General features: G+C 61.5%; 49 protein-coding genes. 28 read left to right on the plus strand and 21 right to left on the minus strand.

All coding sequences use genetic code 11. From position 1 onward, the window contains the following. Positions 1-142: 142 nt before the first annotated feature. Together E4P00_RS02250 and E4P00_RS02255 are read right to left on the minus strand one after the other, a co-directional pair. A complete protein-coding gene (locus tag E4P00_RS02250; RefSeq protein WP_032878059.1) occupies positions 143-1636 on the minus strand; it encodes a CoA-acylating methylmalonate-semialdehyde dehydrogenase in 1494 nt (497 codons plus the stop codon). Between the two features lie 39 nt (positions 1637-1675). Next, on the minus strand, positions 1676-3025 hold the full coding sequence (locus E4P00_RS02255) for an aspartate aminotransferase family protein (protein ID WP_248130595.1): 1350 nt from the start codon (positions 3023-3025) through the stop codon (positions 1676-1678). A 126-nt stretch (positions 3026-3151) separates the two neighbouring features. On the opposite strand from E4P00_RS02255, the gene E4P00_RS02260 reads away from it, so the two are divergent. The 6 genes from E4P00_RS02260 to E4P00_RS02285 all read left to right on the plus strand — a co-directional run bounded on the left by E4P00_RS02260 (position 3152) and on the right by E4P00_RS02285 (position 9243). Next, positions 3152-4072 (plus strand): LysR family transcriptional regulator, encoded by a 921-nt coding sequence (locus E4P00_RS02260; protein WP_003188270.1) that lies wholly within the window; start codon positions 3152-3154, stop codon positions 4070-4072. Positions 4073-4159: 87 nt separating this feature from the next. After that, positions 4160-5554: a nucleobase:cation symporter-2 family protein gene (locus E4P00_RS02265; protein ID WP_228309307.1), complete on the plus strand. Its 1395-nt coding sequence runs from the start codon at positions 4160-4162 to the stop codon at positions 5552-5554. 87 nt (positions 5555-5641) lie between these two features. Then, positions 5642-6301: a TetR/AcrR family transcriptional regulator gene (locus E4P00_RS02270; protein WP_005784489.1), complete on the plus strand. Its 660-nt coding sequence runs from the start codon at positions 5642-5644 to the stop codon at positions 6299-6301. 15 nt (positions 6302-6316) lie between these two features. Then, positions 6317-6898, plus strand: coding sequence for a YigZ family protein (locus E4P00_RS02275; RefSeq protein ID WP_032878063.1), 582 nt, complete (start codon positions 6317-6319; stop codon positions 6896-6898). A gap of 55 nt (positions 6899-6953) precedes the next feature. Beyond that, positions 6954-7640: an SDR family oxidoreductase gene (locus E4P00_RS02280; RefSeq protein ID WP_005784485.1), complete on the plus strand. Its 687-nt coding sequence runs from the start codon at positions 6954-6956 to the stop codon at positions 7638-7640. Between the two features lie 244 nt (positions 7641-7884). Beyond that, positions 7885-9243 carry an 8-oxoguanine deaminase gene (locus E4P00_RS02285; protein WP_216090696.1) on the plus strand — a complete coding sequence of 453 codons (1359 nt, stop codon included), beginning with the start codon at positions 7885-7887 and terminating at the stop codon, positions 9241-9243. 74 nt (positions 9244-9317) lie between these two features. Here E4P00_RS02285 and E4P00_RS02290 read toward each other — a convergent pair whose 3' ends face one another. After that, positions 9318-10409, minus strand: a complete 1092-nt coding sequence (locus E4P00_RS02290) for a calcium:proton antiporter (RefSeq protein ID WP_216090695.1) — start codon at positions 10407-10409, stop codon at positions 9318-9320. Between the two features lie 194 nt (positions 10410-10603). Here E4P00_RS02290 and E4P00_RS02295 point away from each other — a divergent pair, with 194 nt between their 5' ends. Next, positions 10604-11557, plus strand: a complete 954-nt coding sequence (locus E4P00_RS02295; protein WP_005784479.1) for an adenosine deaminase — start codon at positions 10604-10606, stop codon at positions 11555-11557. 137 nt (positions 11558-11694) lie between these two features. Here E4P00_RS02295 and E4P00_RS02300 read toward each other — a convergent pair whose 3' ends face one another. From E4P00_RS02300 to E4P00_RS02310, 3 genes are all read right to left on the minus strand, one after another. Continuing rightward, positions 11695-13065, minus strand: a complete 1371-nt coding sequence (locus E4P00_RS02300; protein WP_032878067.1) for an MFS transporter — start codon at positions 13063-13065, stop codon at positions 11695-11697. Between the two features lie 100 nt (positions 13066-13165). Next, positions 13166-13852, minus strand: coding sequence for a helix-turn-helix transcriptional regulator (locus E4P00_RS02305; RefSeq protein ID WP_248130596.1), 687 nt, complete (start codon positions 13850-13852; stop codon positions 13166-13168). Positions 13853-13986: 134 nt separating this feature from the next. Continuing rightward, on the minus strand, positions 13987-14916 hold the full coding sequence (locus E4P00_RS02310; RefSeq protein WP_032878069.1) for a LysR family transcriptional regulator: 930 nt from the start codon (positions 14914-14916) through the stop codon (positions 13987-13989). Between the two features lie 133 nt (positions 14917-15049). Between E4P00_RS02310 and E4P00_RS02315 the strand changes: the two genes are divergently transcribed. Both E4P00_RS02315 and E4P00_RS02320 read left to right on the plus strand, forming a co-directional pair. Then, positions 15050-16063 (plus strand): zinc-binding alcohol dehydrogenase family protein, encoded by a 1014-nt coding sequence (locus tag E4P00_RS02315; protein ID WP_248130597.1) that lies wholly within the window; start codon positions 15050-15052, stop codon positions 16061-16063. Positions 16064-16209: 146 nt separating this feature from the next. Beyond that, a complete protein-coding gene (locus tag E4P00_RS02320) occupies positions 16210-16392 on the plus strand; it encodes a hypothetical protein (RefSeq protein WP_216090694.1) in 183 nt (60 codons plus the stop codon). A gap of 8 nt (positions 16393-16400) precedes the next feature. Here the strand turns inward: E4P00_RS02320 and E4P00_RS02325 are convergent, their stop codons facing one another. Both E4P00_RS02325 and E4P00_RS02330 read right to left on the minus strand, forming a co-directional pair. Continuing rightward, a complete protein-coding gene (locus tag E4P00_RS02325) occupies positions 16401-17594 on the minus strand; it encodes a multidrug effflux MFS transporter (RefSeq protein WP_032878072.1) in 1194 nt (397 codons plus the stop codon). Between the two features lie 88 nt (positions 17595-17682). Next, positions 17683-17880, minus strand: a complete 198-nt coding sequence (locus tag E4P00_RS02330) for a cation transporter (protein ID WP_216090693.1) — start codon at positions 17878-17880, stop codon at positions 17683-17685. Between the two features lie 147 nt (positions 17881-18027). On the opposite strand from E4P00_RS02330, the gene E4P00_RS02335 reads away from it, so the two are divergent. The 3 genes from E4P00_RS02335 to cueR all read left to right on the plus strand — a co-directional run bounded on the left by E4P00_RS02335 (position 18028) and on the right by cueR (position 21074). Beyond that, the gene (locus tag E4P00_RS02335) at positions 18028-18408 is read left to right on the plus strand and encodes a hypothetical protein (protein ID WP_032878074.1); all 381 of its coding nucleotides are present in this window, start codon (positions 18028-18030) and stop codon (positions 18406-18408) included. 66 nt (positions 18409-18474) lie between these two features. Beyond that, positions 18475-20676: a heavy metal translocating P-type ATPase gene (locus tag E4P00_RS02340; RefSeq protein ID WP_248130598.1), complete on the plus strand. Its 2202-nt coding sequence runs from the start codon at positions 18475-18477 to the stop codon at positions 20674-20676. Then, positions 20673-21074 (plus strand): Cu(I)-responsive transcriptional regulator, encoded by a 402-nt coding sequence (gene cueR / locus E4P00_RS02345; protein ID WP_003188242.1) that lies wholly within the window; start codon positions 20673-20675, stop codon positions 21072-21074. The genes E4P00_RS02340 and cueR overlap by 4 nt, the downstream gene beginning before the upstream one ends. Before the next feature lie 128 nt (positions 21075-21202). Here the strand turns inward: cueR and E4P00_RS02350 are convergent, their stop codons facing one another. Continuing rightward, the gene (locus E4P00_RS02350) at positions 21203-22102 is read right to left on the minus strand and encodes a PA4780 family RIO1-like protein kinase (RefSeq protein WP_005784460.1); all 900 of its coding nucleotides are present in this window, start codon (positions 22100-22102) and stop codon (positions 21203-21205) included. 134 nt (positions 22103-22236) lie between these two features. Then, the gene (locus E4P00_RS02355) at positions 22237-23514 is read right to left on the minus strand and encodes an acetyl-CoA C-acetyltransferase (protein WP_248130599.1); all 1278 of its coding nucleotides are present in this window, start codon (positions 23512-23514) and stop codon (positions 22237-22239) included. 105 nt (positions 23515-23619) lie between these two features. Here E4P00_RS02355 and E4P00_RS02360 point away from each other — a divergent pair, with 105 nt between their 5' ends. From E4P00_RS02360 to E4P00_RS02375, 4 genes are all read left to right on the plus strand, one after another. Then, on the plus strand, positions 23620-24972 hold the full coding sequence (locus E4P00_RS02360) for a 3-oxoacyl-ACP reductase (protein WP_032878079.1): 1353 nt from the start codon (positions 23620-23622) through the stop codon (positions 24970-24972). Between the two features lie 2 nt (positions 24973-24974). Then, positions 24975-25823: a MaoC/PaaZ C-terminal domain-containing protein gene (locus tag E4P00_RS02365; RefSeq protein ID WP_078820200.1), complete on the plus strand. Its 849-nt coding sequence runs from the start codon at positions 24975-24977 to the stop codon at positions 25821-25823. 300 nt (positions 25824-26123) lie between these two features. Then, positions 26124-27926 carry a collagen-like triple helix repeat-containing protein gene (locus tag E4P00_RS02370; protein ID WP_248130600.1) on the plus strand — a complete coding sequence of 601 codons (1803 nt, stop codon included), beginning with the start codon at positions 26124-26126 and terminating at the stop codon, positions 27924-27926. A gap of 186 nt (positions 27927-28112) precedes the next feature. Beyond that, a complete protein-coding gene (locus E4P00_RS02375) occupies positions 28113-29795 on the plus strand; it encodes a POTRA domain-containing protein (protein ID WP_122732315.1) in 1683 nt (560 codons plus the stop codon). A 564-nt stretch (positions 29796-30359) separates the two neighbouring features. On the opposite strand, the gene E4P00_RS02380 is transcribed toward E4P00_RS02375, so the two are convergent. Together E4P00_RS02380 and E4P00_RS02385 are read right to left on the minus strand one after the other, a co-directional pair. Next, on the minus strand, positions 30360-30761 hold the full coding sequence (locus E4P00_RS02380; protein WP_032878083.1) for a response regulator: 402 nt from the start codon (positions 30759-30761) through the stop codon (positions 30360-30362). Between the two features lie 53 nt (positions 30762-30814). Next, positions 30815-31012 (minus strand): Flp family type IVb pilin, encoded by a 198-nt coding sequence (locus E4P00_RS02385; RefSeq protein WP_032878084.1) that lies wholly within the window; start codon positions 31010-31012, stop codon positions 30815-30817. A 335-nt stretch (positions 31013-31347) separates the two neighbouring features. On the opposite strand from E4P00_RS02385, the gene cpaB reads away from it, so the two are divergent. The 8 genes from cpaB to E4P00_RS02425 are packed head-to-tail and all read left to right on the plus strand — an operon-like array spanning position 31348 to position 38773. After that, positions 31348-32292 (plus strand): Flp pilus assembly protein CpaB, encoded by a 945-nt coding sequence (cpaB, locus tag E4P00_RS02390; protein WP_078820197.1) that lies wholly within the window; start codon positions 31348-31350, stop codon positions 32290-32292. A gap of 19 nt (positions 32293-32311) precedes the next feature. Beyond that, positions 32312-33517: a type II and III secretion system protein family protein gene (locus tag E4P00_RS02395; protein WP_057702678.1), complete on the plus strand. Its 1206-nt coding sequence runs from the start codon at positions 32312-32314 to the stop codon at positions 33515-33517. Next, positions 33514-34707, plus strand: a complete 1194-nt coding sequence (locus tag E4P00_RS02400; protein WP_032878087.1) for a pilus assembly protein — start codon at positions 33514-33516, stop codon at positions 34705-34707. The genes E4P00_RS02395 and E4P00_RS02400 overlap by 4 nt, the downstream gene beginning before the upstream one ends. Then, on the plus strand, positions 34704-35975 hold the full coding sequence (locus E4P00_RS02405; RefSeq protein ID WP_032878088.1) for a CpaF family protein: 1272 nt from the start codon (positions 34704-34706) through the stop codon (positions 35973-35975). The genes E4P00_RS02400 and E4P00_RS02405 overlap by 4 nt, the downstream gene beginning before the upstream one ends. Positions 35976-35983: 8 nt before the next feature. Continuing rightward, entirely contained in the window at positions 35984-36865 is an 882-nt protein-coding gene (locus E4P00_RS02410; RefSeq protein ID WP_216090688.1) for a type II secretion system F family protein, read from the plus strand. Between the two features lies 1 nt (position 36866). Next, positions 36867-37754 carry a type II secretion system F family protein gene (locus E4P00_RS02415; RefSeq protein ID WP_005784440.1) on the plus strand — a complete coding sequence of 296 codons (888 nt, stop codon included), beginning with the start codon at positions 36867-36869 and terminating at the stop codon, positions 37752-37754. Between the two features lie 10 nt (positions 37755-37764). Further along, positions 37765-38490: a tetratricopeptide repeat protein gene (locus E4P00_RS02420; protein ID WP_078820194.1), complete on the plus strand. Its 726-nt coding sequence runs from the start codon at positions 37765-37767 to the stop codon at positions 38488-38490. Between the two features lie 10 nt (positions 38491-38500). Further along, on the plus strand, positions 38501-38773 hold the full coding sequence (locus tag E4P00_RS02425) for a DUF3613 domain-containing protein (RefSeq protein WP_032878092.1): 273 nt from the start codon (positions 38501-38503) through the stop codon (positions 38771-38773). Between the two features lie 75 nt (positions 38774-38848). On the opposite strand, the gene E4P00_RS02430 is transcribed toward E4P00_RS02425, so the two are convergent. Further along, positions 38849-39634, minus strand: a complete 786-nt coding sequence (locus E4P00_RS02430; RefSeq protein ID WP_032878093.1) for a response regulator transcription factor — start codon at positions 39632-39634, stop codon at positions 38849-38851. 123 nt (positions 39635-39757) lie between these two features. Continuing rightward, on the minus strand, positions 39758-40207 hold the full coding sequence (locus E4P00_RS02435) for a prepilin peptidase (protein ID WP_078820193.1): 450 nt from the start codon (positions 40205-40207) through the stop codon (positions 39758-39760). A 71-nt stretch (positions 40208-40278) separates the two neighbouring features. Here E4P00_RS02435 and E4P00_RS02440 point away from each other — a divergent pair, with 71 nt between their 5' ends. Together E4P00_RS02440 and E4P00_RS02445 are read left to right on the plus strand one after the other, a co-directional pair. Then, positions 40279-40716: a TadE family protein gene (locus E4P00_RS02440; RefSeq protein ID WP_032878095.1), complete on the plus strand. Its 438-nt coding sequence runs from the start codon at positions 40279-40281 to the stop codon at positions 40714-40716. Then, positions 40713-43466 carry a PAS domain-containing sensor histidine kinase gene (locus E4P00_RS02445; protein WP_248130601.1) on the plus strand — a complete coding sequence of 918 codons (2754 nt, stop codon included), beginning with the start codon at positions 40713-40715 and terminating at the stop codon, positions 43464-43466. Before E4P00_RS02440 ends, E4P00_RS02445 begins: the two co-directional genes overlap by 4 nt. Here E4P00_RS02445 and E4P00_RS02450 read toward each other — a convergent pair. The 6 genes from E4P00_RS02450 to pbpC form a co-directional block, all read right to left on the minus strand. Continuing rightward, positions 43451-45394 (minus strand): pilus assembly protein TadG-related protein, encoded by a 1944-nt coding sequence (locus E4P00_RS02450; protein ID WP_248130602.1) that lies wholly within the window; start codon positions 45392-45394, stop codon positions 43451-43453. The two genes, E4P00_RS02445 and E4P00_RS02450, sit on opposite strands and share 16 nt — an antisense overlap. A 138-nt stretch (positions 45395-45532) precedes the next feature. Then, a complete protein-coding gene (locus E4P00_RS02455; protein ID WP_032878099.1) occupies positions 45533-46090 on the minus strand; it encodes a DUF4136 domain-containing protein in 558 nt (185 codons plus the stop codon). A 44-nt stretch (positions 46091-46134) separates the two neighbouring features. Next, entirely contained in the window at positions 46135-46737 is a 603-nt protein-coding gene (locus E4P00_RS02460; protein ID WP_032878100.1) for a DUF4136 domain-containing protein, read from the minus strand. A 24-nt stretch (positions 46738-46761) separates the two neighbouring features. Next, positions 46762-47511, minus strand: a complete 750-nt coding sequence (locus E4P00_RS02465; RefSeq protein WP_078820191.1) for a methyltransferase domain-containing protein — start codon at positions 47509-47511, stop codon at positions 46762-46764. Further along, the gene (locus tag E4P00_RS02470) at positions 47504-47812 is read right to left on the minus strand and encodes a MazG-like family protein (RefSeq protein ID WP_078820190.1); all 309 of its coding nucleotides are present in this window, start codon (positions 47810-47812) and stop codon (positions 47504-47506) included. The genes E4P00_RS02465 and E4P00_RS02470 overlap by 8 nt, the downstream gene beginning before the upstream one ends. A 161-nt stretch (positions 47813-47973) precedes the next feature. Then, positions 47974-50304 (minus strand): peptidoglycan glycosyltransferase PbpC, encoded by a 2331-nt coding sequence (gene pbpC, locus E4P00_RS02475; RefSeq protein WP_248130603.1) that lies wholly within the window; start codon positions 50302-50304, stop codon positions 47974-47976. A gap of 90 nt (positions 50305-50394) precedes the next feature. On the opposite strand from pbpC, the gene E4P00_RS02480 reads away from it, so the two are divergent. Next, complete coding sequence (locus tag E4P00_RS02480) at positions 50395-50688, plus strand: hypothetical protein (RefSeq protein WP_005784417.1); 294 nt, start codon at positions 50395-50397, stop codon at positions 50686-50688. Between the two features lie 138 nt (positions 50689-50826). On the opposite strand, the gene E4P00_RS02485 is transcribed toward E4P00_RS02480, so the two are convergent. Then, positions 50827-55725 carry an alpha-2-macroglobulin gene (locus tag E4P00_RS02485; RefSeq protein ID WP_248130604.1) on the minus strand — a complete coding sequence of 1633 codons (4899 nt, stop codon included), beginning with the start codon at positions 55723-55725 and terminating at the stop codon, positions 50827-50829. A 237-nt stretch (positions 55726-55962) separates the two neighbouring features. Between E4P00_RS02485 and E4P00_RS02490 the strand changes: the two genes are divergently transcribed. Further along, complete coding sequence (locus E4P00_RS02490; protein WP_216090682.1) at positions 55963-57306, plus strand: MATE family efflux transporter; 1344 nt, start codon at positions 55963-55965, stop codon at positions 57304-57306. The last annotated feature ends 44 nt before the right edge of the window (positions 57307-57350 follow it).

Raw genomic sequence — 57350 nt, forward strand, 5'->3', positions numbered from 1 at the left:
CGACTGCGCCGGAAGTGGGGCGAATTATAGGCTTCCAGAATCTGCCGTCAACCTTCTTTTTCACATTTCTGTCATATCGGTCGAAAATGCCTTAGAAACGCGAAAGCCGGCCCCAAGGGGGCCGGCTTTCGCTTATCGAGTCTTACAGACTAGGGAAGGCGAACTGCGACGCTTCATGACTGGCCCGTTGCGGCCAACGCTGAGTGATCGCCTTGCGACGGGTATAGAAACGCACCCCGTCCGGCCCATAGGCGTGCAAGTCGCCAAACAGAGAGCGCTTCCAGCCACCGAAGCTGTGATATGCAACCGGCACCGGCAACGGTACGTTAACCCCTACCATGCCGACCTCAATCTCATCACAGAACAGCCGCGCTGCTTCACCGTCACGCGTGAAGATGCAGGTACCGTTGCCGTATTCATGATCGTTGATCAGTTGCATCGCCGCTTCCAGGCTATCCACCCGGACCACGCACAACACTGGCCCAAAGATCTCTTCTTTATAGATCCGCATCTCGGGGGTAACGCGGTCGAACAGACTGCCGCCAAGGAAAAATCCTTGTTCATGCCCGGCAATGCTCAAGCCGCGACCATCAACGACCAGCTCTGCACCCGCCGAAACACCCTCTTCTATATAGCCACTGACCTTATCTCGTGCCTGCCCCGTCACCAACGGGCCCATATCCAGGCCACAGGAGGTGCCCGCGCCGATCTTCAACGCCTTGACCTGCGGCACCAGCTTAGCGATCAACGCGTCCGCCACCTGGTCGCCCACGCACACCGCCACCGAAATCGCCATGCAACGCTCGCCGCAAGAACCATAAGCCGCGCCCATCAAGGCACTCACGGCGTTGTCCAGGTCTGCATCCGGCATCAGCACCGCATGGTTCTTCGCCCCGCCCAACGCTTGCACACGCTTGCCGCGCTTGGTCGCTTCGCTATAGATGTATTCGGCAATCGGCGTCGAGCCTACAAAGCTCAAGGCTTTAACTTCCGGCGCTTGAATCAATGCGTCCACCGCGCCTTTGTCGCCGTGCACCACACTCAGTACGCCTTTAGGCAGCCCAGCCTCCTGCAACAGTTGCGCGATCAACAACGTAGAACTCGGATCACGCTCCGAAGGTTTGAGGATGAAACAGTTACCGCACACAATCGCCAGCGGGTACATCCACAACGGCACCATCGCCGGGAAGTTGAACGGGGTGATACCCGCCACCACGCCTAGCGGCTGGAAGTCCGACCAGGCATCAATGTTCGGCCCCACGTTGCGGCTGTATTCGCCCTTGAGAATCTCCGGTGCCGAGCACGCGTACTCCACGTTCTCGATCCCACGCTTGAGTTCACCCGCCGCGTCTTCCAGGGTCTTGCCATGCTCCTCACTGATCAACTGCGAGATACGTGCTTCGTTTTGCTCCAGCAACTGCTTGAAACGGAACATCACCTGGGCACGCTTGGCCGGAGGCGTATTGCGCCAGGCCGGAAACGCCGCCTTGGCTGAGTCAATCGCCTGTTGAATGGTTTCACGGCTGGCCAACGGCACCTGGTGAATCACCTGGCCGGTAGACGGGTTATAGACGTCGGCACTACGACCGCTGTCGTTGACCAGCTCACCGTTGATCAAATGCTGGATAAGGCTCATGCAGGGCTCCTGAAAAATTGTTCTATATAGAAGGAGAAATCAGTCGATCTTGTTCAGCACGTCGCCGACCGCGTCAAACAGACGGTCCAGGTCCTGCGGCTTGCTGTTGAAGGTTGGCCCGAACTGCAGGGTGTCGCCGCCAAAACGCACATAGAAACCGGCCTTCCACAATGCCATGCCGGCCTCGAATGGACGCACGATGGCATCCCCATCACGCGGGGCAATCTGGATAGCACCGGCCAGGCCGTAGTTGCGAATGTCGATCACATTCTTGCTGCCCTTCAAACCGTGCAGCGCATTCTCAAAGTGCGGTGCGACTTCGGCTACGCTCTGCACCAGGTTTTCTTTCTGCAACAGGTCCAATGCCGCCAAGCCCGCCGCGCAAGCCACCGGGTGCGCCGAGTAGGTGTAGCCGTGGGGGAATTCCACGGCGTATTCCGGCGTCGCCTGGTTCATGAAGGTCTGGTAGATCTCGCTGCTGGCGATCACCGCGCCCATCGGAATAGCGCCATTGGTGACCTGCTTGGCGATACACATCAGGTCTGGGGTCACGCCAAAACTGTCGGCACCGAACATTGAGCCGGTACGGCCGAAGCCTGTGATCACCTCGTCGAACACCAAAAGGATATTATGCTGGTCGCAAATTTCGCGCAGGCGCTTGAGATAACCCTGCGGTGGCACCAATACGCCAGCTGAACCGGCCATCGGCTCGACAAACACGGCTGCGATGTTCGACGCGTCATGCAACTCGATCAGCTTGAGCAACTCATCGGCCAAGGCAATACCGCCCTGCTCCGGCATGCCCCGGGAGAAGGCGTTGCTGGTCAGCAAGGTGTGAGGCAGGTGGTCGACATCCATCATCGCCTGGCCAAACAGCTTACGGTTACCGTTCACACCGCCCAGGCTGGTACCGGCGATGTTCACGCCGTGGTAACCACGGGCGCGACCAATCATCTTGGTCTTGGTGGCCTGGCCTTTGAGGCGCCAGTAAGCCCGCACCATCTTCACCGCCGTATCGGCACATTCAGAGCCCGAATCGGTGAAAAACACATGATTCAGGTTGCCTGGGGTCAGGTCGGTGATCTTTTCCGCTAACTGGAAGGACAACGGATGACCGTATTGGAAGCCCGGAGAGTAGTCCAAGGTGCCCAATTGCTTAGCGACCGCTTCCTGGATTTCCTTGCGCGTATGCCCGGCGCCACAGGTCCACAGGCCCGACAACGAATCATAAACCTTGCGCCCCTTGTCATCGGTCAACCAGCTACCCTCGGCGGCCACGATCAGGCGCGGGTCGCGCTGAAAGTTGCGGTTGGCGGTGTAGGGCATCCAGTGCGCATCCAGCTTGAGTTGGCTGGCCAGGGTCGATGGGGCGTTTTCGGGCATGTTCATCAGCAAAACCTCGCAGGGCAACAGGCAGCGTCGGGATTGAAAAAGCGTTGTTGCAGCTAAATTGCCACGGGGATAAAGTCGGTGAAATCCAACTCTTCTAACCTTCAGTCAGGACTTCACTAAACTATGAGCAGCCGTCGTCCCGACCCTTTGGCCCAAGTCAGCGACTTCGACATTCGCTTGCTGCGCATCTTTCGCAGCGTGGTGGAATGCGGCGGCTTCTCGGCGGCAGAGACCGTGCTCGGCATCGGCCGCTCGGCCATCAGCCAGCAGATGAGCGACCTGGAGCAGCGGCTCGGCCTCAGACTTTGCCAACGCGGCCGCGCCGGTTTTTCCCTGACGGAGGAAGGCCGCGAGGTTTATCAGTCAGCCCTGCAATTGTTGAGCGCCCTGGAAAGCTTTCGCACCGAGGTCAACGGCCTGCACCAGCATTTGCGCGGCGAGTTGATCATCGGCCTCACCGACAACCTCGTCACCCTGCCGCATATGCGCATCACCCACGCACTGGCGCAGTTGAAGGAACGCGGCCCGGACGTGCAGATCCAGATCCGCATGATCGCCCCCAATGAAGTAGAACAAGGTGTACTTGATGGCCGTCTGCATGTCGGCGTGGTGCCCCAGGCCAGCGCCCTGTCGGGTCTGGAATACCAACCGCTGTACAGCGAGCGCTCACTGCTTTATTGCGCGGTCGGGCACCCGCTCTTTTACGCCGACAACAAACAACTCGATGACGAGCGCATCGATAGCCAGGACGCCATCGCCCCTACCTTTCGCCTCCCCGCAGAGATCCAGGCCCACTACCAGGCGCTCAACTGCACGGCCAGCGCTTCGGACCGTGAAGGCATGGCGTTCCTGATCCTCACTGGCCGCTATATCGGCTACTTGCCCGATCACTACGCCAGCCTGTGGGTGCAACAAGGCCGACTGCGCGCGCTGAAACCGGCTACACGTTTTTACGATTTGAGCCTGGCATCGGTCACGCGCAAAGGCCGGCGCCCTCATTTGGTGCTGGAAAGTTTCCTTGAAAGCCTGGCCGCGACGCGCTAACTCGGGCCTCACGCAAAAAGCTGAGCACATGGACAGCTTTTTGCAAGGCACAAGGACCTTGAACCGTCCGCCTCGAGTCTACCCGCCATGCCACCAGAATCTGCCAGCCCCAGCGACCTGATCTACGGCCTCAACGACCGCCCCAAACCACTGCCGGCTCTATTGGCAGCACTACAACATGTGCTGGCGGCGTTCGTCGGCATCATTACTCCGCCGCTGATCATCGGCTCCACGCTCGGCCTCACCGCCCACCTGCCCTATCTGATCAGCATGGCGCTGATGGTGTCCGGCGTAGGCACGTTCATCCAGGCACGCAGGCCGTATGGTATCGGCGCCGGTATGATCTGCCTGCAAGGCACTAGCTTTGCGTTTCTCGGCGCGGTGTTGGCGGCAGGCTTTCTAGTCAAGCAACGCGGCGGCAGCCCGGAAGACATTCTGGCGATGATCTTCGGCGTGTGCTTCTTCGGCGCGGCGGTACAGATCGTGTTGAGCCGCTTCATCGGCCAACTGCGTCGTGTCATCACCCCCCTTGTAACGGGGATCGTCATCACGTTGATCGGCATCAGCCTGATCAAAGTGGGGATTACCGACCTCGGCGGCGGTTTTAATGCGCCAGACTTCGGCGCCCCTGCGAACCTGGCACTCGGCCTGTTCGTGGTACTGACAATCATCCTGCTTAACCGCTCCAATACCCCGTGGGTACGCTTGAGCGCCATTATCATCGGCCTGGCCCTGGGGAGCCTCGCGGCGTGGTTCAGCGGTAAACTGGTGCCCCAAGCCCTGCCCGACTTGCCCTTGATCAGCCTGCCGATGCCGTTCCGATTTGGTTTCAACTTTGACTGGAGCGCTTTCCTGCCGATTGCGCTGATTTATCTGATCAGCAGCATCGAAACCGTCGGCGACCTCACGGCCAATTGCATGATCGCCCGCCAACCCATCAGCGGTGCATCTTATATAAGCCGGCTCAAGGGCGGCGTGCTGGGCGATGGCGTGAGCTGCATGATTGCCGCCACCTTCAGCGCGTTCCCCAACACCACCTTTGCCCAGAACAATGGCGTGATCCAGCTCACCGGCGTGGCCAGCCGTTACGTCGGTTTGTATATCGGTGTGCTGCTGTTCTGTCTGGGCCTGTTTCCATTGATCGGCGCCGTACTGCAGCAAATCCCCAAGCCGGTGCTGGGCGGCGCGACCCTGGTGATGTTCGGCAGCGTGGCCGCCGCCGGCGTGCGTATCCTCGCCCAGGCGCCGCTGGATCGACGCAGCATGTTGATCATTGCCACCTCGTTTGGCGTCGGCCTGGGTATCGCCGCTCAACCCAACTTGCTGCACCTGATGCCGACACTGGTACAGAACCTGTTCGACTCGGCCATCACCAGCGGCGGCCTCACCGCCATCGTATTGTGCCTGTTGCTGCCGGAAGCCAAGGTGAGTACATGCGCTACAAACCCAACAGCGCAAAGCGAAAGCCTGGAGCCGCTTTGACGGTTTTATTGCATCGGGACTTGTCTGAGGCTTGAGGGTGGGTTATCTGTGCACACGTCGCCTTTATCGATCAGCACGGAAACCTCCATGAGCCTCGAAGTTCCTGCCCACAGCAACCACGCCGGTAAACCCGCCAGCCGCATTCGGCAAAAGAACGAACAAGCTATTCTCCAGGCTGCTGAAGATGAATTCGCCCGCCATGGCTACAAAGGCACCAGCATGAACACCATCGCTGCCAGTGCCGGGCTGCCCAAGGCCAACTTGCACTACTACTTCACCAACAAGCTGGGCCTGTATATCGCGGTGCTCAGCAATATCCTCGAATTATGGGACAGCACCTTCAACGCGCTGACCGCCGAGGATGACCCGGCCGTGGCGCTTGCGCGCTACATCCGCACCAAGATGGAGTTCTCGCGGCGCCAACCACAAGCCTCGCGGATCTTCGCCATGGAGATCATCAGCGGCGGCGAATGCCTCACCGAATATTTCGGTCAGGACTATCGCGCCTGGTTCAGTGGCCGAGCCGCGGTGTTCCAGGCGTGGATCGACGCCGGCAAAATGGACCCCGTCGATCCCGTGCACTTGATCTTCCTGCTGTGGGGCAGCACCCAGCACTACGCCGACTTCGCCACCCAGATCTGCCGAGTCACCGGTCGCACCAAGTTGACCAAGCAGGACATGGAAGACGCCGGCACCAACCTGATCCATATCATTCTCAAAGGCTGCGGCATCAAGCCGGCCCTATAAAAAACGAAGCGAGTTATGTCTTTTACGCTGACAGGCTTTTGCGAATTTCGTGAAGAAATACGCAAAAGCCGCTTTATCACCTTGGCGGTGCCGATCACCAGCCCGCAGGACGCCCAGGCGTTTTTCGAGCAGCACAGCGACCTGAACGCCACGCACAACTGCTGGGCCTGGAAGCTGGGCGATCAATACCGCAGCAACGACGACGGCGAACCCGGTGGCACCGCCGGGCGACCGATCCTCGCGGCTATCGAGGCCCAGGGGTTCGATCAGGTCGCGGTGCTGGTGATCCGCTGGTACGGCGGCATTCAATTGGGGACGGGCGGACTCGCCCGCGCCTACGGTGGTGGCGCAAACAAATGCCTGCAAAATGCCGAGCGTATCGAACTGATCAGCCGTGTGCCCCTGAGCTGCGCCTGTGGGTTCTCCGAGCTGAACCTGGTGAAGCTGCGCGTCGCCGAACTCGGCGGTTTAGTGCTGGAAGAAACCTTCACCGCCAACGGCGTGGAGCTACACCTTGCACTGGCAGGGGCACACATCGACACCCTGCAAACCCAGCTCGCCGACCTGAGCCGTGGGCGCATCCTGCTGCAACGCTGAAACTGCTACTGTTAGGCGCTGAACTCCCTGAACCGCGACTTCAAAGGAAGCCTTCATGTCTACGCCAAAAACCGCACTGATCATCGGCGCCTCGCGCGGGCTGGGCCTTGGCCTGGTCAAGCAACTGCTCCAGGATGGCTGGGACGTCACCGCCACCGTGCGTGATCCGCACAAGGCCGATGCCCTCAAAGCTGTGGGCCCGGTGCAGATCGAGAAATTGGATATGGACGATCAGCAAGCCGTGATCGCCCTGGCCCAACGCTTGAAAGACCGCACCTTCGACCTGCTGTTCGTCAACGCTGGCGTCAAGGGCCCGGCGAACCAGGAGCCAGGCCACGCCACCCTCGCAGAGGTCGGCCAGCTGTTTTTCACCAACGCCGTGGCGCCGATCAACCTGGCCCAGCGCTTTGTCGGGCAGATCCGCAAAGACACCGGCGTGCTGGCGTTCATGAGTTCGGTGCTGGGCAGCGTGACCATTCCCGACGGTTCGGACCTGGCGCTGTACAAGGCCAGCAAGGCTGCCCTCAACTCAATGACCAACAGCTTTATCACCCAGTTGGGCGACCACAAGCCGACGGTTCTGTCGCTGCATCCGGGCTGGGTGAAAACCGACATGGGCGGAGAGAACGCACATATCGACGTCGACACCAGCGTGCGCGGCCTGGTGGATCAAGTAAATGCCTACACCGGCAAGGGCGGCCATCACTTCGTGGACTACAAGGGCGACACCATCGCCTGGTAAATACACCGATCAACCTGTGGAAGGGGGCTTGCTCCCGATGGCTGAGTGTCAGTCAATGCTGTGTGGACTGGCCCACCGCTATCGGGAGCAAGCCCCCCTCCCACTCTGTACCTACTCCTACAGCTAGACCCCGTAATGAACTACACGTAATCTAGCCCCCTCGCCCTCCCCGGCGACCCTGGATCAGCAGACAGGGCAACACTGAGCTGGCAAACCTGAACCCATCATTCAGAGGAGCCGGCCAATGCCTGCGACCCGTATCTGGTTAAAAAACCCCCTCGCGATTTTCACTGCCAATGGCCTCGACGCCCGTGGCGGCCTGGTGCTGCAAGACGGTGTGATCACCGAATTACTGGCCCAGGGCCAAGAACCGGCACAACCCTGCACGCAGGTGTTCGATGCTCGCGAACATGTGGTCCTGCCCGGGCTGATCAACACTCACCATCATTTCTATCAAACCCTCACCCGCGCCTGGGGCCCGGTGGTCAACCAGCCGCTGTTTCCCTGGCTGAAAACGCTGTACCCGGTATGGGCGCGGCTTACCCCGGGAAAACTCGCCCTGGCCAGCAAAGTCGCCCTGGCTGAATTGCTGCTGTCGGGCTGCACCACCGCGGCCGACCACCACTACCTGTTCCCCGATGGTTTGGAAAACGCCATTGATGTGCAGGTAGCCAGCGTGCGCGAACTGGGGATGCGCGCCATGCTCACCCGCGGCTCCATGAGCCTGGGCGAAGCCGATGGCGGCCTGCCACCGCAGCAGACCGTGCAACAGGGCCAGGTCATTCTTGACGACAGCCAGCGCCTGATCCGCGAATATCACGAGCGGGGTGACGGCGCGCAGATTCAGATTGCCCTGGCTCCGTGCTCGCCGTTTTCCGTCACCCCCGAGATCATGCAAGCCAGCGCCGAATTGGCCAACCGCCTGGATGTGCGCCTGCATACCCACTTGGCGGAAACCCTCGACGAAGAAGACTTCTGCCTGCAACGCTTCGGCCTGCGTACCGTGGATTATCTCGACAGCGTCGGCTGGCTCGGCCCACGCACCTGGCTGGCCCACGGCATTCACTTCAACCCGGATGAAATCGCACGCCTGGGTGCCGCCGGTACGGGGATCTGCCACTGCCCAAGCTCCAACATGCGCCTGGCTTCCGGTATCTGCCCGACCCTGGACCTGCTTGCCGCCGGCGCGCCCATCGGGCTGGGCGTGGACGGCTCGGCGTCCAACGATGCCTCGAACATGATCCTTGAAGCGCGTCAGGCCCTGTACATTCAGCGCCTGCGTTATGGCGCAGAAAAGATCACCCCAGAAGGCGTGCTGGGCTGGGCAACCAAAGGTTCGGCACAGTTGCTGGGCCGAACGGACATCGGTGAATTGGCCGTAGGCAAGCAGGCTGACCTGGCATTGTTCAAACTTGATGAGCTGCGCTTCTCCGGTAGCCACGATCCGATTTCAGCGCTGCTGTTGTGCGGTGCGGACCGGGCGGATCGAGTGATGATCGGCGGCCAGTGGCGGGTGATCGACGGCCAAGTCGAAGGCCTGGACCTGAAAGGCTTGATCGCCGATCACACCCAGGCGGCTCGCCAACTCATCGCCGGCACCTGAGCCAGACGCCGATCAAAATGTGGGAGGGGGGCCTGCTCGCTCCCACATTGGGTCTACGGCGTCATCAAAAACAGTTACAGCCCCAGCAGCGACAACATAATAAAAGTCGCAAACAACACAAAATGAGTCATCCCTTCAATGGCATTCGTCTCGCCATCGTTGAGGTTGATCGCGCTGACAATCAGCGTGATAAACACCATCACCGTCTGCACCGGCGTCATCGCCATCTGGAACGGCTGGCCGCTATAGAGCGCCATGGCTTCCATCACCGGCACCGTCAGGATCACCGTAGACAACGAAGCACCCAACGCGATATTCACCACCGACTGCATACGGTTGGCCAATGCAGCGCGCAATGCCGTCAGAATCTCTGGCGCGGCCGAGATAGCCGCCACCACAATCGCCGTGATCACCGGCGGCGCGCCCGTGCCTTCCAGGCCCAGATCCAGGGTTTTGGACATCACCTCGGCCAACGCGCCAATCACAATCACGCCAAACACCAACGTGCCTATCGAGAACGCGAGGTTAACGGGCGGTGTGTGTTCTTCTTCGGTTGATTTCTTGCGGCGTTTTTCCGGGTAGCTGTAGCTGAAGAAATAACTGTGTGGGCCTACCTGCATCCTCAGGAACAAGGTGTAGAGCACCACCATCGCGCCAATGGTGAAGGCCGAGTAAATTTTCCAATCGGCCTCGGGGATAAATTCCGGTACCACCATCGACACGCCCATGGCGGTGAGGATCATCACGCTGTAGGTGCGCGCTGAGTCATCGTTGTAGGACTGTTCCCCATGCTTGATGCCCCCCATCAAGGCGGCCAGGCCGAGAATACCGTTGATATCCAGCATCACCGCCGAGTAAATGGTATCGCGCACCAGGGTGGGCGATGGCTCGTTGCTCATCATGATCGCCAGGATCACCACTTCCACCAATACGGCCGCGAGGGTCAGGATCATGGTGCCGTAGGGGTCGCCAACCTTTTCTGCCAACTGCTCGGCGTGATGGGCTACGCGCATTGAGGCCATTACGATAAACGCGATCAGCGCAGCACCGGCCAGCAGGGCCACCAGTTGCCCGCTGTGGAGCATCCAGTGCTCCAGCGGATAAGCCGCAATGGCGGCAATCAGCGCCAGCAGCATGAATTTTTCTTGCTTGAAGTGTGTGAGCATTACGGGCCTTTTCGTGCAGCGAATCAGTCATTGATGGGGTACAGACTGCGCCAAGCCGCTAACGTTTCGTTACACCTTAGTTCAGCTCACCCTTGCGTGAGTGACACAAATACTCTCCTGCTGGTCAGGTTTTGCCGATTATTTCAGCCATGGCCTGTAGAATGCCGCCATTGCAACCTGATGAGATTTTAACTATGTACGATTGGCTCAACGCCCTGCCCAAGGCTGAACTGCACCTGCACCTGGAGGGTTCGCTGGAGCCTGAGTTGCTGTTCGCCCTGGCCGAGCGCAACAAGATTGCGCTGCCGTGGAACGACGTCGACACCCTGCGCAAGGCCTACGCCTTCAACAACCTGCAAGAGTTTCTCGACCTGTATTACAAAGGTGCCGATGTGCTGCGCACGTCCCAGGATTTCTACGACCTGACCTGGGCCTACCTGCTGCGCTGCAAGGCCCAGAACGTGATCCACACCGAACCGTTCTTCGATCCGCAAACCCACACCGACCGTGGCATCCCGTTCGAAGTCGTGCTGAACGGCATCGCCGCTGCGCTTAAAGATGGCGAGCAGCAACTGGGCATCACCAGCGGCTTGATCCTCAGCTTCCTGCGCCACCTGAGCGAAGCCGAAGCCGAGAAAACTCTCGACCAGGCCCTGCCGTTCCGTGACGCGTTCGTGGCCGTGGGCCTGGACAGCTCGGAAATGGGTCACCCGCCGAGCAAGTTCCAGCGCGTGTTCGACCGTGCCCGCCACGAAGGCTTCCTCACCGTCGCCCACGCCGGCGAAGAAGGCCCGCCCGAGTACATCTGGGAAGCGCTCGACCTGCTGAAAATCCAGCGTATCGACCACGGCGTGCGTGCCATTGAAGATGAACGCTTGATGCAGCGCATCATCGACGAACAGATCCCGCTGACGGTATGCCCGCTGTCCAACACCAAACTCTGCGTGTTCGACGACATGGCCCAGCACAACATCCTCGACATGCTCGAACGTGGCGTGAAAGTTACCGTGAACTCGGACGACCCGGCCTACTTCGGCGGTTATGTCACCGAGAACTTCCACGCGCTGCATACCTCCCTGGGCATGACCCAGGACCAGGCCAAACGCCTGGCGCAGAACAGCCTGGATGCGCGGCTCGTAAAGCCATAACCGGCCATCATTGAACGAATGCAGGCTAAATGTGGGAGGGGGCTTGCCCCCGATGGCGGTGGGTCAGTCACAGATGTGTTTACTGACACTCCCTCATCGGGAGCAAGCCCCCTCCCACATAGGTTTTGCGCTGACCTTTAGATTTGGGTGAGCTCTTCCAGCGTCTTGCCCTTGGTCTCCATCCCGAACACCCACACCACCAGCGCCGCCACGGCAAAGCACAACGCCCCCAAGGCAAATACCCCGCCCTGCCCGGTTATCGGAAATACCAACCCGGTCACCAACGGCCCCAGCAACGAGCCTACGCGGCCAATTGCTGACGCAAATCCGGAACCTGTAGCTCGCGCCGAAGTGGGATATAGCTCCGGCGTGTAGGTGTACAGCACCGCCCACATGCCAAACAGGAAAAACTGCATCAACAACCCGGAGGTGATCAGCAGGGCCACATTGCCGCCAAACACAGCACTTTGCCCATACAGAAACGCCATCACCCCGCCACCCAGCAGCGTCACGACGCACACCGGTTTACGCCCCCAGCGCTCGACCAGCCAGGCCGCCATCAAAAAGCCGGGGATCCCGCCCAGGGAAATGATCACCGTGTAATACACCGACTGGGTCACGGCGAAACCCGATTGCTGCAATAGCGCGCTCAACCACGACGTCAGCCCGTAGAACCCGAGCAAGGCAAAGAACCACACGCTCCAGATCATCATCGTGCGTTGGCGGTACTGCGCCGACCACAGCTGCTGGAACGCGGAAAAGAATGTACCCGGCGTACTCTCTACCCATGGCAGGGCCATCGGCTCCGGCAAATCGGCGCGGCCCAGGGAGTCGCGTACCTTCTGCTCGATACCCAGCAATACCTTGTCCGCCGCTTCGTGGCGCCCGGCCTGTTCCAGCCAACGCGGCGACTCTGGAATAAAGAAGCGGATGGCCAACACAAACACCGCCGGTACCGCCAACACCAGGAAGATGTCGCGCCAACCAATCACCGGCAGCAAAAAGTACGACAGCACCCCGGCGGCTACAAAGCCCAACGGCCAGAAACCATCCATCAACGCGATGTAACGCCCGCGCCGTTTGGCGGGAATCAACTCCGACAGCATCGACTGAGCAATAGGAAACTCCATGCCCATGCCAATGCCCAACAGGATCCGAAACAACGTCAACGCCTCCACCGTCTGCGCCGTGGAGCACAGGTAACTGGCAACGCCCCACAACACGATGCTCCACTGAAACACCGGTTTGCGCCCAAAGCGATCCGCGAGCATTCCAGAAAGAGAAGCACCCACCACCATGCCGAAAAAACTCGAACTGGCCAGCAACCCGGCCTGGGCCGTGCTCAAGCCAAACTCGGTTTTGATCGAGCCCAACAGAAAGGTCATCATTGCCAAGTCCATGGAGTCGAAGAAAAACGCCAAGGCAATGATGATGAAGATGACTCGGTGGTAACCGCTGATGGGCAACCGTTCCAGCCGCTGCGCTGCGCTATAACCCTGCCTGACCATGCCGCATCCCCCCGTATGAAAAATCCCCTTGGCGAGTGTGCGGCATCGTTTGTCCTGGCTATTGCTGGATGCGACCTGATTGCAGCTCTGAACGACGCGCTTAACGTGCCGCCAGCCGGCTGATCTCCCTGAGCCCTGCCTCGTTGACTGACAAGGCACGCGACTCGTTGATCACGCTGATCCAGTTGGCCTGCAGAAACAGCTGCATCAACCCCGCCCCCAATGCTCCGCCCAGATGCGGTTGCTGCTGGCTCCAGTCGAAACAGTCGCACACCAGCGGCGCTGCCAGGGCCTGGATAAAAATCCCCAGGTCCGCCAAATGCTGCGCGCCCTTGACCGTAACCTCGGTACGCTGCTCATGGCGCTCGAACCATCCGGCCTCAAGCATCCGTTGATACAACTGCGCCGCCAACTCGCCGCCGAGATGGCCGTGACACCAGCGGGCACGGCGCAACAACTGCGGTGCCATCAGTGCCGGCGGCAAGGCTTGCGGTGTGCTGCGCGCCGCGCTGGCCATGGTGGTGCTGACCAGCGCATCAATGGCGGCACTCACATCCGCAGCCGCCACGCGAAACAAGCGCTTGCCACGTCGGGCCTCGGTCCGCAGCAAACCGCTGCCGGTCAGCCGCGCCAAATGGGCATTGGCCGACGCCGGCGACAACCCGGCCAGCGTTGCCAGCTCTTCTGAAGACTTCGCCGAACCGTCCATCAGGGCCCAGAGCATGGCCGTGCGTTTGGGCTCGGCAAGCAAGCTGGCGATCTGACTGATGCAAGGTGCTGCTTCCATGTATTCACTCCCTGTAAGACCATTTTTCTGCTGCGGTTGACGCCAAAGTATAGGTGCGCACGCAGCAGGTTCCGCGGCCTCCGACAGCTCGGATCAGGACAGGGTATGAGTGAAATTTCCGATCATTACGCAGGCTATTGCCCAGTCGCCGTTCGCCCCGGTCGTTGCGCCGTCAAGGTCGCACAGCGGGACACGAGCATCTCCCGCAGCAGATTGATGGGTTTGCTCAATTGCGCACGATGGGCACATAGCAAGTTGAGCGGTGTGCGCTCGCCCTGCAGCTGCGGCAGGATCAAACGCAAGCGCCCGGCCAGCACGTCGGTGCTGATATCCAACCAGGATTTGTAAGCGATGCCCATGCCCGCCACCGCCCAGCGCCGCACCACATCGGCGTCATCACTGAACCGGTCACCACTGACTGTCAGGCTCACGTGGCGCTTGCCGTCATAAAACCCCCAATGGTCATGCACCCGGCTGCCGAGCATGTACAGCAGGCAATTGTGCTGGGCCAGTTGCTCCAGATGCTGGGGTTCGCCATGCCGGGCGAGGTAGCTCGGCGCGGCGCACAGCACACGAATATTGTCCGGGGCGATGGGCAGAGCCACCAGGCTGGAATCTTCGGGTTCACCATAGCGCAGGGCTATGTCCACTGGCTGGCGGAACAGGTCGGCAATGCGATCGCCCAGCAACAGGCGCACGTTCAGTTGCGGGTGTTGCTGCTGGAACTCATCCAGCCACGGCAACAGCTGGTTGCGACCAAAATCCGACGGCGCCGACAATTGCAGCACGCCGCTCACATGATCCTGGCCACTGGCCAATAAGCGCCGGCCATCGTCCAGCGCACTTAATGACGCACGCGCATATTCCAGGAAGCCCTCGCCTTCGGCAGTCAGGCGCAGGCTGCGGGTGGAGCGCGCCAGCAAACGCGTGCCCAGCTGTTGTTCGATACGCTTGAGCGCGGCGCTGGCCACTGCCGGTGACAGGTCCATCACCCGTGCCGCCGCCGACAGGCTGCCCAGGTCCGCAGCACGTACAAACAACTGCAAATCATCAAAACGCAGCATGGAACTCCGCCAATTATCAAAATTTGGTTGAAACAGACTGCTGTTTTAGCCGCTTTTATCTGCGTAGGAAATAGCCAATCATCTGCCCATCCCGTTCTTAGCTATATCACTCAGACCTTTTACCGGAGCCCTCATGAAAGCCATTGCCTACTACACGTCATTGCCGATCAACGACCCAAAATCCCTGCAAGATATAGAGCTGCCGGAGCCCGTGGCCGGCCCGCGCGACCTGCTGGTGGAAGTCAAAGCCATCTCGGTCAACCCGGTGGACACCAAGGTGCGCCACAACGTCGCCCCGGAAAATGGCGACGCCAAGGTGTTGGGCTGGGACGTGGCCGGTGTGGTCAAGGCGGTCGGCAGCGATGTGACGCTGTTCAAAGCCGGTGACAAGGTGTTCTACGCCGGCTCCCTGGTGCGCCCAGGCGGCAACAGCGAACTGCATACGGTCGATGAACGCATCGTCGGCCATATGCCCAAAAGCCTGGGGTTTGCCGAAGCGGCCGCGCTGCCGTTGACCGCTATCACCGCGTGGGAGCTGCTGTTTGAACGTTTGCAAATACCCGAAGGCAAGGAAGATCACGGCCAGAGCCTGCTGATCGTCGGCGCTGCCGGCGGCGTGGGGTCGATCCTGACCCAACTGGCCAACCAACTCACGGCGCTGAAAGTCATCGGTACCGCCTCGCGCCCCGAGACTCAGGAATGGGCCAAAGCCTTGGGCGCCCACGTAGTGATCGACCACAGCCAGCCGCTGAGCGAAGCGCTGAAACATGCAGGCCTTGGGCAAGTGACCCACGTCGCCAGCCTGACCCAAACCGAGCATCACCTGGATCAACTGGTGGAAGCGCTGCAACCCCAAGGCAAGCTGGCGTTGATCGACGACCCCAAGGCGCTGGATGTAAGCAAGCTCAAGCGCAAGAGCCTGTCGCTGCACTGGGAGTTCATGTACACCCGCTCGATGTTCGAGACGCCCGACATGATCGAGCAGCACACCCTGCTTAACCGCGTGGCCGATCTGATCGACGCCGGCACCCTGAAAACAACGGTGGGCGAGCATTTTGGTGTGATCAATGCAGCCAATGTGCGCCGTGCCCACGCGCTGCTGGAAAGCGGCAAGGCCAAGGGCAAGATCGTGCTGGAAGGGTTCTGAAAAAACGACTGTCAGTGTCGTCCGTTATTCATGTAAGTAATGGACGACACCATTAGTCTGAGAGTTGACCCTTGTCATATTTTTAAGGGGATTCGGGTTTATATTGGCCGCCTTTGCCACGAGTCTTTTACGCGAGGAAGTCAGCAATGAAGATCCTGATAAAAGCGTCAGCAAAATCCCCAGGCAGCCAATGGCAGGTTCGTCTCGACGGCGAAGCCATCACCTTCCGCAGTGAAGCCGAGGCCCGCGCCTTCGTTGACACCCTGCAAGCGCGGATCCAGGCCCCCCACCGTTTCCCCCTCGGCCAGCAGCGCTCTGCCGCTGGCTGACCCGTCTATCAGACCTGCGCCTGCGTGGCCCTTGCCCGTTGCAGGCGCTGGGTCGACATTGCAATCGTTACCGCCAGCACACCGCACAAGCTGATGACCATGGCCATCGGCATCGCCGTACCATCATGCAACACGCCGACCAGCGACGCCGCACCCGCCGCCACGCCGAACTGGATACACCCGAGCAACGCCGAGGCACTGCCCGCCCGTGCGCCTTGCCCGCTCATGGCACAGGCCGAGGTGTTCGGCAAAATGCAGCCCAGGCTGGCGATGCAGATAAACAGCGGCACCAGCAACGGCCACAGCGCCTCAGTACGCAGCGCGGCAATCCCCAGCAGCGTCAACGCCGCCGCCACGTAGACCCACACCGTACGCGACAGCAAAAACGCCGGGCCACGCTTGGCCAGCAACCGCGCATTCAACTGCGCCACCAGGATAAAGCCGGCGGCGTTGGAACCGAACAGCCAGCCGTAATGCTCGGCAGGCACGCCGTAGAGTTTGATAAATACGAAGGGGGAGCCGGCGATGTAGGCAAACATCCCGGCAATCGAGATGCCGCCGGTCAAGGCATAGCCCAGGTACACGCGGTCCGACAACAGCGAGCCGTAGCGGCGCAACGAACCAGACAATGGCTGGCGCGGTTGATCGGCCGGGAAGGTTTCCGGCAAGCCGACTGCCACGGCGATAGCCGCCATCACGCTGAACAACGACAGTGCCAGGAAAATCGATTGCCAGCCCCACACCCCGACCATCAGCCCCCCCGCCAATGGCGCAAGGATCGGCGCCAGGCCGGTGACCAGCATCAGTTGCGAATACACCTTGGCCGAGCCCACCGCGTCGCACTTGTCACTGACCACCGCCCGGGAAATCACCATGCCTGCACAACCGCCAAGGGCCTGCACGAAACGCGCGCCGATCAGCCACTCCAGCGACGGCGCGTAGGCACAGGCGAAGGATGCGAGGGTAAACAAGGTGACGCCGCTGAGCAGCGGCACGCGCCGACCGAAACGGTCAGCCAGCGGGCCGTAGATCAATTGACCGATAGCCAGGCCGGCGAAATACACCGCCAAGGTTAACTGGATATGTTTTTCGTCAGTGGCAAAGGCCGTGGCCATGGCCGGAAAGCCCGGCAGGTAGAAGTCGATCGCCAACGGCGCGAAGGCGCTCAAGGCGCCCAGAATCAGGATTATGCGAAGGTTCATCAGACACCCAAGTGAGTCGGCAGCTCGACAGTCTAGCCGCGCTTGGGTGCCGTGAACATTACGTTAGGTCGCTAACGATCAGAAAAAATCACGCCAGTTTGGCGGTGTAGCCCTCCTCGGTGATCAGTTGGACGACCTTATCCGAGGGCAGACTGCTTGCCACGCGCACTTCTTTAGTGCCCAAATCTACTTCGACACTCGCTGCCGGGTCCTGGCTCTGTACCGCCTGGGTCACTGATCGAACGCAATGGCCGCAGGTCATTCCTTCAACATTGAATATTTGCATGACATGACTCCTTTGATGAGGTTGAACCCAGTCTCAAGCTTGCCATTATGGCAAGGTCAAGCTTCAAAAAAATCGGCCGGGCTGGTATTCGCAGGCGACGTCGGCCAAGCTTCAACTTTCCTCGCTGTGAACCATGGAGCATTCGCCATGCGCTGGTCGTTTTTTGCCCTTGCCGGCCTGATGAGCTTGTCTGCCGCTGCGCCCCAAGCTCTCGCCGCTGAAGATTATGCGGTGCTGATCATTTCCCGCGAACGCCTGGAAGTACCCACCAATTGCGAAATTGGCCTGTATCTTCAGGACCAACTGGCCGGACGCCTGTTCCAGGAACAAGCCACCTCGTTCAATCTGCCCGCAGGTAACGTGTCGCTGCGCCTCAAGCTATTGCCAGGCCAGTCCCCGGGCTGCCAGCCAGGGATGCTGGCGCCGGCGGCGCAGAACATTACGTTGAAAGCCGGTGATGTCCGCAAATTGCGTATTGCCCAGGGCCAGGACGGCATGTACCTCAAACCTGCCGCATTGGAATACTGAAGACGCTTGACCTTCCCCACAGGTTAAGGTTGATCCTAGTGGCAACTTCTTCTGGAGGACTGCCCCATGAATGGATCCACCACATTTGACTTGCCCATCGGCGGCATGACCTGCGCCAGCTGTGCCGGCCGCGTCGAACGCGCGCTGGGCAAGGTGCCGGGGGTGCAACGCGTGAGCGTCAACCTGGCCAACGAACGCGCCCATATCGAAGTGCTCGGCCCGATGGATGCCAGCGTGTTGATCGCCGCAGTCGACAAAGCCGGCTACACCGCCACCCTGCCACAAAGCGAAACCGCCACCGAAGCCGACCAGGCCGGGCGCCTGCGCCGCGAACGCTGGGCGCTGGTGGCGGGGATTGTGCTGGCGCTGCCCCTGGTGCTGCCGATGCTGGTAGAACCCTTCGGCCTGCACTGGATGCTCCCGGCCTGGATACAGTTCGCCCTGGCTACACCGGTGCAATTCATCCTCGGTGCGCGCTTCTATGTTGCCGCATGGAAAGCCGTACGCGCCGGCGCTGGCAACATGGACCTGCTGGTGGCGATCGGCACCAGCGCCGGCTACGGCCTGAGTATCTATGAATGGCTCACCGCCGCCCCAGGCGTGACGCCGCACCTGTACTTCGAAGCTTCAGCAGTGGTCATCGCTCTGGTGCTGCTGGGCAAATACCTGGAAAGCCGCGCCAAGCGCCAGACCGCCAGCGCCATCCGCGCCCTTGAAGCCTTGCGTCCGGAACGGGCGATCCGCGTGCTGGATGGCCGCGAAGAAGACGTCGCGATCAATGCCTTGAAGCACGGTGACCTGGTGCTGGTCAAACCCGGCGAACGCTTCCCGGTAGACGGTGAGGTGGTGGAAGGCCAAAGCCATGCCGATGAAGCGCTGATCAGCGGCGAAAGCCTGCCCGTGCCGAAACAGCCCGGCGCCCCGGTCACCGGTGGTGCCATCAACGGTGAAGGCCGTTTGCTGGTGCGCACCCTGGCCCTGGGCGCGGAGAGCGTGCTGGCGCGCATCATCCGCCTGGTCGAAGACGCCCAGGCCGCCAAGGCACCGATCCAGAAACTGGTGGATAAAGTCAGCCAGGTGTTCGTACCGGCCGTGTTGGTATTGGCACTGATCACCGTAGTGGGCTGGTGGTTGTATGGCGCATCGCTGGAAACCGCGATCATTAATGCGGTCGCCGTGCTGGTGATCGCCTGCCCTTGTGCCCTGGGCCTGGCCACGCCGACCGCGATCATGGCCGGCACCGGCGTCGCAGCACGCCACGGTATTCTGATCAAGGATGCCGAAGCCCTGGAACGCGCCCATGCCGTGAGCGCCGTGGTGTTCGACAAGACCGGCACCCTGACCTCCGGCGCGCCAAAAATTGCGCATCTGGCGGCGGTGGACGGCGATGAATCCCTCTTATTGCAACAGGCCGGCGCCTTGCAACGCGGCAGTGAACATCCGCTGGCCAAGGCCGTGCTGGATGCCTGCCAAGAGAAAGGTCTGGACGTGGCCGATGTGAGCGCCAGCCAATCCCTGACCGGACGCGGCATTGCCGGTACGCTGGACGGTCGCCCACTGGCGCTTGGCAATCGACGCCTGCTGGAGGAAACCGGTCTGGACGCAGGCGATTTGGCTCAGCGTGCCAAGGAATGGGAAGCCGAAGGCCGCACCTTGTCCTGGCTGATCGAGCAAGGTGCGCAACCGCGTGTGCTGGGCCTGTTTGCGTTTGGCGACACCCTCAAGCCCGGCGCACTTGAGGCGGTGCAACAACTCAAGGCGCAGCACATCAGCAGCCACCTGATTACCGGCGATAACCACGGCAGTGCACGGGTCGTTGCGCAGGCGTTGGGGATCGATGACGTGCACGCCGAAGTGCTGCCGGCCTACAAAGCTGCCGCCGTTGCCGAGCTGAAAAAAACCGGGGTGGTGGCCATGGTGGGCGACGGTATCAATGATGCCCCGGCGCTGGCCGCTGCCGATATCGGCATTGCCATGGGCGGCGGCACCGACGTGGCCATGCACGCCGCCGGTATCACCCTGATGCGCGGCGACCCGCGCCTGGTGCCGGCCGCGCTGGAGATCAGCCGCAAGACTTATGCAAAAATTCGACAGAATCTGTTCTGGGCCTTTGTGTATAACTTGATCGGCATTCCCCTGGCCGCCTTCGGCCTGCTCAACCCGGTACTGGCTGGGGCTGCCATGGCCTTGTCCAGCGTCAGCGTGGTGAGCAATGCACTGTTGTTGAAAACCTGGAAACCCAAGGACCTGGAGGATCAACGCCCATGAACATCGGCCAAGCCGCCCGCACCAGCGGGCTGAGTGCAAAGATGATTCGCTACTACGAATCCATCGGCCTGCTGAAAACGGCCCATCGCACCGATAGCGGCTACCGTGTGTATGGCCACGACGACCTGCACACCCTGACGTTTATCAAGCGCTCGCGGGACCTGGGGTTTTCATTGGAAGAGGTCGGCAAGCTGCTGACCTTGTGGGAAGACCGGCAGCGGGCCAGCGCCGACGTAAAAGCCCTGGCGCGCCAGCACATAGACGAGCTCAACCACAAGATTCGCGAGTTGGGGCAACTGCGCGACACCTTGCAGGACCTGATGGAGCACTGCCAGGGCGATCATCGGCCCGATTGCCCGATACTCAAGGAGTTGGCGGCGGGGAACTGCTGCGCCTGACCGGATAAACACAAAACCCAATGTAGGAGCTGGCTTGCCTGCGATAGCATCACCTCGGTGTCACTGATACACCAAGGGGTCTGCATCGCAGGCAAGCCAGCTCCCACATTGGAACGCGCCGTTTTGAGTTACTGCATCCAAGGCGGCGGCGGTGGCTCATCCGGCACTTTGCTCGGTGGCGCATCGTCTGCCGCGCGAATCGCCTGGCGACGCTCTTCATCCAGCCGCGCCGCTTCGATTTCGCGGATCACACCGCCTACGTCCGCCAGCTCTTCCGGTTCGTCGAACTCACCGGTCAACACACTGGCCGGGTGCAAGGTGCCGGCTTCGTACAGCGCCCACATTTCCTTGGCGTACTTGGTCTTCTTCAGCTCCGGGGCAAAGCGTCCAAAGTAGGAAGCCATGTTGCCCACGTCCCGCTCCAGCATGTTGAAGGCGTGGTTGTTGCCCGCCGCATCCACTGCCTGGGGCAGGTCGATGATCACCGGGCCCGTCGGCGTAAGCAGTACGTTGAACTCGGAAAGGTCACCATGCACCAGGCCGGTGCACAACATCAGCACGATCTGCGAGATCAGAAAGGCGTGGTACTCGCGCGCCTGGTCCGGCTCCAGCACCACGTCATTCAGGCGCGGCGCTGCATCACCGTACTCGTCGGCCACCAGCTCCATCAACAGCACGCCCTCAAGGAAGTCGTACGGCTTGGGCACGCGAACGCCCGCACCGGCGAGGCGGAACAGCGCCGCCACTTCGGCGTTCTGCCAGGCATCTTCGGTTTCTTTCTTGCCGAACTTGGAGCCCTTGGCCATGGCCCGGGCCTGGCGGCTGTTACGGACCTTTCGGCCTTCCTGGTATTCGGCCGCCTGACGAAAACTTCGTTTGTTCGCCTCCTTGTAAACCTTCGCGCAACGCAATTCGTTGCCGCAGCGCACCACATAAACAGCTGCTTCTTTACCACTCATGAGTGGGCGCAGCACTTCGTCGACCAGACCGTCTTCGATCAGGGGTTCAATGCGTTTAGGAGTCTTCATCAGCTTTTATTGTGGGTCCTGTATTACCAAACACGCGTGTGGCACTCGTTATACGGCAATCAGCTCGCCGGTGGGAGAGGCTACCGACCTCTGACCCCTTCAGAATGCATGCAATGGGCCAATTTTTTTGGCAATCAGCGTTCGATAATCGCTGTCACCCCTTGGCCGCCAGCAGCACAGATCGAAATCAACCCCCGCCCTTTGCCCGCCGCATCCAGCAACTTGGCGAGGTTGGCAACGATGCGCCCGCCGGTAGCGGCAAATGGATGGCCTGCCGCCAAAGAACTGCCCTTGACGTTGAGCCGGCTGCGATCGATAGCCCCCAACGGAGCATCCAGGCCCAGGCGCGTCTTGCAGTAATCGGCGTCTTCCCACGCCTTGAGCGTGCACAACACCTGGGCAGCAAAGGCTTCGTGGATCTCGTAGTAATCAAAATCCTGCAAGGTCAGGCCATTGCGGGCCAGCAAGCGCGGCACCGCATACACCGGCGCCATCAACAGGCCCTCGGCACCGTTGACGAAATCCACCGCCGCCGCTTCGCCATCACGCAGGTACGCAAGGATCGGCAGCCCCCGCTCCTTGGCCCACGCTTCACTGCCGAGCAGCACCAGGGAGGCACCATCGGTCAGCGGCGTAGAGTTGCCGGCGGTCAGCGTGCCCTTTTCGCTACGCTCGAAGGCCGGCTTGAGGGCGGCGAGTTTTTCCAGGGTCAGGTCCGGGCGCAGGTTGTTGTCACGGGTGAGGCCGAGAAACGGCGTGAGCAAATCGTTGTGCCAGCCTTCGGCGTAAGACGCGGCCATCTTTTGATGACTCTCCAGCGCCAGCTGGTCTTGGTCGACACGCGGGATCTGCCAGGTCTGAGCCATCAGTTCGCAGTGTTGGCCCATGGACAGCCCAGTGCGCGGTTCGCCATTGCGCGGCAGTTCCGGCTTGAGGTGCTGGGGACGAAGTTGTAACAGAATTTTTAATTTGTCTGCCATGGATTTGCTGCGGTTGGCTTTGAGTAGCAGCTTGCGTAGCCCTTCATTCACGCCAATCGGTGCATCGGACGTGGTGTCCACCCCGCCGGCAATGCCGCATTCGATCTGGCCCAGCGCGATTTTGTTAGCCACCAGCAACGCCGCTTCCAGACCGGTGCCACAGGCTTGCTGGATGTCGTACGCGGGGGTCTGCGGCGACAACCGCGAGCCGAGCACGCATTCGCGCGTCAGGTTGAAATCGCGGGAATGCTTGAGCACCGCGCCGGCGGCCACCTCGCCCATGCGCAGGCCATGCAGGTTGTAGCGCTCGATCAGGCCCTCCAGGGCGGCCGCGAGCATCGCCTGGTTACTCGCCGTGGCGTAAGGGCCATTGGAACGGGCGAAAGGAATGCGGTTACCGCCAATGATCGCCACTCGGCGCAATTGAGTCATGAAAAGCTCCCTCTGTCGGTTATGGGCTTGATCACTGAGCCTAGTCGAACGACTGCTACCCTGGGATGGTCAACCCTTTGAACCCCAGCCTTCGGAGAGCGTTCCATGTCTGACCGTTATATCGACTTCGCCAACTCAAGCCTCGGCCATCGCCTGGTCGCCGCCATTGGCCTGCCGTCACCGGTACGCCTGGAACGCTGGCAAGCCGGACGCCTGCGCCCGGTCGAAGGCGCACTGTTGCTGGGCGGCGGCGCATTGACGAGCAAGGTGCTGGCGTTTGCCAATCGGCTCACCGACGCCATCTACAGCTACGGCGCAGAAGCCTCGACGGCATCCGTGTGGATTCCCGGGCACGGCCCCAAGCTCAAGGCGGTGGTGTTCGACGCCAGTGACTTGAAGCACACCGACCAACTCAAGCAACTGCGTGAGTTCTTCCAGCCATTGCTGAAAAACCTAGACCATAGCGCGCACCTGGTGATCCTCGGCCGTGCGCCGGAAAGCCTCAGCGACCCGTTTGCCGCCAGCGCCCAGCGCGCCCTGGAAGGCTTCAGCCGCTCGCTGGCCAAGGAACTGCGCAGCGGTGGCGTGTTGCAGTTGCTGTATGTGGGTGACGGGGCCGAGGACCAATTAGAGGGCGCGCTGCGGTTTTTCCTCTCGCCCAAAAGCGCTTACATTTCTGGCCAAGTCATTCGCCTGTCAGCCTGCGACACCCCGGTCGAAGACTGGACGCGCCCGCTGGCGGGGCGCAAGGCGCTGGTCACTGGCGCCGCCCGGGGCATCGGTGCGTCCATCGCCGAAACCCTGGCCCGCGACGGTGCCGAGGTGATTTTGCTCGATGTGCCCCAGGCCAAGGCCGACCTCGAAGCCCTGGCCGCACGCCTGAATGCGCGTACGGTGGTGCTGGATATCTGCGCCGAAGACGCCGCCAGCCAGTTGGTCGAACACTTGCCCGACGGGCTCGATATCCTGGTGCACAACGCCGGCATCACCCGTGACAAAACCCTGGCCAACATGACGCCCGAATACTGGGACGCAGTGCTGGCGGTGAATCTCAATGCTCCGCAAGTGCTGACCAAGGCCCTGCTGGACAGCGGCACTCTGCACGACAACGCACGGGTCGTGCTGCTGGCCTCCATCAGTGGCATCGCCGGCAATCGTGGGCAAACCAACTATGCCGCGAGCAAGGCCGGTTTGATCGGCCTGGCCCAGGCATGGGCGCCCCTTTTGAAGCAACGCGGGATCAGCATCAACGCCGTGGCGCCGGGCTTTATCGAAACCCAGATGACCGCACACATCCCGTTTGCCCTGCGTGAGGCCGGGCGACGCATGAGTTCGCTTGGCCAGGGTGGCATGCCACAGGACGTGGCCGAAGCCGTGGCCTGGCTCGGCCAGCCGGGCTCCGGTGCCGTCAGCGGCCAGGCGCTGCGTGTGTGTGGGCAAAGTCTTCTGGGAGCATAAGCATGCAATGGCAAACCTTGGACAGCACACCGTCGCTACTCCCGCTGTACTGGCGTGCGGCACTCAAGCGCAAGATCACCGGCAGCACGTTGCCCGAACGCGGCTGGCGCTGTCGGGTCAGCGTCGATCCCAAGGCCGTCGCGGCGTACCGCAAGGTCTGCGGGTTCACCGACAGCCCGATGCTGCCAGCGACTTACCCGCACATCCTGGCGTTCGGTCTGCAACTGCAACTGCTGACCGACAAGGCGTTTCCGTTTCCGCTGTTGGGGCTGGTCCACCTGAGCAATCGCATCCGCATTCACCGGCCTCTGGGCGGCGTGGGAGAGCTGAGCATCGGTGTGTACGCGCACAACCTACAGCCCCACGCCAAGGGCGCGACCTTTGACATTGCGACCGTGGTCGAAGATGCCCTTGGACTGCTATGGGAAGCCGAAAGTCAGATGCTCTGTCGTGGCGTAAAGCTTGAAGGCGAATCGCTGAATAACAGCGTGCACGTCCCAGGGCCGCTCAACGAACTGACCCGCTGGAAAGCGCCCACCGATATCGGTCGCCGCTATGCCCGCGTGTCCGGCGATTACAACCCCATCCATCTCAGTGCGCCTACGGCCAAGCTGTTCGGTTTTCCCCAAGCCATCGCCCATGGGCTGTGGAACAAGGCCCGCACGCTCGCGGCGCTGGGAGAACACCTGCCGGCCGCCAATATTGAAATCAATGTCGAGTTCAGGAAACCCGTGCGCCTGCCCGGTGAAGTGATATTGATGAGCAGCGCAGCCGGTTCCAGTGGCGAGTTGGAACTTAAAGGGCCGGGCGGCATTGAGCATATGTTCGGAAAGTGGCAGCCGATCGCCTGAAAAAACCGATTAATTGTATATATACACCCAAAGTTATAGCGGACCTTACGAGGTCCGCTTATTTATTCAACCTTTTGATTTACATCACCTAAATTTCAGTAAGCATCCTTGCCATACACCCTTTGTATTAGTCGCTAAGTTGACCGATGCCTAGGGTATATAAATTGTTAATACCAAGTTGAGCGTTGTGCGAAAGAGTGCCATGGCCTGAGATAGAACCACGGACAAATCTATTGCTGCCCCAAGAAGTAGCGAAGGTTTGAAACAACCCAGGTTGTACCAGGTGCAAGGAACTCAATCATGAAAACTCAAGTCGTGTTGTGGAAAGCAAGTACCGCGTTGGCCCTGATTCTGGCAATGAGCCTCGGCGGCTGCAGCAGTGGTGGCGGCGGGCATAAATCCAGCGTGGCGGCGTCATCGCCGGATGCTGGCGCAGGTGCGGGCACAGGTGACGGCGGCACGGGTGGCGGCACTGGCGGGACTGGTGGTGGCACTGGCGGCACTGACGGTGGGACTGGCGGAACCGGCGGAACTGACGGTGGCACTGGTGGAACCGGCGGCGGCACGGGCGGCACTGACGGTGGCACTGGTGGCACGGGCGGCGGAACGGGCGGCACTGACGGTGGCACTGGTGGGACCGGCGGTGGCACTGGCGGCACAGGTGGCGGCACTGGCGGGACGGGCGGTGGTACTGGCGGCACAGGCGGCGGTACTGGTGGGACCGGCGGTGGTACTGGCGGCACAGGTGGCGGCACCGGCGGGACGGGTGGTGGCACTGGCGGCGGAACAGGTTCGACAACCACCCCACTGATCACTGGCCAGATCGCCGGCACCCTCGGCACCACCGTAGGCAATGTAGGCACAGCGGTGGGTGATCTCGGCGGCACCCTGACCGCGGTTCCGATCGTAGGCACAACAGCAGGCGGGCTGGTCACCTCGGTCGGCACGGCTGTCAACACCATCGGCACCGGAGTCACAACAGGCTTGGGTTCCCTGGGGACCAGCAGCAACTCGCTGGGCATTACGGTCGCAGGTGTCGGCGGCGGCGTTGCTGACTTGGGCAGCGGCCTTTCGACCACCGGCCAATCACTGTCGACCACCCTCGGCGGTGTACCCGTCGTCGGCGGCCTGACAGGTGGCGTAGGCACTGCAGTCGGCGGCGTAGTGGATAAAGTCGGCACTACGGTAACCATGCTCGGCGATACCCTCAGTACCGCCAGCACCACCGGCCCATTGGGCTCGTTGACCAACACCCTCGGCGGCAAAGTAGTGGTGCCTGTGGTATCGCTGGTGGAAAACACCACCGGCAACCTCGGTACGGCAACCGGCCTGGGCACTCCAGTCAATGGCCTGCTGGATAAAGTCGGCTCGACGGTCACCAGCCTGGGGACTCAAGTCGCCAGTACTGGCGGTACCGGCAACCCTGTCACTACCGTGGTCGGCAGCGTGCTGACTGGCGTTGGCGGCACGCTCGACAAGTCTGGCGGCTATGTCGCCCCAACCGGTGGCACCGCAGCTCCCGGCATTCCAGAACTGGTCGGCGGCCTGGTCAGCAACGTCGGTACCGGCCTGAATGTCGGCAACACCAACGGCACGGTCAGTGCAGCGGGTGTAACCGGTGGCGCGCTGGGCAACACCATCGCTTCGGTAGGGACTGTGCTGGGTGGTACAGGTGTCGCCAACACAGGCGCCACGGCACCAGTCGCGGCAGTGGCAACCAATGTCGGCGCCGCGCTTAACCCGGTCACATCCGGCGTCACCGCGCTGACGCAAAACATTGGTACTACCACTGGCGTTGGCGCTCCGGTCAACGGGCTGGTGACGCAAGTGGGAGGGGCAGTCAGCAGCGTAGGCACCAACCTGACTGCCGCCAATGCAAACCCGATCACCAACGCAGTGGGCACCACCGTAACGGCTGTCGGCAACACTGTAGGTTCGGTGGGTGGCTTGGTCACCGGCGGCACTACCGGCACCAGCGGTGGCCTGCTCGGTGGCTTGAACATCGGCGCCACCACCACGACCACAGGCACTGCCACAACCACCGGCGGCACTACAGCCACTGGCGGTTTGGGCGGTTTGTTGAACGGCCTGACCGGCAAATAGAAATGCACCTGGCCGATTAGACGGCCTCCCCTACAGCGCCTACGCTTGGTTGAGACGAGAGACCCTAAATAAGTCTCTCGTCTTTTTTATGGGCGACGCCTTGTGTGATGAGCCGCCACCCTCCCGAACCGAGTCCCAGAACCCGGCGGGCCCGAAGCGCTGCTGCAGTTGACCATGGAGTGTCCTATGCGCGTATTAACGCCGTTGTTAATGCTAACCCTCAGCGCTTACGCCCAGGCCGAGCCCCTTCCCAGCTTTTTGAACAGCAATGACACCGTGCGCACCTTGCCGGTACCCAACCTGCCCGCCGATGCCTATCGACCGGCCACGCCACAAACCCAAGTGCCTGAAGCACCGCCGACTGCCGGCCAGCCCCTGTTGATGGACACCAAGGTCACCATTCGCAAGCTGCAGATCGAAGGCGGCACCATTTACCCGCTGACCGAGACGGCCCAAGTCTACGCACCGCTGATTGGCCGCGAGACCAACCTCGCGCAATTGATCGAAGCAACCCGTGGCATCACCCGCCGCTACCAGGAGGACGGCTACCTGTTGTCCTACGCGTTCCTGCCACAGCAGAATTTCGAAAACGGCCTGGTCCGCGTTGTTTTGGTGGAGGGTTACATCAAGGACTACCAGCAAACCGGTGACATCGGCTCGGTGTCGGCCTACGTCGACAAACTGGCGAAAAAACTGTTGGCCGAACGCCCGCTGACGCGCAAGACCTTCGAGCGCTACACCACGCTGATGAGCCGCATTCCCGGCCTGACCGTACAAGCCCAGGTGCCACCGCCCGGCACCACTGATGGCGCCACGCACATGCAGATCCAGGCCAGCCGCAAACCTTTCACCACCAGCATGAGCCTGGTGCAGAAAAGCCGTGGCGGTACGCAAGCCTTGCTCAGCGCCACCAGCAATTCGCAAACGTTCATGGGCGAACAACTGACCGTCAGCGGCCTGTTCCCGCCCGGCGAGGACAAAGAGCATTACTACCGTGTGGACTACAACCAGTTCATCAATGCCGAAGGCACCCAACTGGCACTCGCTGCCGAACGTTACCGCGCCGACCCCAACAGCAGCGTGCAACTGGACGGCGGCTTCGAGCTCAAGCCGCACCAGTCGATCGATCGCTATTCCATTGGCCTGAGCCACCCGTTTATCGCCTCTCCCACCGAGTCATTGAGCCTGGGCACACGCCTGTACGTGGTGGACCAGACCACCCGTTACAAGCTGGTGGGCTACCCGCTGAGTTTCGACATCGAATCCAACCTGCGCGCCCTCGCCTTCGAGGGTGATTGGCGCAAGGCCGACGCACGCCGGTTACGCATCATCAGCGGCGGCCTGTACCAAGGCATCGACGGTTTGGGCGCCAAGGCGCGCAGTGACCTGGACGTGGCAAAACCCGACCTCGATTTCTTCCGCCTGCGCCTCTCCGGCGTGCAAAGCGACAAGTTCTTCGACAACTGGCAAGGCGTGCTCTCAGGTGCGTTGTACTGGAGCAACAACACGCTGCCTGACAGCGAACGTGCCACCTTCGGCGGGCAAAATTTCGGGCGTGGCTATCCTGATGATCAAGGCTCGGGCGACAAGGGCTGGGGGGTGGCGTACGAGGTCAACTACAGCTTCAACCGTGCTGGCAACTGGGTGAAGGTTTTGCAACCCTACGTGGTGCTCGACCGCGCCAAGACCTGGTTCAACGACCTGCCGGTCAAGGCCAGCGACATGTCTTCGGCGGCAGTGGGGTTACGCTTTGGCGATAACAAGTACTACAACATCGCCCTGGAGGCGGCCAAGCCGATGTCGGATATCGCCCTGGACAGTTTTAACCGCAGGCCACGGTATACGCTGAGTTTCAGTTATCAGCTTTGAGGAGCTTGATGCCTTGATCATTTGTTGGATCAGACTCGGTGAACATGTGGGAGGGGGGGCTTGCTCCCGATGGCGGCCTTGTAGCCGACGGGGGTCTTGGATCAGACCGAGTACATATCCATTTCTGCGGTAACGGCCACTATTGGTTCCGCTTTTACAGCGGGTCCCTTTTGGAAAAGAGCCCCAAAAGTAACCAAAAGGGCTCTTGCCCCACCACTCGGCACCTCGCTTAGGCTCGGTGTGCCCGTAATCCGCCATGGATTTGGGGGGCCGCCGCCACGCGCCATCCATGGCGCGGGGCGGCTAAAACCGGCATCCCTGCCGGTTTACCCCCCCAATCCCTGTCGAATTCCGGCCAGCGTGGTTTGACGGGGCGCCTGAGATCAAAAGCAGATCAAGATCAAGAGCGGCTCGCTTCGCATCGTGGTTACGGTTGGCTGCGGCTACACAAGCTGTGTCCATACCCATGCTTATCGGGGGCAAGCCCCCCTCCCACATTTTGACCGAGGTGTATTAGTTCAATACATGTCAGTTGTCAGGCAGCACTCGCATTTGATCCATCGATCAATGAGGCTTCGAGGGGGGAAACAAGTTATCCAGCGTATCAATCAACCGCACCAGATAGATCGGCTTGCGAAACAGATCCAGCACCTGCAAGCGCAGCATATCGCTGACATCATCCATCTCGGCATGACCGGACATCACGATCACAGGCAAATGCGAGCGAGAGGTATGTTCGCGCAGGCGCTTGATCAAGGAGATACCACTTTCCTCGGGCATACGCAGGTCGGTGATAACCAGGGCGATATCGGGATTAAGTGTCAGTTCTTGCAGGGCAAAAGTAACGGACGTGGCGGTAAAGCAGACGAATCCCTCGTTTTCTAGGGATTCGGCCAACTCGATCAGCGCATCCTCCTCGTCGTCCACCAATAGGATTTTTTGGCGGGATGACGAGGGGTTGCTCATGGGCAGTACCTGATAAAAAGAATCACCGGAACGAAAACGTACAGCAGTTACGGTTAAGGCGCAGCTGGCAGCGCATCAGACACTTGCTTAAAGATGCCTTTTATCTTATCGCCAAGCCCAGTACCAATGCCGACGATAACCAACGCCACTATCGCCACAATAATCACATATTCAATAGCCGACGCCCCCTCTCTGCGACGCAGAAATAACTGGGCATGAATGTACAACTTCAAGAACAGGTCAAGGATCATAGGAAGATCTCCTTCATGCGCCACAAAGCGCCGTTACAGCTGGCCCGCACGATGATTGCCGTGTGCCACTAGAGCATTGTCAAGAAATTTAACACTCACAACTGTAAGAACGCATTAATCACAAAGTATTAGTCGCCGTAGACACGCCGCACATCCTGTATTTACAGCCCCCCCCTTGAACCTCAGATAATTTTTTCGTTCGGTAATGGCATTTTGTCCTAGCTGAGCTACCTTCAAATAGCCAAATCGTTAGTTGTTCATCACAGCCAAGTTGCGAATTTAACTCGTTTGAAGTAACGGGAAAAAAGCCATGCAACAGGATAGGGAGAGCCGTCATGAACAGTCGCATCAGCATGGTCCTGGCTGGCTTGCTGCTTGTTGGGGCTTTGATTGCAGGGTATTGGGGCCTGGTGCTTAGCCGTTCTCCAGTGCCAGTGGCGGCCCCATCACCAGAACCTGTCATTTCCGTTGAAAAAACCGTCGCCGTCGTCGAGGACCAGACCCGCCAGCCGGTGGTGGTGCTGGTACACGCGGTGCCGCCTTTCGTCGCTCTCACTGCCGCCGATGTGGCGGTGGAAAAACTGCGCACCGTCCCGGCCGGGAGCCTCACTAGTCTCGACCAGGCCATCGGCCGCGCGCCTTTGCGTGCCCTGGGTGCCGGCACCTGGCTGAACGAAGAAAGCTTCACCGCCGGCGGCCCCCTGGCCCGCATGATCCGGGCGAATGAACGTGCCCTGGCCGTGGCTGTCGATGAAGTTATCGGGGCCGGTGGCCAGTTGAGCCCCGGCGATTACGTCGATGTGTTGCTGTTCCTGCGCCAGGACAATGCCAATGCCGAGCAGTCGGCACAGGTGGTTATTCCGGCGATTCGCTTGCTCAGCGTCGGCGATCAACTGGGCCTGGCCAACGACGGTCAACCCGCAGTGCCGCCACCGGCCACGGCCGAAGAGCGCGCCCAGGCAGCGCAGCGCCGTACCGCCGCGCGCAGTGTTGTGTTGGCAGTGCCCGAAGCGCTGCTGAGCCGGCTGATGCTCGCCTCCCAGGCAGGCACCTTGCGCCTGGCCGTGCGCAGCGCCGACGAGCAACTGCTCAGCCGTTACTGGGCCGGCGAAAGCGACACCCCGGACAAGGTACAAAGCGCCAACCGCGACCTCTACCAATTCACTCAATTAGCCCTCAGCGGACCGCCGAAGAAAATCGCCCCCACGGTTGCCGACACTGGCCAGCGTCGCGGCATCGAAGTGATTCGCGGCGCAGCATCAGCACCCCAAACCCCCTGATTGAACAAGGATGCCTTGAATGAGCCAACGCTACGCTCAATTGGCCTTGGCCTTGATGCTGCCGTGCTTGCCCGTGGGCATGGCGATGGCAGCACCGGGTAACTGCAACGCCCTGGGCCAACTGCCCGCTGTGGTTGAAGTGGGCGAGGGTTTGCAAACCGAACTGCACTCTCCGGTGGCGATCACGCGCCTGGCCATTGGTGACCCGAAAATTGCCGACGTGCGCGTCAATGGCGAGCGCAATTTTCTGCTGACCGGCGTCGGCACGGGCGCCACCAGCCTGATGGTGTGGACGAGCTGTTCGACCACACCGCGCCAGAGCATGGTGTTCGTCAAGGGCAAGGCCACTTCGGCGCTGACCAGCCAATCCCTGTCGCCCTCCGAAGACCCGACCCTGCCCAGCCAGGTGCAGACCGACATTCGCTTCGTCGAAGTCAGCCGCACCAAGCTCAAGGAAGCCAGCACCAAGATCCTCGGCATGGGCAAAAACTTCTTTCTCGGCAGCCCTGACCTGCTGTCTCCAGCCGAGAGCGTGTTCAAATTGCCGGTGAGCGCTGACAGCTTCAACATCGGTTTTGGCGGTGGGCGGGTCAAGGCATTGATCAACGCGCTGGAAAGCAGCGGCTTTGCCTACACCCTGGCGCGCCCGAGCCTGGTGGCCATGAGCGGCCAGAGCGCGACCTTCCTGGCCGGTGGCGAAGTGCCGATCCCGGTGCCCAGCGCCGGCAGCGATACCATCACCATCGAGTACAAGGAGTTCGGCATTCGCCTGACCCTCACGCCCACGGTCATCGACCACAACCGCATCGCCCTGAAAGTCGCGCCTGAAGTGAGCGAGCTGGATTACAACAATGCGATCCGCATCGAAGGCATTCAGGTGCCGGCCCTGACCGTGCGACGTACCGACACCAGCGTGTCGTTGGCCGACGGCGAAAGCTTCGTGATCAGCGGCCTGATCAGCAGCACCAACCGCTCCACCATCGCCAAGCTTCCGGGCCTGGGCGATATCCCGATCCTTGGCGCGTTTTTCCGTGACTCCAATATCCAGAGCGAAGAGAAAGAGCTGCTGATGATTGTCACCCCGCACCTGGTTCGACCCTTGGCGGCCAATGCGCAATTGCCGTCCTTGCCCGGCGAAAAACTGCGCAACTATGACCCGAACTGGTTCCGCCTGTTCTTCCTGGAAAACGGCAACTTCGACCGTCGCAGTGGACTTTCCCAATGAGCGATAGCCTGAGCCAGACCTTCCTGGCAATCACCCGCAACAGCACCGACCTGGAATGGCTCCAGGGTGCGCTGGCACCGCTGGGTCAAGTGATCAGCGTGGGCGGCGGCAGCCTCGACGAACTGCTGGCGCTGGTGGACGTGACCTTCGCCAACCTGGTGTTCGTGGGCCTGGACCGCGAGCACCTGGTGGCCCAAAGCGCCTTGATCGAAGGCGCACTGGAAGCCAAACCGATGCTGGCGGTGGTCGCGCTCGGCGATGGCATGGATAACCAATTGGTACTCAACGCCATGCGCGCCGGCGCCAGGGACTTTGTCGCCTATGGCTCGCGCTCCAGTGAAGTCGCCGGGCTGGTGCGGCGCCTGAGCAAACGCCTGCCGCCCACCGCGCCCAATGCCCACCTTGGCGGCCTGACCGTGCTCTACGGCGCCCAGGGCAATACCGATGGCGCCCTGCTCGCCAGCCACCTGGCGATGGTGGTGCAAAAGAGCGGCCAACAAACCCTGCTGCTCGACCTCGGCCTGCCCAAGGGCGACAGCCTCGCGCTGCTGGGCCTGGAGAGCACCTTCAATTTCGGCGACGCCTTGCGCCACCTGCGCCGCCTCGACACCACACTGATCAACAGCGCGTTCACCAGCACCGACACGGGCTTGCGCATCCTCGCCTACGCCGGCAACGAAGAGCCCCTGGAAGTGACCAGCGCCGCCGAGCTGTACATGCTGCTCAGCGCCCTGCGCCAGCACTTCCAGCACATCGTGGTGAACCTCACCGGCCAGGCTGACAGCGAAGCGTTGCGCACCTTTGTCAGCCACTGCGACAAGCTGCTGTGGTGCACCGACCAGGGCGTACTGGACTGTCGCCGCAACCTCGCGGTGCTGAACCTGTGGCGCGAAAAAGGCATGAAACTCGACCATGCCAAGCTGCTTGTCGACCGCTATATCAAAGGCTGCGCGCCCGACACCGAAGCCCTGGAAAAAAGCTTCGGCCTTGAGTGCATCGCCGTATTGCCGCTGAGCCCCGAAGTGCGCCTGAACGCCAAGAACCAGGGGCAAAGCCTGTTCACTTTGGCGCCACGCGAAGCCTTGACCCAAGCCCTGCGTCAGCTGGGTGAGCGCCTGGCGAAACGCTCCGAGGGCATTGCAAAACCCTCGACGCGCTGGTTCGAGCGCCTGTTGGGGCCAGGTCGATGAACGGCGAAAAACTCTTCGGCGCCCCAACTCGCGGCGCCGCCGCGCACAACGATCACGACGGCCTGAAACTGGTGCTGCATCGCTACATCATCGACGCCATCGAGGAGTCCGGACAGAATTTGCTGGAAGGCTCGCGCCAATCCCTGGCGCAATTTGTCATCGACAAAGTCGCCGAATACATCACGCGCATGCACCTGGCGATCTCGCGCTATGAGATGGAGCGCCTGGCCGAAGAAATCGTCGATGAGCTGACTGGCTTCGGCCCACTGGAAGTGCTGCTGCGCGATGTGTCGGTGACCGAGATCCTGGTCAACGGCCCGCACCGGGTGTTTATCGAGCGCGACGGTGTGCTGTACCAGAGCGACCTGCGCTTTATCGATGCGCACCATGTGGAGCGCGTCATGCAGCGCATCCTTGCGCCACTGGGGCGGCGCCTGGATGAATCCTCGCCAATGGTCGATGCGCGCCTGCCTGACGGTAGCCGGGTCAACGCGATCATCCCGCCGATTGCCCTGGATGGGCCCTGCCTGTCGATCCGAAAGTTTCGCAAGGACATGCTCAAGAGCAGCGACCTGGTGGCGATGCAAACCATAGACCACAGCATCTTCGAGTTCTTCCAGGAGGCGGTGGGCAAGCGCTGCAATATCCTTATCAGTGGCGGCACCGGTACCGGCAAGACCACGCTGCTCAATATCCTCAGCCAATTGATCAACCCCCATGAGCGCCTGGTCACCATTGAAGATGTGGCCGAACTGCAACTGGGCCACCCCCATGTGGTGCGCCTGGAAACCCGCCCGCCCAATGCCGAAGGGCATGGCGAGGTCAAAGCCAGCGACCTGATCCGCAACGCCCTGCGGATGCGCCCCGACCGCATCATTCTTGGCGAAATTCGCGGCGTGGAAGTACTCGACGTGATGACTGCCATGAACACCGGCCACGATGGTTCCATGAGCACCGTGCACGCCAACAATGCCCAGGACGCGCTGCTGCGCCTGGAAACCCTGGTGGGTCTGACCGGTCGCGTGGTGGCGGAAAAAACCCTGCGGCAAATGATCTGTGCGGCACTCGATGTGGTGATCCAGCTGACACGCCTGCCCGATGGGCGCCGGTGCGTCAGCGAGGTGGTGGAAGTGGTGGGCGTGCGCGATGACGTGTATGTCACCAATACCCTGTTTCGCCTGGACCGCCGTACCGGTTTTGGCTTCCTGCGCGAAGCGCTCAACCCGGCCGGTGACAAGCTGCGGCGTGAATCGGCATTGCCGTTGTAGAGGGCACCATGACCGGACTTATCTTGCTGCTCATCTGCATCCTGCTGATCAGCCTGTCGGTGTGGCTGTTCCAGCGCGGGCTGCGCCAGGCCGGCACCGACCGCGTGCTGGAGCGTCTCGCCGACGGCCAGCCGTTGCCCCAGGAACCGAACGGCAGCTGGATTGCGCTGGAGCGCATGTTCCAGCGTGCCGGCCTGGGCAAACCCACCGATCGCCTCGGGTTGTGGCTCAGTTGCTGGGCCGTGGGCATGTTGCTGGGCTACCTGCTGGCCGACTGGCTGGGTTTGCTCACCCTGTTGATAGCGCCGCCGCTGCTGCTGCGCTTGTACATTGCCTGGCGCTACCAGCGACGCGTGCAGCGCATGATCGAACAATTGCCGCAACTGCTGGACCACAGCGTGCGCAGCCTCAAGTCGGGCCGTACCCTCGCCGATGCCGTACTGGGTGCTATCGACAGCACCGAGGCGCCACTCAAGCAGGCCATGAGCCGCATCCAGCGCAACGTGCAGATGGGCGTAAGCCTGCCGGAATCTGTCAGCGACTTTGCCGAGTTCTATGAACGCGATGAGTTTCGCCTGTTTGCCCTGGGCTTGAAGGTCAACCACCGCTACGGCGGCAACGCCAGTGAATTGCTGGAGAACCTGATCAAGATGATTCGCGAGCGTGAGCAGGGCGCACGCCAACTCAAGGCCATGACCGGTGAAACACGCATGACCGCTTATGTGTTGGCGGGCTTGCCCATCGTCATGGTGGGCTACTTCCTGATGGTCAACCCGGGTTATCTGATGAGCATGTGGAATGACGGTACCGGGCGCTATTTGTTGCTGGCCGCGGTGGCGCTCGACATCACGGGCACCTTCGTCATGTGGCGCATGTTGCGGAGTATTTGAAATGGCGATTCTGATCAGCATCCTGCTGTTGCTCGCCGCCGTCGCCTTGATAGCCGGCAACCTGCTGGAGCAACGGCGGCGCCAGCGCATGGTCAGCCAGCGCCTGCAAGGCCACCTGACCCGCGAAGACAAACTCGGCAGCCTGATGCGCCAACTGGGCGCCAGCCAGGTGGCCCAGCGCTCGGTCAGCCTGGACAACGAAACACAGACCCTGCTCAACCGTGTGGGCTGGCGCAAGGCCAACCAACGCTCGATGTTTGCCGCCTGCCAGGTCGGCGTACCGATCGTGCTGCTGGGCCTGACCCTACTGGGCCAGCAACTGCTGTTCCCCCATGCCGGCTCGCCGTGGATCGCGCCGGCGGTGGCCCTGGGGATTGGTTACCTGCTGCCCAAGCGCGTCCTGGCCCTCAGCGCCAAATATCGCCAGGAACGCATTGCTCGGGAAATCTCCACGTTCATTCCACTGCTGCGCATCCTGTTCGAATCCGGCATGGCGGTTGAGCAATCACTGCGAGTGTTGAGTACCGAAGCCCAGCGCCTGCTCCCTGACTTGACCCATGAACTGCGCCTGATCCTGGCGCGAGTCGACTCGGGCCTGGAGCTGTCCGAGGAGCTGGGCAAGACCGCACGCCTGCTGGCGGTGGACGAGTTCACCGACACCTGCATCATTCTTCAGCAACTGATTCAGCAGGGCGGCGGCGCGATGAAGTCGCTGCTGGCGCTCAAGCAATTGCTCGATGACCGCCGCCTGACCCGCCTGCAGGAATACATCTCGAAAATGTCGGCGAAGATGTCGGTGGTGATGATGGTGTTCCTGTTTCCAGCCTTGCTGATTGTGCTCGGGGGCCCGGCCATGATCGCCATCTCCCGCGCCCTGAATAACTTCTGAGGAGTCTGTTATGAAGCCACTGATTGTCGCCATAAGCGTGCTGATGCTGGGTGGCTGCGCCAGTAATGGCCAGGCTCCGTGGGCCGGCTTGCTGGCGCCCGGCAGTTGCCCCAAACCCAGCTCGGACCAGGAGCTGTCCTTGAACCTGGCCGACGACATGGCCAACGAAGGCAAGCTGCACGCCAGCCTGGCCAACCTGCAAAACCTGCCCGCTACCTTGCCTCAGGTGCGCCAGCGCCAGGCCCGCGCCTATCGCCTGCTGGGCCGCACCGAGGCCGAGCCGTTGTACCGCAGTTTGCTCGGCACCTGCCTGGCCGCCGATGGCGAGCACGGCCTGGGGCAACTGGCATCGGCCAAGGGCGACAATGGCCAGGCCATGGCCCATCTGCAACGTGCGGCACGCCTGGCGCCCACCGACGAAAAAATCCGCAATGACTTGGGCGTGGTGTACCTCGATCAACTGCGCCTTGAAGACGCACGCTTTGAATTCATGACCGCCATCGAACTCAAGCAGAGCGATCAATTGGCGGCGGTGAACCTGGTGACCTTGCTGATTTACCAGGACAACTGGGAGCAGGCCGCAAAAGTGGTCGGCCAACTCGGGCTGAGCCCCGAGCAAGTGACGCAGGCCCAGGCACGCGCGCAACGCATCAAGGGTGCGGCTGCGGCAACGGTCCGTCCATCCAAAGACCAGGTAGCGGCCGTCAGCGACACGCTGCCGGCGTCTGTGAAATAGGGAGCCGATGATGAAACTCCATTACCTCGCCAGCCTCGCATTGCTGGCCCTGCCCTACGCAGCATCGGCCATCGAGGCTGGACCGTCTTCGCCGCAGCAGGCGGAAACAGAAAACTGGATGGCCCTGCAACTCAGCGGGCGCGCAGCCTCGGCCAACCCGCAAAAGACCACGCCGGCGGAACGCGAGCAGGCGCTGAAGCGCTGGCTGGACAGCAACAAGCATCCGATCCCGGAGTTCTTTGATCAGAAGGTGGGCGGGTCTGCGCAGAGCGGGAATAAATAGGGTGACTGTGGGAGGGGGCAAGCCCCCTCCCACATTGAATCTCTACCTGCTTTTGCTCTGCCGTTGACTGGGCTTTCAGTGCGCCGTCACCCGCTGGCCCATCGCCGAGTTGCTCGGTGACAACGCCAGCGCCAACTGTGTGCGATTGTGCATATGGGTCAGGCGCAGCACCTGGGAAACATACAGCTTGACCGTGTTCTCGGTGATCCCCAGTTCACAGGCAATCTGGTAGTTGGTCTGCCCCTTGCCGACCAGGCGCGCCACGTCCAACTGGCGCGGAGACAACTGATTGAAGATCGCAGGGATTTCCACTGGCCCGGCTTCGTCAGCCATCGCCTCGCCGTCGCTGGCCTTGGGCGCCGGGTTGCGCCGCACCTTGTCCAGGTCCATATACAAGTCATTGATGGATTCGGACAGGTACTGCAACTTCTGGTTAAGCGTACCCAGTTGCAGGTCCTTTTGCCGCTCCTCCAATGCCGCTTCCTGGCGCTTGAGGCCTTCGAGCAGTTCATCCAGATTGATCGGTTTCTGGTAGTAATCGGCGATCCCTGCACGCAGGGCCTTGATCACATCCTGCTTGTCGGCGCGCCCGGTGAGCATGATCGCTTCAAATGCACGATGCTTGCCGGCGACGCGTTGCAACGCCTGAACCAGTTCGATGCCATCCATGTCCGGCATATGCAGATCGCACAGCACCAGGCCGATCAGAGGGTCTTCGCTGAAACGCTCTATAGCTTGTTTGCTGGACTCGCACGGGACACAACGGTACCCGCTGCTTTCAAGAAATTCACAGAGCTCCTCTACGATTAACGGTTGGTCGTCGACTACGAGCACTTTTACTGCAGATGTAAGCTTGTTCACGCGCTACTCCATGCCTGGCAAGCCAAAAGATGACCTATCCTTTCTGACGAAAAATCCCACAACCACTCATTAAACGTAGACGTACTTTCTGACTATGTACATAGCATTAATCCACCTGAATGACTAATGGATCCAAAGCCAGCAGCCCACGTAACCTGTCAAAACAAAGGGTGCAAAAGGCTGTTTTGTTGACACTTGCGCCTCTCCCTCGACCTGGCTTGAGCTAAGCCCTTGATGCATAAGTGCCCAAGCCACCATGGCGATGCCCGCGCCAATCAGAGACCCCAGCAGATACTCGGTATTGGAGGCCAGGCCCAGGGCTGCCAACAACTTCACATCCCCGGCGCCGAAGCGGCCCAACGCATAACCCGGCAGGGTCAGGGCGAGCGCCAGCACCAGGGCCAGGCCGCCATCGCTGCGTGGAGCACCGAGCCACGTCGAGCCGGTCCACAGCAGGTAGATCAACGCCAGTAATCCGACGCCCAAGGTCAGCGTATTAGCAATTTGCCGCTCACGCATATCCTGTAAAGCGCACAGCCCCAACCACAGCAATATCACTACATTCTGGATCACGTAAAAAACATCCCTTTTTGCCGAATGATTCTATGCTGATATCAGGTACTCGCCTCAGGGTAGACGCAGTCATGAAATCAGGCCTCCCGAGAAAGCAAAAAGGTGCGGCGGCGATCGAGTTTGCCTTGGTCTTCGTAATCTTCTTTGCGGTGTTCTACGGCCTCCTCAGCTACAGCTTGCCGCTGCTGCTGATGCAGTCGTTCCACCAGGCGGCGGCAGAAGGCGTGCGCCGCAGTGTGTCACTGGACCCAGGCACCGCAGGCTATTCGGCTTTGGTTGTGCAGCGCGCCAAAGATGCAGCCCAGGCGCAGTTGAACTGGATCCCCGGCTCCTTGAATTTTTTGCCCGGCTACATCACCGCCACTTACACCAATAACTTGCTGACGGTGAAAATCACTTATCCATCAGCCAACATCAAAGCGGTATTGCCGGCCCTGGTATTGCCTGGCGTTGGCACCGTTCCGAACCTGCCCACCAACCTGACCGCTACCTCGAGCCTTCAGTTTTGACGACGGGGGATAAATTGTTCGCACGCCTGCGCGGGCGCAGCAGCGCCTTGGCCCTGGATGCCCCGGCAACGCCTGCGCCGGGCCTGCAGTTGCAACTGGACAACCTGGGCCAAGTGCTAAGCATTGCCGGTAGCCTGCGGCCTCTGCTCGACCAACACCTGGTCAACACGCCCAACCCGCCGTTGCGCACATTGCTGTGCCCAAGCAGCGCGCTGAGTGTCGAAGGTGCACCGCCGCAATGGCAACGACAGGGTCTGGACCTGGACTTTCAGGGTGCCGCCGGCGTGGTTCTGCACACCCGCGGCTGGCTTGAGCCAGAGGGCGACGGCTGGGCCCTGCGTCTGCTGGATGTCACCGACCTGCTGGCCGACCGGGCACGGATGCAACAGCGCGAACAGAACCATCAACTCGCTGGCCTGATGAGCGAACAACTGCGCGTGTGCAGCTTCAACCGCCTGCCACAGGTGTTCAACGAGCACCTGCGCAGCGTGGCCCAGCGCTGGCGCATACCTTGCGTAGCGATGGCGCTGCTCGACGAAGACGATCAGGGTTGGCGCATCTACAGCCAATACGCCGCCCATGATGCCCCGGCCCTGTGGCAAACCGGGCAACATCTTGGCACCAGCCTCGACAGCCTGAACGGCAACATGCCTCTGAACCTGGACATTGCTCTGGGCCGCAGCGAAAACCCGCGCCTGCACAGCATCTTCGGTAATGCCGGCGGATTGCTGGTGCCCTACCGCGACAGCCACGGCGTGGCGGCCTGGTTGTTGTGTGGCTGCTACGACGGCCAGGTGGATCACACCCGCGAACGTGACTGGCTCACCCTGTGCGCCGCCCTCGCCGCGCCACTGTTGAGCCGCCTGCGTGAACAGCGCCACCACCAACAACTGGAACGGGTGGAAGCCTTGCAAGGCCTGCTCGGCACCGGCTGGTGGGAACTGTTGCCCGCCACCCAAGAGATCCAGCTTGCGCCACAATTGCTGCGCAACCTGAGCCAAGAGGACGGCCCCACCCGCCAGGCCCTCGACACCTGGCTCGGATTGATCCACCCCGCCGACCGCCAAGCCCTCAATAGTCGCCTGCAAGATCTGCAAGCCCTGGGCAAGCCGTTGCTGACCAGCGTACGCCTGCAACGCACACAGGCCGAGCAGGCGCCGCTCTGGTATCGCATACAGGGGCAAGTGCTGGGCGTGGGCAGTGAGCGGCGCTGGATCGGTTTCATGCTCGACATCAGCGATATCAAGAACCAGCAACTGCAAGCCGCCGCCGCCCATGCGCGCCTGGACAACCTGATTGCCAGCTCACCGGCGGTGATCTATGTACAGCGCTACGTCAACGGCGCGCTGCACCCGGCGTTTTTCAGCGCCAGCCTGTTACCGCTGCTGGGCTGGACCTTGGCCGAGTGCAACCACGACACCCTGGCAACGCTGATCCACCCCGACGACCGCGAACTCTACTTTGAACGCACCCGCCAACTGCTGCGCGAAGGCACCGTGCGCAGCCGCTACCGGTTGCGCGATAAACAAGGCCATTACCACTGGCTGCTCGACGAAGCCAAGCTGTTGCGCGATGACCTCGGCCTGCCGGTGGAAGCCGTGGGCCTGTGGCTGGACGTGACCGAAGCGACCCTGGCGGCTGAGCAAGTGCGCCAGAGTGAGGAGCGCTACCGCATCCTGGTGGAAGACTCACCGGCAATGATCTGCCGCTACCGGCCCGACCTGATCCTGACCTTCGGCAACACGCCGCTGGCCAACTACCTGGAATGCCAGCCCGCCCAATTGCCGGGCATTGACCTAGGCCAATGGCTGTCGGATGAACAGCGCGCGTCCTTTGTGCAACGCATCGCGCGATTGACCCCCGAATTCCCGGTCAGCACCGCCGAGATCAGCCTGCAACTGCCCGGACGCGAACATGCCTGGTGGGTGTGGTCCGACCGTGGCGTGTTTGATCAGCAAGGCACCCTGGTGGAAGTGCAAGCCGTGGGCCGCGACAACACTGAAGTGCGCCGCTCACAACAACAACTGACCCAAAGCGCCAAAATGGCCACCCTCGGCGAAATGGCTACCGGCCTGGCCCATGAGATCAACCAGCCGCTGAACGTAATGCATATGGCCGTCGTCAACGTGCTCAAGCGCCTGGGCAATGGCGATGTGCAAATCGACTATCTCACCGAAAAACTCCAGCGCATCGACGCCCAGGTGCAACGCGCAGCCCGGGTGGTCGACCACATGCGCGTGTTCGGCCGTCGCTCGGAAATCGAGCAGCAACCGTTCGACCCGGCGCAAGCGCTGGAAGGCACCCTGGCGTTGCTCAGCGAAGGCTTGCGTGGCAAAGGTGTGGAAGTGCGCATCACACCTGCGGACTTTGCGGTGCAGGTCAAAGGCTACGTCGATCAGTTGGAACAGGTGCTGATCAACCTGATGGTCAACGCCCGCGACGCGCTGCTCAGCCAGCGCGAAAAGAATCCCGCACTGCGCCCCTGGATTGCCCTGTACAGCGAGCATGACCGCCACCATGTACGCATCTGGGTCGAAGACAACGCAGGCGGCATTGACCCGCGCTTGCTGGAACGGATTTTCGAGCCGTTCTTTACCACCAAGCCGATTGGCGTAGGCACCGGGCTGGGGCTCTCGGTGAGCTATGGGATTGTAGAAAACATGGGCGGGCGCCTGAGCGTCAGCAATGGCGAGGCGGGAGCGAAATTCTGCGTAGAACTGCCCATCGTCCAGGATCAGATCACCAGGTAAGCCCGGCCCATATGGCAGGTGAGGTTGGCGCCAACTTCGGCGTTGCCCAAGTTGATGCCCAAGGCACTGAGCAACGTGTTGACGATGGGATCAAGGATCGGCGACAGCACGTTCTGGATCAGCCCCACCACCGCCGTGGTGATTGTCGCCAGCAGCCCGGCGACGCCAGCCAGCGCACCGTTGGATACGCTGCCGCTGGGCGGTGCGTAAGTCACCTGCAAGCCATTTAAAGTCGACGCCAGGCTACCGACGATATTGGCTGTGCCCGGCGCGAACTTATAGGTCGGCGGCGCATTCATCTCGGCAACCGGCGAAAACACCATCGTGCTGGTTTGCGCGGCAATGGTGGAGTTGGCCTTCAACAGCAAACCGCCCCCCACATTGGGTGTACGGGTGGGGCTGCACAACAGCGTCAGGACAACACAGTAGCGCTCGCCAAAATCGATCAGCCTGACAGGCTGCACATTGACAGGTGCGGATGAAGAAAAAGCCGCTACCGGATCCACCGTACCAACCGCCAGGGTAGCCAGGGACGTAGTGGTTTTCACCGTCAAGGATTTGGAGGCCGGCGAGTCGCAATTGAAGTCCGTGACATAGGTTTGCGCGCTGCCGGCTTCAATGTAAATGGCCAGCGACGTCGTAACATCAACATCAGCCACATTGCAGGCCACCAGGCATAGCACCCCTCCCACCACTGCCGGCAGGTTGAGGTTCAACAAGCCCTTGACCACTTGAGACACCGGCGTACCCAGCCCCGTCAATATGGAAGCCACGCCGGACACGGCCTTGATAATCGGCGCCTGTACGGTCACCAATGTGCGCACTTGCGCAGTACGCACAAAAATCTGATCGGTCGGAGGGACATTCAATAAGCCCTTCTTCGCCAATGCCGGATTGCCAATGGCCGACAACTGCGGCGGCTCAATGACTTTGGTCTGGATCGAAACGTTGCCCACCAACGGAACATTCAGTTGAGCCGCCGCACTCACAGCATTCTTGCTACTGGACAATTGCGCCACTGCCTCCAGCAGCTGAAACAATTGCACATTGCTGTTCAGCGCCGCTGTCGGCGTGCCAGTGGCGATGTCGATCAGGTCCCCCACCGTCAACAGCTTGGAATTAGGCGCAATCGCATCAATAGAAATCACGTCGTTGATCACCGACGTGACCGCCGCGCCGTTTTTCTGCAAGACCTTGACGGCGGCATCGATCAACTGGGTAGCGGAGACGGCGGTGTTAAGTAATGCATCGTAGTCTCCAGCCTTTACCTGCAAGTCGATCGCTAACTGGTCCAGATAACTGAGCAGGTTGACGTTGGTCTGCAACAAGCCGTTCCAACCGGCTGCCGTGAGCGACAGGTTGCCCCCCAGCAGGTTGCCGATGACCAGGTTCAGTATTGGCGACTTGCTCGAATCGACACTGGCCAGGCTGCTGCGGATCGACAACTGCGCTACCGGAGGAGGCGTCGCCGCGACAGCGGTGGCGCTCAGGTTGATTTGCGCGGTGATCGGCGCGCCACTAAAGAGGTTCCACAGACCGTTGGCGATGCTGCTCATCACCGTGCGCGAAGCCACCACGCGGATCGCGTCGCTCTTGGTGGCATCGGCGGTAAACACCCGAGTGTTCAGGGCGTTGGTGGCCAGGGTCCCGCACGTTACGGCCAAGGTGCGGCCATTGCCGACCACAAAACCATTGCGCGCAGCGTTTTGCGTGGCGTAGGCGTTGGCCGTGGTGTTGGCGCCGCACTGACCACCGAGGCCGGCCGCTTCCAGCGCCGAAGTATCGGCGACGGACTGCAGCTTGCGCTTTTCCAGATACAGACGCCCGCTGTCGACCGCCAGCAACGTAAACACCAGGGCCAAGGCCAAGGTGCCTGCCGCCATCAAGCCTATTGCCCCACGCTGCCTGGAACCGAATCGGGGAGACATCGAAGCACTCCTGCGCTAACTCACCGGGGTTGCACTGGAGTGTAGACAAGGGACAGGCAGGTTGCTGGCAACTCGCCATATTGGCGACTGGCGGAGATGTTCTTGCCATTGGAAAATTTGTGGGAGGGGCGGTGTTGATTAGTGCGGTGGGTAGTTGGAAAGGATTTTGGTCACCGTACTGCGGATGGCCTTGCTGCGATCTTCCGGATTAGGCGTGCTGGCCATCATTTGCTCGTCGCTGCCGCGCCACACCAGTTTGCCGTCCTTGCCGTCGAGCAGGTCGATCTGGATGGTCGCCACTTTGTAGGTGATGTTGCGCGTTTCGTTGTACATCGGCGCGCCCCAGTAGCCATTCCATGGGCCGCCCCAGGCGCCGCCGTAGTTGGTGGTGACTTGTTGCTGGCGGTCTTCGACGATCAGGTACGCCTGTACATTCAGGTCGGCCTTGGTACCTGCCGCTGCGGGGCGCAGGCCGCGTTGATCGAGTTGCTCGCCCACGGCCTGGCGGATGCGCTGCTCGGTGAGGTCGCTCTTGATCCGCGGGTCATCGGGGCGGTACTGCAATGCCGGGTCTTTCCAGGCCCAATTGCGGTAGGCGCCAAAGTCGCGGCTGGCGTCGAAATCGTGGTTGACCTGGTTGCTCTGGCAACCGCCCAGCAACACAACAACAGCAAGTGCAGCGATGCGACCCAACATGATGTTCTCCAGAAAACGACATGAACCTGAAATGAGAATAGCTGCTAACTGGGCGGATAGGCAGCCATTGCCTTCTGCATCGCCTTGCGCAAGCTGTCGGCGCGCTCACTCAGGCTGCCCTGGCTGGTGGTTTCTGCGCTGGTGCTCCACACCGGTTGGCGGGTGCGGGCGTCGAACAGGCTGATGCGCGCCACCGCCACCGTCACTTCATAGGTGCGTACCACAGGCACTGTGTTGTACATGCCATAACCGTTGCCATAGCGGTTGTAGCCACTGTAGCCATACCCGTAATCGTCCTGGACCTGGCGCAGGCGCTTCTCCAGGCGCACATCGGCACTCACCAGCAGGTCGGGCACACGGTTGTCATGCAAGGGGCGCAGGCCGCGCTGGTCGAGGGCGCCGCTGACCGCCTCGGCAATCTGCGCCGAATCGGCCCAGGCCGTACCCGCCGGCAGTTGGCCGTTGAGCCAGCCCCAACTGCGATAGGCGCCATAGTCGCGTACTGGTGCCGGATAGGCGCTGGCATCAAAGGTCGTGGCCGCCTGCGCCGGAGCCGGTGGCATCGGCGCTGAAGCGGCGACGTAAGGGTTGGGGCTGGAGCACGCCCCCAGCCCCAGGGATAACAGGATTAAACCGAGACGACGCATTTCGACCTCCGCAGACTGGGCCGCTTAAACCGGACGGCAGATCCAGTGCAAATAACGCCCAAGCCCGGCAAAGCTTGGGTGACGACGATGAGCGAGCTCCATCTCCAACAAGTCCTGCAAATCGGCGCGGGCCTGGAATTCCATCGGCATGTAGTCGTGAAACACCCGCACCCCACTCTGGCTTTCGACCTGCCACAACCCTTCGAGTTGCGCCGCCAATTCCCGAGGGTCGAGCGGTTGCTGCGGCGTGAGGCTCTGCTTTTCACCGGCCATGTCGTTCTTGCGCATTTTGCGAAAGTGGCCTTTGAGCAGGTTGCGGTAAATCAACGCATCGCGGTTGTAGAAAGCCAGGGACAACCAGCCGCCGGGCAGCGTCAACTGATGCAGCACCGGCAGGATGGCATGGGGTTCGGCCAACCATTCCAACACCGCGTGGCACAGCACCAGATCGTAAGGCTCGGTGAGTTGGCCGAGCAAGTCTTGCCATGGCGCATGAATAAACGTCGCACTTTGGCCGGCGTCGGCAAAACGTTGGCGCGCACCGTCGAGCATCGGCTCAGCGGGTTCAGCCAAGGTCACCTGGTGGCCGCGCTCGGCCAGCCACAGCGACATATGCCCCAGGCCCGCGCCGATATCCAGCACGCGCAACGGACGATCAGGCAACGCTTCAAGCAAGTCAGCCTGAAGCACCGCCAGGCGAATCGCGCCCTTGGCGCCGCCATAGATTTTCTCGGCAAAACGCGTGGCCAACTGGTCGAAATGACGATCACTCATGGGCAAACCGCCGCTCGCTGTCGGCCAACTTGGCACGCACCACTTCATTCATGTCCAGGCCCAGCTCACTGCACAGCAACAGCAAGTACAGCACGATATCACCGACTTCCTGGCCCGCATGGGCGAGTTTATCGGCGGGAAGCTGGCGGGATTGGTCTTCAGTAAGCCATTGGAAGATTTCCACCAGTTCGGCCATTTCCACACTGGCGGCCATGGCCAGGTTTTTCGGGCTGTGGAACTGCTTCCAGTCGTTGGCATCGCGGATGCGGTGCAGGCGTTCGGTGAGGTGTTCGAGGTTCATTGGGGGGCTCCTGAATGGGTATAGCTTCAGGGGGATGGGGATTGAAGGCAAGTGAATAGCGGTGGTGTTCTCAAGGGCGCTATCGGGAGCAAGCCCCCTCCCACACTCTGATTTGTGAACACATTTCAAAATGTGGGAGGGGGCTTGCCCCCGATGAGGCCCTAATCAACCACGCTAAACTCAAGCCTCGCAGTTTGCCCGGCCTCATCCAACACGCTGAGCTGATAGCGCCCCAGCCGCTCAAAACTGGCATTGATACTGTCCTGATTGGCGCTATCACCCAACGGCGCGCCATTAAGGAACCACCAGCGCCGACCGCTGCCGCCCAACGCGGAGATTTTCAGGCGCAAGGCTTGTTGGCTGGCCGCGGGCAGGCGCAACTGGTCGCCCTCGCGCACGCCCACAATGGACAATGGCGAAGCCGCAGCCAGCGCCGGTGGCGGGCAATCCGGGTCAGGCGCAGGAATGCGCGCTTCACGGCGCTCAACCCTTGGCAACCAGGGCTCCAGCGGCGCGGGCCACAGGGCAATATGCCTCGGCACCGCGCCAGGGCAATGGGCATCAACCCGCAAGCCCTTGGCATTGACCCAGATGCTCTCCATCAGCCCCACGCTCAAGGGTTGATCCAATGCCTGCAAGGTAGGCGGCGTAGTGTTGTCCAGGGTCCAGGCAAACCGCTGGCGCCGGCAATTGGGGTCACTGCGGGCCATGGGCTGGCCCAGCGGCCAACAGATTGCCGCCACGCCGATATTCGCCGGCACCGGTTTGACCGGGGCACTGATGCCGCGTTGGCTGTCGCGGTTGGTCAGCACGTCATGCACCTGCAGCATCAACGGCGCCGCCGACGCCAGGCCGAACTGGCCCGGCACGGGTGTGCCATCGGGCCTGCCAATCCAGACGCCGATCAAATAACGCGGGCCCACGCCAATCGCCCAGGCATCGCGAAAGCCATAGCTGGTGCCGGTTTTCCACGCCAGCACCGGGCGTTGCACCAGCTCGGCACGCGGGTCGCGGTCGGGCCGTGCCTGGCCGCTGAGGATGCGCCGCACAATCCACGCAGCCCCCGGCGACAGCAAAGGCCGCTCCCTGAGCGCGTCCTCCGGCTGTAGTCGCAACGTCGCGCTTTTGCCATCACGGGCCAAGGCGCTGTAGCCGCTCAGCAGGTCCTCAAGGCGACTGCCCGCGCCGCCGAGGATCAGCGCCAGGTTCGGCTCGGCCAGCGCCGGCAGCGCCAACGGCATGCCGCCGATGCGCATCTGTGCGGCAAAGCGCTTGGGCCCGTAGGCTTCCAACAGTTGCACCGCCGGCAGGTTCAACGAGCTGGACAGCGCCGTGCTCGCCGGCACCGCCCCGGTAAAGCCCATGGAAAAGTTGCCCGGCCGATAATCGCCGTAACGCCGGGGCACGTCCTGCAACAGGGACTCGGAGTGAATCAGGCCGTCGTCCAACGCCATGCCATACAGGAAAGGCTTCAGGGTCGAACCGGGCGAGCGCAGCGCACTGATCATGTCCACGTGGCCAAAACGCTTGGTGTCGTTGATATCCACCGAGCCCAGGTAGGCGCGCACTGCCATGCTTTCCTCTTCCACCACCAGAATCGCTGCCGAGGTGTGTTCCGGCAGGCGTGCACGCCAACCCAACAGGAGGTCTTCGAGGCGGCGTTGCAGGGTGGCGTCCAGGGTGGTGCGAATCAGCGGCGGGCTGTCGGGGCGGTTCAGACGCCGCGCCAGCAACGGCGCCAGGCTCGGTTCCAGGCGCGGGGCGAGCAGCAGCGGTTCTTCCAGGGCTTCATCAACCGCAGGCTGCGGCCACACCTGGAATTCAGCGAGGCGGCGCAGCACTTTGTCGCGGGCCTCTTGGGCACGTTGCGGATGACGGTCCGGGCGCAAGCGACTGGGCGCCTGGGGCAATACCGCGAGCAAGGCGGCTTCGGCGTGGGTCAGTTGTGAGGGCGACTTGCCCAGATACGCCCAACTCGCCGCTGCCACGCCCTGCAGCGTGCCGCCGAAGGGCGCACGATTGAGGTAAAGGTTGAGGATTTCGTCCTTGGACAGGTGCCACTCCAACTGCGCGGTACGCCACAGTTGACGCAACTTGCCATGCAGGGTGCGTGAATGCGGGTCGAGCAAACGCGCCACCTGCATCGACAAGGTACTGCCGCCGGACACCACCCGTGCACCGGTCAGGTTTTGCCAGGTCGCGCGTACCAGCGCCAGCGGGTTTACCCCGGGGTGTTGGTAAAACCAGCGGTCTTCGTAAGTGAGCAGCGCGTCGAGATAATACGGCGACACCTCGCGCGTCTGCACCGGGTAGCGCCATACGCCGTTGGCATCGGCAAATCGCCACAGCGGCGTGCCATCTTCGGCCAGCACCACACGGGCCAGGTCGTCCTGGGGCAGGGGCAATGGCCAGATACGATCGGCCAGCCATAGCACGGCGATTACCAACAGCAGGCTCGCCAGGGTCCAGCGGGCAACAAAACGCAAATTCAAGCGGCTAAACCTCTATGCTTGTAGGGAACTAGCCTGTCGCAATAACGACCAAAGGCTCAGTTACGCCCACCTTCTTATCAGGACACGCACATGCAGGTAGAAAGCTTTTTCGAATGGTTGGGCCAGGCGCTCGGCTCCGTCATCCGCTTTATCGTCGATGGCCTGAGCGGGTTGTTCGGGGCCTTGACCCACGCTGGCGGCAACTTTATCGATGGCTTGTCGCGCACCTTGGGCATGGACACCTCGATCATCAGCATCATCACCCTGATCGTCGGGTTGCTCTTCTTGTACTCGGCGGTACGCGCCTTTATGCGGGCCTCGATCATCGTGGGCATCATCTGGCTGCTGCTGGGCCTGTGGTTGCTGAGTTGGGTTGTGCACTGATTTATCTGACAGCCCCAATCCCTTGTAGGAGGGGGCTTGCTCCCGATAGCTGAGTGTCAGCCAATGATGTTGTGACTGATTCACCGCTATCGGGAGCAAGCCCCCTCCCACAAAAGCCCCCCACTTCAACTTCAGCGATCAGCGGCCCTTGATCACCATATCCCCCGGCGTCTCGCCCACCGCCTGCCAGTTCGGCCGATACATCGACTCCACTTGCGGCGGCGGCACGCGATAGGTGCCAGGCGTCACCGCACGTGCCAGGTACAGCAAGTGCGTGGTGCCGTAGCCGTCCAGGTTCATCGCCGCCACATAGCGATCATCCCTGAACTCCTGATGCTTGAGCGATGCGTTCTGCATCGACTCGCGCCACTCCTTCACCTGGCTGCTGGCGTTCTCCAGGCTCGCCGCGCTTTGTGCCAGGTTCTGGTTTTCCAGTTCCAGGCCGGCGGGCAGCAGGTCTACCACCAGGGCATCCGGCACGCGCTGCTTGGCACTGACGGCCAGGTGCACCAGCACCAGGTCGCCGCTGTCGAGGCTGCGCAGGTTCAACGGCTGGCCGTTCATGCCCAGGTATTCGCGGCGAATGCTCAGGTTCTCGCCGCCCGCTGCCGGTGGCAGTTGTGGGTAACCTGAAATAGTCAGCTGCTGGTAAACGGGGGTCTGGCCCTGATTGCTCAGGCTCAGGTCGCTGGATAGCAGCTTTTCATCCAGTTGCAGCGTGGACTGCTGGTTGTTCAGCTCCCGCGCCCCGCCACTGCCGGTCAGCGACACCTGCCAGTCAGCCTCGGGCTTGGCGAAGCCGAGCCGCCCGGCCAGGAACAGCGAGTTGCGCTCCTGAGTCGACAGATACGGGCTGGCCGCCAACTGGTCCGACAAGGTAAACAGGCGCTCTTCACGTTTGCCCTTGGCCAAGTCGTTTTCCTCCAGCAGCGCCAGGATCATCGCCTGATCGCGCAATGGGCTGCCGTAGTCGGCCAGCCATTCCTTGGCACTGCGCTGCGCCGCCAAACCGGCGAGCAAGGCTTGATCGGCACGCGGCTGGTCGCCCATTTTTTGCAAGGCGATGGCCAACTGCACCAATGGCAAGCCGGAGCGCGCATCACTGCGGCGTTCGAACAGGCTGCGCAAGGCACCCAACGGCGCCTGCTGACTGCGCGCCAGCACCATGCCGGCGTAGGCCTGTACGGCAAAACGCGTGTGCTCGGCGTTGTCGCTGTAGTCGACTTCAATCAGGTTGCGTTCCTGCACATACCGCAGCAACCGCTCGCTGGCCTTCTTCAAGGCTTCAGGCGGTACGGCAAACCCCTGGTCGCGGGCGCGCAGCAGGAAGTCGGTGACATAGGCGGTCAGCCAATATTCTTCCTCGCCGTCAGCGCCCCACAAGCCAAAGCTGCCGTTGTAGCGCTGCATCCCCAGCAGGCGTTCGATGCCCAACTCGATCTTGCGTTTGCGTTCGGCATCCGGTTCGCCCTTGATGCTCAGGCGCTTGAGCAGCGCATCATCGGCATAGAGCGACGGGTACAAGCCGCTGGCGGTTTGTTCCAGGCAGCCATAGGGGTAAGCCTTGAGCGCACTGATCTGCGCGCCAAGGTTCAACGGCGGCCGGCTCGACAGGCTCAACAGCGCCTCACGCCCCGAGGCATCGAACTGATCGAGCGTGCCCGCCGGCAGGCTCCACGGCTGATCCTTGAGCACAGCGCGGTAATGCTTGAGCAAGGCCGGGTACGCCGGGCGCACGCCCAGGGTCCATTCGCGGCTGAACGGCGGCAGGTTTTCCCCCGGCAGGTCCAGGCCATTGACGGTGACCTTGACCTTGCCCTGGCCGAGACCGCCCCAGGCTTTTACCGGAATACGCAGGGTGGTGCGCTGGCCTTGCTTGAGCTCAACCGATTGCGCGCCGCCGTTGACCAGTTCCAACTGCCCTTGCGCGGTCAATTGCACATCGAGTTTCTGCGCCTTGCCCGACAGGTTGGAGAGGTCCAGGGCCAAGGTGGTCTGGTCGCCTCCGGCCAGGAAGCGCGGCGCCGAGAGTTCGGCAATCAGCGGTGCGGCGATGACCGTCTTGCCCTCGGCCATGCCATAGCGATCATCGCTCCAGGCCTGGGCCATCAGGCGCAGTTCGCCGTTGAAGTCGGGGATATTGACGCTGACTTCGCCCTCGCCTTTGTCGTTCAGGGTCACCGGCGCGCTTTGCAGGGCAACGATGGTCACGCTGGTGTCCGGGCGCTTGCCGCCTTTGGCCAACGCCACGTCACCGCCAAATGCCAGGCTGGCGAGGCGCCCCTGGCCGGCTTCGATCAACTGGCCGTAGATGTCGAACTGGTCGACGCCATAGGCTTTGCGGCCGAACAGGCTGGAATACGGATCAGGCGTGGGGTATTCGGTGATATTGAGGATGCCCACATCCACCGCCGCCAGCAGCACATGCACCTGTTGGGGCACGCTGCCATCGGCGTTTTTGGCGGCGATCTTCACCGTCAGAGGTTGTTTGGGGCGCATTTTTTCCGGTGCAGTGAGGGTCAGGCCGAGTTTGCGCTGGGTACGATCCAGCGGCAGGTGCAACAGGCCCACGGCACGTTTGGGGGTGATATTGGCTTTGCGCTCGCCGGGGCGAATCACCAGGGCGCTCACATACAGATCATGGCGCGACCATTTCGGGTCGAGCTTCACCGCAAAGCTTTTGCCTTCGGCCGGTACGTCGATCTCCTGCCACCACAGCGGGCCTTCGGCGGATTCCACCAAGAGGTAGCCTTTACCGGCAGCCGGTGGCGTGACGGTGACATTGGCGGTGTCGCCATCGCCATAGGCCGGTTTATCCAACGCCAGCTTGACCTGGTCGGGGCGCACGGCGCCGCCTTCGGTGTTGTCCTGGGCCTGGTAGCCGGCCCAGAAGCGCACGCTGCTGACCAGTCCGGTCTGCGGGTCTTCCACCTCGACACGGTACGGGCCCCACTCCACCTGGAAGCTGACCTTGGCGGTGTCGCCGGCCTTGATGTTCAGGGTCTGCTCATCGAGGTTGAGGAATTTCTCGTTGAAGTGATAGCTCCAGCCATCGTTCTCCGAGTAGTTCCAGTAGTAGTCACGGCGCTCACGCACCAGGCGCACCTTGAGGTTTTGCGCAGCTAGTTTCTGACCGTCCTGGTTGGCCACCAGCACTTCGAATTCCACCGGGCCATCGCCATTGGTTTCCTTGCCGTCAAACAACCCGCGCAGGCCCGGCAATTGCTCGGCCGGCCAGATCGGCTGCACCAGGCGTCGGGTGATGGGCCGCCCGCCGGACTCTTGCAGGCTGGCTTGCACGATCAGTTGCAACGGAGATTTGGCCTCGGCCCATTTGCTTTCCAGGGTCAGCGCTTGCTCGCCATTGGCGTCGAGTACGCTTTCGTCCAGTTCGAAATCCTGGCTCAGCTCTTCTTCAGTGACGGAACCGAACTGGTACCCCGGCAAGGATTTGACCGCCTCACGCAGCGGGCGCACATAGACCTGGCCGCTGACCCGATTGCCGGATGCCGGTGCGCCGTACAGATAGCGCCCATTGACCTGAATGACCGGGTTCTCCGCCGGGCTCAGTGCGGTTTCACTGCCCTTGAGTTCCAGTGCCAGGCGTTCGGGCAGGAAGTCTTCGACGAGGAATTCATACAGTTGCGGCTTGCCGTCACCCAGGTCAAATACCAACTGCCAGCGCCCGGTCGGTGCTTCGCCGGCCAGTTGCAGCGCGTATTGATACAGGCCGGAGGCATCAGCATCCCACACAAACTTGCGGCTCACCTGTTCATCCGGACGACGCACCTCGACGCTCACCGGCTGCGGTTTGACCGCGTTGCCATCCTTGTCGCGCAACAGCGCATTGAGCAGCACGGTTTCGCCAGGGCGATACAGGTCACGCGGGCCGAACACAAAGAACTGCAGCGGGTGGGACGGCTGCCCGCCGATATCGAACTCGGCCAAATCCAGCGCGGCGCTGTCCAGGCGCAACAGGCTGGTCTGCTCGCCTTGTTTGGCCAGCAACACCTGGGCTTTTTTCGGCAGTGGCAGCTCGGCGTGACCACCGTCTTCAGTCTTGCCCTGGCCGAGTACGCGGCCTTCGGCATCGAGGATTTCCAGTTCGACGCCGTTCAGTGCCTTGCCGCCTTCCAACGCTTGGGTAAACACATCCAGGCGATTGGCATAACGGTGCACCGACAGGCCGATGTCACTCAAGGTAAACAGCGTGGCCGGTTGCGAATAGTTGTAGGTGCCCGAGGCACGCATCACCGCCAGGTACACGCCCGGCTGCTGCAATTGCTTGAGGCCGGCAATCGGCAGCAGCAGGGTTTCGCGAGTGTTGCGTGCCGGGTTCAGGTCGAAACGCCCACCGTAGACCAGCTCGGCCATTGGCAGCAGTTCACGGGACTCATAGCTTTGCAGACTGGTATTGCGCCCCCACTGCGCCAGGAACGACGGCAGGGATTCGGGCTTGATGCGGAAGAACTCAACATCGATCTTGTCGACGTTCAGCGCGATCACCGGCAAGCCCTCGGCCAGGCGCGTCGGCAGCAACGTGCCACGGCTGGCAAAGCCCACGGTGGCTTGCAGGTCACGGGTTTCCAGGCGGGCGGTGTATTCGGCGGCGAGTGTGTTGTCGTTGACCGCCTTTACCCCGGCGTCCACCGTCAGCACCAACTTGCGCTGCGGCTCCAGGTGGCGCAGGCGCAACTCCATCAAGTTATCGGAAAGCTCCCAGGCGCCATCGACCTTGCCGGACTTGCTGTCCACCAAGTGCAGCTTGTCGGCGAACTTCTGATCCGGGTCCAGAGGAATGGAAAAACTCACCGACAAGGTGCTGGCCCCGTCCAACTGCACCTCGGACACGTCCACCACGCTTAACTCGCGCCCGGCATAGCGCTGCTTCAACGCCGCCACGTCGACCGCCGCCTTGGCGGGTTTGGGCGCTACGCTTGCCGCGGCGGGCGCCGTCGGTGCAGCGGGCTTATCGGAAGAATCACAGGCGCTCAGCAGGGCCAGCGCGCAAGCGAGGAACAGTCCTTTGTTAAGCATGGGGCACTCGTAGTCAGAGGGAACCGAGGGGTGAACTATATATCAGCGCCGCGCTGGCTGCTGCGGTGCCGGTCACATTGACCGACGGAGGGAAGTTTGGTTCTGGGTGCCTTCCGGGCTAAACCAAATCCCACAAACAATGCAGATCAAAATGTGGGAGGGGGCTTGCTCCCTCCCACATTGGATCTGCGGCGTGATGGGTGGGCGGGTACAATGCTGCTCCACCAAGGAGCCTTCATGACCGCCCTGCTTGCCGACTGGCGCCACCGCCCCACCCATCGCCGCGTCTGGGCCCTGGCCGCGCCGATGATCCTGTCGAATATCTCCGTGCCACTGGTAGCCCTGGTCGACAGCATGGTCATCGGCCACCTGCCACACGCCCACCAACTGGGCGCCGTGGCCGTCGGTGCCAGCCTGTATACCTTCCTGGCCTGGGCCATGGGTTTCCTACGCATGGGCTCCACCGGGTTCGCCGCCCAGGCCGCCGGGCGCAAGGATGGCGCGGCGCTGCGGCAAATCCTGTTGCAAGGCTTGCTGCTGGCGCTGGGGCTGGCGATGTTACTGGGCACGGTCGGTATTCCCCTGAGCCATCTGGCTTTGGAATGGATGCAGCCCTCCCCTGAACTGAACCAACTGACCCGCGAATTCTTCCACACCCGCCTGTTCGGCCTGCCCGCCGCCCTTGCCAGCTATGCGCTGGTCGGTTGGTTCCTCGGCACACAGAATGCGCGGGCGCCGCTGGCGATTCTGCTGACCACCAACCTGGTCAACATTGCGCTTAACCTGTGGTTTGTACTCGGCCTGGACTGGGGCGTGGTCGGCTCCGCCCGCGCCTCGGTGATCGCTGAATGGACCGGCGCGCTGCTCGGCCTGGCACTTACGCAAAAAGCCCTGCGCGCCTACCCTGGCCATATCGCCTGGGCTGCACTGAAACTGTGGCAAAGCTGGAGGCCGTTGCTGGCGGTCAACCGCGACATTTTTATCCGCAGCCTGGCCCTGCAGTCGGTGTTCTTCATGATCACGGTGCAAGGCGCACGGCTGGGGGATGCCACGGTCGCCGCCAATGCCTTGCTGCTCAATGGCCTGTTGCTGACGGCCCATGCGCTGGATGGCCTGGCTCACGCCGTCGAAGCCCTGTGCGGGCACGCCATTGGCGCCCATGACCGCCAGGCGTTGCGCCGCTCGCTGGTGGTTGCCTGCGGCTGGTCGCTGATCGCCAGCATCGGTTTCGCCCTGTTGTTCACCTTCGGCGGCCATCTGTTTATCGCTATGCAAACGGATATTCCCAGTGTGCGCGAAACCGCCGACATCTACCTGCCTTACCTGGCGGTACTGCCGTTGATAGCGGTGTGGAGTTATTTGCTCGATGGACTGTTTATCGGCGCAACGCGGGCGCGGGAGATGCGCAATGGGATGTTGCTGACGGTGCTGTTGGTGCTGCCGATTGCCTGGGCGTTGCAGGGGTTGGGTAACCACGGGTTGTGGATAACCTTCCTGCTGTTCATGGCGGTGCGCAGTTTGACGCTGTGGGCGATCGCCTGGCGCTTGAATCGGCAAGGGCTGTGGCTGGGAGCAAACTGAAGGAATGCAGATCCAAATGTGGGAGGGGGCTTGCTCCCGATAGC

Source organism: Pseudomonas sp. B329 (genome assembly GCF_023127835.1).
GTDB lineage: Bacteria > Pseudomonadota > Gammaproteobacteria > Pseudomonadales > Pseudomonadaceae > Aquipseudomonas > Aquipseudomonas synxantha_A.

Bases quoted from the DNA above. Each gene is read 5' to 3' on its own strand.
- E4P00_RS02425 (WP_032878092.1), top strand. From the start codon at position 38,501: ATGAAACTCCATTACCTCGCCAGCCTCGCATTGCTGGCCCTGCCCTAC.
- E4P00_RS02465 (WP_078820191.1), bottom strand. From the start codon at position 47,511: ATGAGTGATCGTCATTTCGACCAGTTGGCCACGCGTTTTGCCGAGAAA.
- cpaB (WP_078820197.1), top strand. From the start codon at position 31,348: ATGAACAGTCGCATCAGCATGGTCCTGGCTGGCTTGCTGCTTGTTGGG.
- E4P00_RS02490 (WP_216090682.1), top strand. From the start codon at position 55,963: ATGACCGCCCTGCTTGCCGACTGGCGCCACCGCCCCACCCATCGCCGC.
- E4P00_RS02360 (WP_032878079.1), top strand. From the start codon at position 23,620: ATGTCTGACCGTTATATCGACTTCGCCAACTCAAGCCTCGGCCATCGC.
- E4P00_RS02395 (WP_057702678.1), top strand. From the start codon at position 32,312: ATGAGCCAACGCTACGCTCAATTGGCCTTGGCCTTGATGCTGCCGTGC.
- E4P00_RS02280 (WP_005784485.1), top strand. From the start codon at position 6,954: ATGTCTACGCCAAAAACCGCACTGATCATCGGCGCCTCGCGCGGGCTG.
- E4P00_RS02370 (WP_248130600.1), top strand. From the start codon at position 26,124: ATGAAAACTCAAGTCGTGTTGTGGAAAGCAAGTACCGCGTTGGCCCTG.
- E4P00_RS02470 (WP_078820190.1), bottom strand. From the start codon at position 47,812: ATGAACCTCGAACACCTCACCGAACGCCTGCACCGCATCCGCGATGCC.
- E4P00_RS02455 (WP_032878099.1), bottom strand. From the start codon at position 46,090: ATGTTGGGTCGCATCGCTGCACTTGCTGTTGTTGTGTTGCTGGGCGGT.
- E4P00_RS02320 (WP_216090694.1), top strand. From the start codon at position 16,210: ATGAAGATCCTGATAAAAGCGTCAGCAAAATCCCCAGGCAGCCAATGG.
- E4P00_RS02255 (WP_248130595.1), bottom strand. From the start codon at position 3,025: ATGAACATGCCCGAAAACGCCCCATCGACCCTGGCCAGCCAACTCAAG.
- E4P00_RS02405 (WP_032878088.1), top strand. From the start codon at position 34,704: ATGAACGGCGAAAAACTCTTCGGCGCCCCAACTCGCGGCGCCGCCGCG.
- E4P00_RS02325 (WP_032878072.1), bottom strand. From the start codon at position 17,594: ATGAACCTTCGCATAATCCTGATTCTGGGCGCCTTGAGCGCCTTCGCG.
- E4P00_RS02365 (WP_078820200.1), top strand. From the start codon at position 24,975: ATGCAATGGCAAACCTTGGACAGCACACCGTCGCTACTCCCGCTGTAC.
- cueR (WP_003188242.1), top strand. From the start codon at position 20,673: ATGAACATCGGCCAAGCCGCCCGCACCAGCGGGCTGAGTGCAAAGATG.
- E4P00_RS02415 (WP_005784440.1), top strand. From the start codon at position 36,867: ATGGCGATTCTGATCAGCATCCTGCTGTTGCTCGCCGCCGTCGCCTTG.
- E4P00_RS02315 (WP_248130597.1), top strand. From the start codon at position 15,050: ATGAAAGCCATTGCCTACTACACGTCATTGCCGATCAACGACCCAAAA.
- E4P00_RS02420 (WP_078820194.1), top strand. From the start codon at position 37,765: ATGAAGCCACTGATTGTCGCCATAAGCGTGCTGATGCTGGGTGGCTGC.
- E4P00_RS02265 (WP_228309307.1), top strand. From the start codon at position 4,160: ATGCCACCAGAATCTGCCAGCCCCAGCGACCTGATCTACGGCCTCAAC.
- E4P00_RS02400 (WP_032878087.1), top strand. From the start codon at position 33,514: ATGAGCGATAGCCTGAGCCAGACCTTCCTGGCAATCACCCGCAACAGC.
- E4P00_RS02290 (WP_216090695.1), bottom strand. From the start codon at position 10,409: ATGCTCACACACTTCAAGCAAGAAAAATTCATGCTGCTGGCGCTGATT.
- E4P00_RS02340 (WP_248130598.1), top strand. From the start codon at position 18,475: ATGAATGGATCCACCACATTTGACTTGCCCATCGGCGGCATGACCTGC.
- E4P00_RS02410 (WP_216090688.1), top strand. From the start codon at position 35,984: ATGACCGGACTTATCTTGCTGCTCATCTGCATCCTGCTGATCAGCCTG.
- E4P00_RS02270 (WP_005784489.1), top strand. From the start codon at position 5,642: ATGAGCCTCGAAGTTCCTGCCCACAGCAACCACGCCGGTAAACCCGCC.
- E4P00_RS02380 (WP_032878083.1), bottom strand. From the start codon at position 30,761: ATGAGCAACCCCTCGTCATCCCGCCAAAAAATCCTATTGGTGGACGAC.
- E4P00_RS02260 (WP_003188270.1), top strand. From the start codon at position 3,152: ATGAGCAGCCGTCGTCCCGACCCTTTGGCCCAAGTCAGCGACTTCGAC.
- E4P00_RS02375 (WP_122732315.1), top strand. From the start codon at position 28,113: ATGCGCGTATTAACGCCGTTGTTAATGCTAACCCTCAGCGCTTACGCC.
- E4P00_RS02330 (WP_216090693.1), bottom strand. From the start codon at position 17,880: ATGCAAATATTCAATGTTGAAGGAATGACCTGCGGCCATTGCGTTCGA.
- E4P00_RS02250 (WP_032878059.1), bottom strand. From the start codon at position 1,636: ATGAGCCTTATCCAGCATTTGATCAACGGTGAGCTGGTCAACGACAGC.
- E4P00_RS02385 (WP_032878084.1), bottom strand. From the start codon at position 31,012: ATGATCCTTGACCTGTTCTTGAAGTTGTACATTCATGCCCAGTTATTT.
- E4P00_RS02485 (WP_248130604.1), bottom strand. From the start codon at position 55,725: ATGCTTAACAAAGGACTGTTCCTCGCTTGCGCGCTGGCCCTGCTGAGC.
- E4P00_RS02350 (WP_005784460.1), bottom strand. From the start codon at position 22,102: ATGAAGACTCCTAAACGCATTGAACCCCTGATCGAAGACGGTCTGGTC.
- E4P00_RS02305 (WP_248130596.1), bottom strand. From the start codon at position 13,852: ATGGAAGCAGCACCTTGCATCAGTCAGATCGCCAGCTTGCTTGCCGAG.
- E4P00_RS02450 (WP_248130602.1), bottom strand. From the start codon at position 45,394: ATGTCTCCCCGATTCGGTTCCAGGCAGCGTGGGGCAATAGGCTTGATG.
- E4P00_RS02460 (WP_032878100.1), bottom strand. From the start codon at position 46,737: ATGCGTCGTCTCGGTTTAATCCTGTTATCCCTGGGGCTGGGGGCGTGC.
- E4P00_RS02355 (WP_248130599.1), bottom strand. From the start codon at position 23,514: ATGACTCAATTGCGCCGAGTGGCGATCATTGGCGGTAACCGCATTCCT.
- E4P00_RS02480 (WP_005784417.1), top strand. From the start codon at position 50,395: ATGCAGGTAGAAAGCTTTTTCGAATGGTTGGGCCAGGCGCTCGGCTCC.
- E4P00_RS02300 (WP_032878067.1), bottom strand. From the start codon at position 13,065: ATGGTCAGGCAGGGTTATAGCGCAGCGCAGCGGCTGGAACGGTTGCCC.
- E4P00_RS02275 (WP_032878063.1), top strand. From the start codon at position 6,317: ATGTCTTTTACGCTGACAGGCTTTTGCGAATTTCGTGAAGAAATACGC.
- E4P00_RS02440 (WP_032878095.1), top strand. From the start codon at position 40,279: ATGAAATCAGGCCTCCCGAGAAAGCAAAAAGGTGCGGCGGCGATCGAG.
- E4P00_RS02285 (WP_216090696.1), top strand. From the start codon at position 7,885: ATGCCTGCGACCCGTATCTGGTTAAAAAACCCCCTCGCGATTTTCACT.
- E4P00_RS02310 (WP_032878069.1), bottom strand. From the start codon at position 14,916: ATGCTGCGTTTTGATGATTTGCAGTTGTTTGTACGTGCTGCGGACCTG.
- E4P00_RS02335 (WP_032878074.1), top strand. From the start codon at position 18,028: ATGCGCTGGTCGTTTTTTGCCCTTGCCGGCCTGATGAGCTTGTCTGCC.
- E4P00_RS02295 (WP_005784479.1), top strand. From the start codon at position 10,604: ATGTACGATTGGCTCAACGCCCTGCCCAAGGCTGAACTGCACCTGCAC.